Source organism: Arthrobacter sp. 10N44_2 (assembly GCF_056394385.1).
In genome coordinates this window covers 1-56,382 of record NZ_JBFTHT010000018.1, presented here as the reverse complement: position 1 = coordinate 56,382, position 56,382 = coordinate 1, and the positions used below count along the sequence as shown (strand labels likewise).

Here is a 56,382-nt window from a genome sequence, read left to right as displayed (position 1 = left end):
TCGCGGCAGCAAACACCGCCGGCTACGCACTGACCTCCTACATGCCGACGTACCTGACGGAGTCCAAGGGCTACGACGAGCTGCACGGCACGCTGCTGACCATCCCCGTGCTGGTCATCATGAGCCTCTGCATCCCGCTGACCGGCAGGCTTTCTGACCGGATCGGCCGCCGCCCCGTGCTGTGGATCGGCGCCATCAGCACCGTCGTCCTCGCCACCCCCGCCTTCCTGCTGATCGGCATCGGTGAAATCTGGTCCACGCTGGCCGGCCTTTCCCTGATTGCCTTCCCCGTGACGTTCTACGTGGCCAACCTGGCGTCGGCCCTGCCGGCCCAGTTCCCGACGGCCAGCCGCTACGGCGCCATGGGCATCGCGTACAACTTCTCGGTGGCCATCTTCGGCGGCACCACGCCGTTCATCGTTGCCGCCCTGATCAGCGCAACCGGCAACGACATGATGCCGGCCTACTACCTGATGGCCACCTCGGCGATCGGCGCAGTAGCGATCTACTTCCTCAAGGAATCCGCGCAGATGCCGCTGCCCGGCTCAATGCCGAGCGTGGACACCCAGGCTGAGGCCCGCGAGCTGGTCGCGACGCAGGACGAGAACCCGCTGATCGACCTCGAGCACATGGACATGCCCATGGTCGCACCGGCCGTCGATTCCACCGCAGGGCGCGGGGATGCCGAGAAAGTCCCGGCCACAGCCTAAGCCTGCCGGCCCTACCGGACCGGCAGCAGCAGCAGTCCAGGCTACGTAGCTGACAGCCCCGCCCTTTGAGGCCTGTTCCGGATGCTTACCCGTTGGGGGACGCATCCGGGCAGGCCTTAGGCGTGTCCGAACCACAATCAGCACCCGGGCCCCGCGAACCCCCGGGAAAACCACAGGAACCACAGGAATCGGAGAGGCAGTTGTGAAGTCCCTGCTGCACCACATCCGTTCGCTGCACAGCCTGGCCCCGGCCAACAAGGACCACGTGTCGGCTTGGCGGGTGGCGATCAGCGTGGCCGTTCCGTCCCTGGCGCTCCTGGCGGCCGGTCGCCCCGGGCTGGCGGGCTACGCTGTTTTCGGCGCGCTGACCGGCATGTACGGCCGCACCGAGCCTCACCAGCTCCGGCTCCGGCATCAAGGCCAGGCGGCTGTCCTTTTGGTTGCCGGCGTAGGAGTCGGCGTCTTCCTCTCGGCCCACCACATTCATTCGTGGGCCCTGGTGATCATTGAGGCCGCGTTCGCCGGCGTGGGCTCGCTGTTCACGGACAAGACGGCTCTGAAACCCGCCGGTCCCTTCTTCGGGATCCTGGCCCTGGGCGCGTGCGCCTCCGTTCCCGCCGCCGTCCCCTGGCACACGGGCGTTCTCATCGCCGCGGGATCGGCCGCGTTCTCCATCATGGTCGGCTTTGGCGGCTGGTTTGTCGGCCGCACCTGGCAGCGCGGGAGGCGGCGGGACGTCACAGTGCTGCGCGGGGCCGGGCGCCGGGCGGCGTGGCTGCATGCCGCCCGCTACGTCACCGCTGTCGGCGGCGCCGGGACCCTGGGGGTCCTCAGCGGCAGCGGCCACCCGCACTGGGCCATGGCCGCGGCGGCGGTGCCGCTTGCCGGTGCGGACCTGCCCAGCAGCGTGTACCGCGGCGTCCACCGGATCGTCGGGACACTGGGCGGTCTCGTGGTGGTCGCGGCGGTCCTGTTCCCGTGGCCGGGGTCACCGCTGCTGGCCTTCCCCGGGCAGGAGGCCGCCGTCCTGGTCTGCCTCGTGATCGTGTTGCAGTTCAGCACCGAGCTGTTCATGACCCGGCACTACGGTCTTGCCATGGTCTCCTTCACCCCGGTGATCCTGCTGGTCGGACAGCTTGCCGCGCCGGCCGATCCCGCCGTGCTGGTGACCGAACGGGCCGTCGAAACACTCGTGGGCGCCGCCGTCGGGATCGCCGTCGTCGTACTGATCCGCCGACGGCGCCTGGCCGTCCGCTGATGTACCCGGCGGCTACTTGGCGCGCCGCGCCGGCCCGGCGATGAGCTTTGAGGGCAGCACCCGCGAAACCGAGGTCAGGACTTTGTAGCGCTTGCTGGGGATCGAGACGGCCTTGCCCTTGGCGTTGTCCGCCAGTCCCTCGCTGACCACCTGCCGGGCCTCGAGCCACATCCAGCGCGGCGTCGCCGTCTTGTCCATCCCCATCCGGTCGTGGAACTCGGTGTGGGTGAAGCCGGGGCACACGGCGGTGACCTTCACCCCCCGCGCCGCATAGGCCATGTTGGCCGAGCGCGAGAAACTCAGCAGCCAGGCCTTCGCTGCGGAATAGGTGCCGCGGGGCAGGAAGGCCGCCACGCTGGCGACGTTGATGATCCTGCCGGACTGGCGCCCGAGCATGCCTTGCAGGGCGGCGTGGCTGAGCTCCATGGCGGTTTCGACATGGAGCTTCAGGTGTTTCTTCTCCTCGGCAATGTCGTTGTCCTCGAAGGGCCGCAACAGGCCGATTCCCGCGTTGTTGACCAGGATCTCCACCGGCCGCGCGGGGTCGGTCAGGCGCGCGACGACGGCGGCAATCCCTGCGTCGTCGGTCAGGTCCGCGGCGATCGTCTCCGTCGCGGTCCCGTAGCTGTTCTCCAGCTCCGCAGCGGTGGCCGCGAGGCGGCCGGCGTCGCGGGCCACGAGCACCACGCGGTGGCCCTGCTCGGCGAGCTGGCGGGCGAACTCGGCGCCAAGGCCTGCCGTCGCGCCCGTGACCAGGGCTATGCTGCCGGATGTAGAGGCTGTTTGAGGGTTCATAGCGACAGCCTAGTCTCGTCCCGGCTCAGGCCAGGGCCGTGTCTTGCGCCAGTTCGTCCCCTGCCGGGTCACCGTCATCGAGCAGGTGGCGGTTCTGAAGCTCTTCGGCCGCAAGCTCGTACCAGGTGTGCGCCCCGAAAGACGGGCTGCTGGTGTCGAGGTGGCGGTAGAGAGCGTCCGCGAGCCGGCACAGCGCCGTGTCGGACAGTGCCCGGACCGTGGCCACAGGATCCAGCGTTCCCTCGAAGTACTCCGAAAGCGCCAGCCCGTCGATGGAGCCAAGGTCGCTGGCGCCGCCGGTTTCCGCGGCCAGCGGGCTGTTGGCCTCCCCCAGCCCGGAGTCGGATCCGGAGCCGGACCCGACGTCGAGCAGTCCGGCAGCTTCGCTGTCTCCGTTCCCGGCGACGGCGACGGGGGCCGGGCGGTAGTCGGTGTCGAGTCCGGCGAGGACTTCGGCGTCGGCGCCGACGTGCACGAGGCAGATTGGCAGCACCGCCGGCTCGTCGAGGGCGAACCGAAGCGGTCCGGCCTCAGCGGAGCCCCCGGCATCGGGAGAGTGCAGGTGTCCGGCATCAGCGAGACGCCGGAGGTCCAGCAGCACCTCAGGGTCCAGGTGGGAGGCGCCGTGGAGATCGACGACCACGGCGCCCGGTTCAAGGCGGCAGGCGCGGCGCACAATGTGCAGGAGGGTTGCTGAGTCAGACTGGGTAACGCAGCCGGTAATTTCGAGGGTGACCTGTGCGGGATCGACGTCCACCCGGACAAGCACACGCAGTTTATGGTTCATGGGGTACTCCAAAGTCACCTGTCCAAGAGCCAACTGCATAACTCTGGTCAAACTTTACGAGGTTGGTCCGCTGCCCACAAGCGGGCAGGCCGATGACTCCGTTCCGGCCCCCGCGCCAGGCGCTCAGGCTCCCTCTGGGACCCGCTCCGGCCAGTCCACATACTGGTGGTACGACTCATGTTTGCGCAGGTAGCGGTACATGAACGGGCAATTCGGGATGATCCGCTTGCCGGAGGCAACCACGTCATCGAGGGCGAAGTGCGCCAGCACTTTGGCGAGCCCTTGGCCCTGGAACTGCTCTGCGGTATCCGTGTGGATAAAGTCGATATGGCCCGGCCTGTCGATGAAGCGCACCTGGACGGCCAGCTTGTCGCCGACACGGAGTTCGTAACGGTGCAGCTCGTCGTTCCGGGTGGTGGAGACGTCCGGGGTGAAGGTGTCTTCCGTGGTTGCCGAGTTCTCCGTCATGGTTCGACATTGGCACTTAATGGCGGGCGTGGCAATGGCGGTTCCGATCCGCCCTGCCCGTCAGGTGGCGTCGTGAGCCGAACCGGAATCCGGCCCAGGAGCACGACGGCGAGCGCGAAGCAGGCGGCACCCCCGCCGAGGAGCCCGGGCGTGAGCCCGGTGAGCGCGGCGTTGACTGCCGGGACAAAAACGGCGACTGCGGCCAGCAGCACGGCGGCCGCCGGCCGGCTCGGCGACGGGCCGGACGCCGTCGGCCGCTCCTCCAGCCTGCCAAACAATGCCACCACCGGCAGCAGCAGGGCGATGACGCCCAACAGCACCAGGGGCCGCCCCCACCACCAGGCCGCACTACCCCCGGGGGGCTGCGGGAAATCCGTCAGCAGCAGCACCCCGGACATCGCCGCCAGCAGGGGCAGATGCCACAGATAAACAGTCATTGACCGCCGGCCGGCCACGCCCATCATCCGGCGCACCCCGGCCACGGACGCGATCCGGGACAGCACCGGCCGGAAGAGCTGGAGGGCGGCGGCCTGCGAGATGCCCAGGAGCAGCAGCGTCACATTGGGCGGATTGAGGTTCACCAGCATGTTCCCGGAATACAGCCCCAGCAGGACTATCAACCCCAGCAGCATGTTGCTGGCAACCATGATGCCCAGGTGCGCCGGCCGGCCCGGCAGCAGCCGCGGGCCATCCGCCACGATGAATCCGAGCTGCTGCACGGCGCACCACAGGAACAGCATGTTCAGGTATGCCAGCAGCGGCAGCACTCCCCGCAGGCAATCGACCGTCACCACCAGGGCGGTGAGGCCGGCGAAGGTCAGCCATGGCGCGCGGGTGTGGAGAGCCGCCAGCCAGGGAAGGTTGAGTTGCGCGGCGAGGTACGCGGCCAGGAACCACAGCGGCATGCCGGCTCCGCTGGTGAGCAGCTCGATGACCTGAGGGTCAACCCCTGCGAGGCGGGCCGCCGACAGGCCAACGAACATGACCGCCAACAGGACGGCGGCCGGCCGGATCAGGCGCAGCAGCCGGGCCTGCATGAAATCGAAGGCGTTGCCGCCCCTGGCGCGGAGCCGGCGCCAGGACTGCAGCCCGGTGATGCCTCCGGCCACAAAGAACAGCGGCATGATCTGGAAGACCCACACCACTGGTTCAAACCAGTGCTGATCGCCCAAGGTGTTCTCGGAGGTCACGGTGCCGTCCGGGTGCAGTACGGGACTCACCATCATGGTGTGCGCGACCACCACCAATGCCAGGCAAAAGAACCGGACAAGGTCGATCACCGGGTCTCGGTCCGGCATCGGCGCCGGGTCGCCGGTTGGCCGCTGCTGCGCAAGCATGGCACCCCTCGGGAAGACAGGCTGTGTTGCCATCATTGTCGGGCCGCGGCGCCCTGGCTGCCAGAGCAGTATGGCCCGGATGCGCGCCGGCTGCGGGCCATACTGCTCTGGCAGTCACAGTGTCAGCGCGAGAGTTTGGCCAGGGCGGTGGCCGCGAAGGTCCTGGCCGAGGCATTCCACAGGCCCAGCAGTGCCTGGAGGTTCTCGCCGTCGGCCCGGTGCGCTGTGGTCTGTTCCTCAAGGACCGCCAGGACGCCGGTGCGCAGCTCCGTGTTGAAGTTGACCTTGCCCACGTTCATCGCGGCGGCCTTGACCAGTTCCTCGGCCGGAATGCCGGAGGCGCCGTGCAGGACCAGCGGGATCCGGGTCCGCACGGCGATGTCCTGCAGCACGTCCCAGCGCAGCCGGGGCTCCCCTTTGTACTTGCCATGGACATTGCCCACAGCCACGGCGAGCAGCTGCGCCCCGGTGCGGGCCACGAAGTCCTCCACCTGGGCGGAGTCGGTGAGCCCGGCGGGGGCGTCCGCCACTGTGCTGCCTCCGTTATCCGCGGCGTCGCCTGCGTTATCCGCGGCGTCGGTCCCGAAGGCCCGGTCCTCGTCGCCGGCGAGTCCGCCGAGTTCTGCTTCAATGACGACGTCGGCCCGGCCCTGCGCTGCCAAGGCCGCGCGGACGTTCCGGACCAGGGCGATGTTGTCCTCGTACGGCAGCGAGGACCCGTCGACCAGCACCGAGTCGGCCCCGGCACTGACGGCGTCGGCGATCACCTGCGGGTCGGTGGCATGATCCAGCTGCACCGCAATCGGCACGGAGGCTGCGTCGGCGAGTCCGCGCAGGGCGGCGACCAGCCGCAGCCCGTTGGGCGTTGCCGCGGTCTTCGGTGCGACCAGCAGGATGGCGCCCCGGCCGGATTCCTCGGCCGCCCCCACAACGGCGAGCGCGGTGGTGAAGTCGTAACAGGTGAACGCCGGAACGGCAGAGCCTTGCTGCAGGGCGCCGGTCACCAGGGTGTCCAGTTGGGTACGCATCAGGCGCTCAGTCCCCCCACCAGCATCCAGGCGACGAATGTCAGGGCGAAGCCTGCCAGTCCCAGCACGGTGGTGAGCACGGTCCAAGTCCTGAGGCCGTCGGCGACGGTCAGTCCGTAGTAGCGCACAACCACCCAGAAACCGGCGTCGGTCACGTGGGAGAGGCCGAGGGCGCCGAATCCGATGGCGATCACGATCACGGCGGTCTGCGCCGGCGTGTAGCCGCCGCCGGCGACGGCGGAGGAGAGCAGGCCGGCCGTGGTGACGATCGCGACGGTGGCCGAGCCCTGGGCTGCGCGGAGGGCGAGGGAGATGATGAAGCCAAGCAGCAGCAGCGGAACGCCGAGCGTGTCGAGGGATTCGGAGAGAGCCTTGCCGATTCCGCTCACCTGCAGGACGCTGCCGAACACGCCGCCTGCCGCAACAACCATCAGGATGGACGCGATCGGAGGCAGGGCGCCTTCGAAGATTTCGCCGGTTTCCGTCAGCGACCACTGCCGGCGGACGGCCAGGAGGAAGAAGCAGAGCGCAACGGCCACCAGCAGGGCGAAGACGGGGTTGCCCACGAACGCCGCGACGCCGTACCAGAAGTCGTTCTTGTCGATCACCAGGGTGCCGACGGTGCCGAGGAGGATCAGCACGATCGGGGTGGCAATGAGGAAGATGATCAGTCCCGGGCGGGGCGGGGCGATGGCTTTGCTGCCCGGGCCCTCGTGGCCAACGCGGACCATGGTGGCGGAGCCGAACTCGTCCACCTGGGTTTTGACGGCCGGCAGCAGTTCGTAGGTCTTGCGGTTCATGATGGACGCGACCCAGTAGGACAGGAAGCCCAGCGGCACGCAGATCGTCAGCGAGATCAGGGCGATCAGTCCGATGTCGGCGCCGAGCACGCCGGCACCGGCAACAATCCCCGGGTGCGGGGGCACGGCCACGTGGATGGCCAGCATGATGCCGGCCATGGGCAGGCCGAACTTCACCGGGTGGACGTTGGCAATTTTAGCGAAGGCGTAGACGACCGGCACCAGGACAATGATGCCGACCTCGAAGAACACCGGAATCGCGACCAGGAATCCGACTGCGGTGAGGGCGACGGCCACGCGGGTGGCCCCGAGCTTGGCGGTGAAGTGGTCGGCGAGGGACTGGACGCCGCCGGAGACCTCGATCATCCGCCCCAGGATCGCGCCGAGCGCAATCAGGAGGGCGACCTTGCCCATGGTGCCTCCCACCCCGGCGGCCACCACGGTGAACACGTCCTTGAGCGGGATCTGCGCGGCCACGGCCACCAGGATGCTGACGGTCAGCAGGGCCACGAAGGCCTGGATCTTGAAGCGGATGATCATCACCAGCAGCAGGGCGACGCCGGCCGCCGCGATTGTCAGCAGCAGCGGAGTTCCCAGCTCCACGGCCGGCTTGATGACGGGCGCGTCGGCTGCGCGCACCATCAGGGAATTGAGCAGGGGGGTCATGAAGAGGTGTCTCCTTTGACAGGAAGGTCGCCCAGCGAGTCAGTCGCCGGGAACAGTGGGGTGGGGACCCGGCGACGGCGGAGGGGGGACCGCCGTCGTCGGGGATGGGGGTGGCTGGTTAGGCGGTGCGCCTGGTGGGCGCGACGACCTTGATGACGGCGGAGTCATCGGCGGCGGCGAGGCCCTGGGCCTGGCCGAGGAGGTAGAGCTGCTCGGCGGCGGCGGCCACCGGGGCGGCGAGGCCGGCGGCGCGGGTGGCCTTGCCGACGATCCCCATGTCCTTGACGAAGATGTCCAGCCGGCTGAGGACTTCGGCGCCGTCCTCGGTGTAGGCCTCCAGGATGCGCGGTCCGCGGTTGGAAAGCATGAAGGAACCCGCCGCGCCGGCTTCAAGGGCGGCGAGGGTCTTGGCCTGGTCCAGGCCGAGGGCGTCGGCCAGGGCCATCGCCTCGGCGGCGGCGGCGATGTGGATGCCGCAGAGCAGCTGGTTGACGGTCTTGAGGGCCTGGCCGTCGCCGGGCTTGTCGCCGACCACGGTCAGGGTGGAGGCGAGCAGCTCAAGGGCCGGGCGGGCCTTTTCCTGGGCCTCGGGCGAGGCGCCCACCACGATCAGGAGGTCGCCCTCGCCGGCACGCTTGGGGCCGCCGGACAGCGGGGCATCAACCAGTTCGACGCCGTATTCGGCCAGGCGGTCGACGGCGGCCGGGATGGCCTCGGTGCCCACGGTGCTGCCCAGGATCACGACGGCGCCCGGCTTGAGCACGGAGGCCACGCCGTTCTCGCCGAACAGGACATCGTTTAGCTGTTCACCGTTGCGCACTGCCAGCAGCAGCGCGTCGGCGCCTTTCGAGGCTTCCCGTGCGGAGGCGAAGGTGCGGATGCCGGCCTCTTCAGCCAGCTTCAGGCGCGGTTCGGCGATGTCGAAGCCGTGGACGGTGAGCTCGCTTGCCAGGCGCGTGGCCATGGGCAGGCCCATGGCGCCAAGGCCAAGGACGGTGATGGTGTAGTTGCTGGTCATGGTGTTCTCCATCGAATGACGTTTGGTGCTGGGGGGATTAGAAGGTGTTGCTGAGCTTGCGCGTGACATCGGCGAGGGACTGGTCGTCGCCCACGTTGCCGGCGAAGACGATGTACGGGATGCCCTTGGCCGGTCCGTCCACCGGTTCCCACAGGCTGACGATGCCCGGCAGCATGGGCCCGCGGACTATCGCGTGCCGGATTTCCAGGCCGTGTGCGGCCACGTCCGAGGATGTGATGCCGCCCTTGGCGATTACGAAGCGGGGCGGGAAGGTCTTTAGCGTGCGGTTCACCACGGCAACGACGGCGGCAGAGACGGTGCGGGCGATCCGCAGGCTTTCGGCGGCGTCGGAGGTCTTGATCAGGAGCCGGCTCGTGTGCACGATCACGTCGCCGCCGCGGAGGGCAGCGACGACCGTGTCCACGGTTTCGTCCAGGTACTCCCCCGCGTTGTCGCCGAGGAGCTTCTCGACGTCGATCTCCACGATCCGGGCCGCGCTGTGCTGCTCGGTGAGGGCGTTGAGCTGGCGGGTGGTGACACCGACGTGCGAACCGACCACGATCAGGCCACCGGCTTCCGAGGGGATGTTGCCCGCATAGGCTTCCTCGCCGCTGAGTTCGGTGCGGATTTCCTGGCCGATCCGTGCCCGAACAAACGGCGGGCCCACGCGGTAGAGCAGCTTCTTGCCGCGGCTTTCCGCTTCTTCCAGGCCCAGGGCCAGCGCCCGCAGGTCGTTTTCGGTGACGATGTCCGCCACGATCGGAGTCGAATCCGTGGCGGCGTCGATGGCATCGGCAATGGCCTTGGCGGAGATCATCGGATCGGCGGACGCCCGGATGATGTCCAGATCCAGCACGATCACCGAATCCGCGGGGAACCGGCCGTTCGACTTCTCCTCGACATACTTGGCCATCTCCGAGTTGGCGAAGCCGAAGCTGGCGTCCCGGGCGAATTCGGTCTCGGCCACGGGGGTGAGCTGCCCGGCGTCCGTGCCTGTGCCGCGGGTGAAGTGCACGCCGCCGACCGTGACGCGGCCGGCGTCGGGGAACGCGGGAACGATCACGACGCCGTCCGTCTTCTCGCCGTTGACGGCGGTGACGGTGGCTGCGATGACGTCCGGTTCGAGCGGGTAGTGTCCGCGGAGGGTGGAGTCGCTGCGGCTGACAAAGCTGAGCCGAAGCGCGGGTTCAGCGGACGCTGCGGCCGCGAGTGCGTTGCGGACGATCTCCTCGTTGCGGGCAGCCGCCTCGGCAGGGTCAAGGCTGCGGGTGTTGGTGAGCACGTAGACCGCGCGCTGGCGCTGGCCGTCGACTTCGTAGGCGAACGCCCAGGCAAAGTCCGCCACTTCCCAGCGGGTGAGGACCGGCAGGTTCGCCACGGACTGGGTGCCGGTGGGGTCGTCGTCGAGTACGACCAGGACACGGGGGGATGCCTCGGAGGAGGCGGCCACGCTGTCTGCCACCAGCCGGGCGGGGATCTGTACTTCCGCGGGGAAAGCGGCCAGCACGTCTGCTTCGAGGGGCACTATGCACTCCATTGTGTGTGGATCTGTCAGTGGAAAACTGCGGTTCTCCGCGAGCCGCAGCAGGAACAAAATGTAAGATGTCAGACATCTTGCATTTGAATGCTAGTGTGGCATATGGCACAACGACGCGCAAGTAGACTTGGCCATCACGGAGCACACCATCAGGCAACAAGTCGCTGGACGGGGAGAATTGGCTAGGAAATCGCTGGTCGGCGTTGTGGCCGACGAACTGCTGGATCGGATTATTGGCGGCGAGTTCCCGCCCGGCGCGAGCGTCCCCGGCGAACTGGAGCTCAGCTCCCGGCACGAAGTCAGCCGCATGACCGTGCGCGAGGCCATGAAAACCCTTGAAGCCCAGCGGATCCTCAGCGTGGAACGCGGCCGGGGCACGTTCGTGAACCCGGTGAACCGCTGGGGCTCCCTGGACGCCGTGCTGCGGGCAGCCTCGGAGGGCACAAACGACGCCTCGGCCGCCATCCAGCTCATCGAGCTCCGGCGGATGCTGGAGACGGGCGCCTGCGAACTGGCTGCCGGGCGAATGTCGGACACGGACATCCAGGCCCTCCGCGCGCACGTCGACAGGATGCGGCTGGCCCACGAGAGGAATGATCTCGCGGCATTCGTGGAGGAAGACCTCGCTTTCCACGACCTCATCCTGCAGGCCTCGGAAAACGTCTTCGTCGCCGTGTTATTCGAACCCTTGCACCGCGTGCTGGAAAAACGGCGGACGGAAACTTCCAAGGTGCCGGAGATCCAGGAGCACGCCATCGGGCACCATCAGAACATCGCTGACGCCCTGGCCTCCCGCGACCCGCACCGCGCCCGCGACGCCATGGACGCCCACATGCAGCAGACCCTTGACGATCTGAAGACCTTCGTGCTGGCCGGGGGCCCGGCCTGACGCGGACCCGCACTTTGCCCGGATGATGAGCTCAGGCGAGCGAGAGGAAGAGCTTCTCGAGTTCGGCGCGGTCCAGGCTGGGGTCTTCCTGCTGCATGCACTGCTGCAGGCCCGTGGCAATGATGGAGAACCCAGCCTTGTCCAGGGCACTCGACACGGCCGCCAGCTGGGTCACGACGCTCTTGCAGTCACGGCCCTCCTCGATCATCCTGGTGACGGCCGCGAGCTGGCCCTGGGCGCGGCGAAGCCGGTTAATGACAGGCTTCATGTCGGTGGGATCGAGTTCCATTGGTTCCTCCGGTTCGATGCGTCAGGCTCCACATTATACCCCCCTGAGTATTTCGCCTCCCGGGTGGCGGACGGCCAGGGGTGGCCGCTGCGGCCGCATGCCGCCCCGCTAGGGGCATAAGTACCTAGCGAGGCATGGAATATCGGCGTATTGCTGGTGATGTGAACGCCGCCAGGTTCCTAGAGCCGGACGCCGGCGGTACCGGCGTCAACCTCCCCGCCGCGGGGCCGTGGCACCCAGGGGATCAGAGCTCCGCACGCGGGCGTGCCGGTGACCTGCGATCCCGGCCCTGGAGCCGGTATGTCGCCTTGGGCGACTCGTTCACGGCAGGCGTCGGCGACCCGGAACCGCTGAGCCCCGGGGGCATTCGGGGGTGGGCGGACCGCATCGCCGAGGAACTCGGCGAGGGCCGCCGCGAGTTCGGGTACGCAAACCTTGCCATCAGCGGCCTGGTCCTGCGCGAAATACTCGACCAGCAACTCGGACCGGCCCTGAACCTGAAGCCTGACCTCGTCTCGCTCTCCGCCGGCGGGAACGATCTCGTGTTTCATCGCGGCGATCCGGACCGGATGGCCGCGGCCCTGGACGACGCCGTGGCAGCCCTCTCTGCCACCGGGGCCACGGTGGTCCTGTTCACCGGGCCGGACTGGGGCGAAACCGCTGTGTTCGGACACATCCGGGGGAAGGTCGCGGTATTCAACGAGAACATCCGTGTCATCGCCGCCCGGCGTGATGTCGTCATCGCCGATTTGTGGGCCCTGCGGCAACTGAGCGATCCGCGGATGTGGGATCCGGACCGCCTGCACTTCTCGCCGCTGGGACACCACACCATTGCGGCTATGGTCCTGGACACGCTCAGCGTGCCACACCGTCTGCGGCCGCTGGAACCGAAGCCGATGCCGCCGGGCAACTGGCGGGAGACCCGGGCCGGTGACCTGGCATGGATGGCGCACTACATGCTGCCCTGGATGGTGAGCCGGATCAGGCCGCGCGCAGACACCCCGCCCCGGCAGGCCAAACGCCCGCTGCCCGGACCGCCTCCCGGGGTCCCGGACTCCGGGCACAAACCCCTAGTCCGGCCGGGTTCGGTCGGCTAGTCTGCAGGAACGGCCCACAGCCGGGCATCGATGGCGATCACGAGGAGCGAAGTTGCCTAATCACACTTACAGCATTTCTGAAATTGTCGGAACCTCGAACGAGGGCGTCGATGCGGCCGTCCGGAACGGCATCGCCGAGGCCGCCAAGACCCTCCGGAACCTTGACTGGTTCGAAGTCAAGGAGATCCGCGGCCACCTTGAAAACGGGCAGGTCGCCGACTGGCAGGTCACCATCAAGCTCGGGTTCCGCCTGGAGCGTTGACGCCAGACTCCGGAGCGGGCCGGCACGCACCGTCCCGCTCCGGAGAAACCCGCAACCCGTCAGGGCAGAGGAGGCCAGGGCGGAGAGGAAAACTTCATGCGCTATACGCATCTGGGCCGCTCGGGCCTGACAGTCTCGCGCCTTTGCCTGGGCACCATGAACTTTGGCCCGCAGACCGAGGAGACGCAGGCCTTCGCCATCCTGGACACCGCGCAGGCCGCCGGCATCAACTTCGTCGACACGGCCAATGTGTATGGCGGGTCCAGCCACCGCGGCTGGACGGAGGAAATACTTGGCCGCTGGTTCGCCCAGGGGGGCGAGCGCCGCGAGCGCACGGTGCTTGCCACCAAGTTGTTCGGCACCATGACCGACCGGCCCAACGAGTCCAAACTCTCGGCACTGCACATCCGCCGGGCGCTCGATGCCAGCCTGAAACGGCTGCAGACGGACTACATCGATCTGTACCAGTTCCATCACGTGGACCGGAACACGCCCTGGGATGAGATCTGGCAGGCTATCGAGGTCGCCGTCCAGCAAGGCAAGATCCTGTACTCCGGCAGCAGCAACTTCGCCGGCTGGCACATCGCCCGGGCCCAGGAAACCGCCGGCCGCCGCAACTACAACGGGCTGGTCAGCGAACAGTCGATTTACAACCTGCTGACCCGGGACGTGGAACTGGAGGTCATCCCGGCCGCCCAGCAGTATGGCCTGGGGATCCTGCCATGGTCGCCGTTGCACGGCGGCCTGCTCGGCGGAGTGCTGAAAAAGGAGAACGACGGCGTCCGCCGCATCGCGGGCCGTGCCCTCGAGGCGCTCAAGTCGCACCAGAAACAGATCCGGCGATACGAGGAATTCGCCGCCGAACTGGGTCAGGAACCCGCGGACGTGGCACTCGCGTGGCTGCTCCACCAGCCGGCAGTCACCGCCCCGATCATCGGCCCGCGTACCCTCGAGCAGCTCGAAGCCTCCGTCAGGGCGCACAAATTGAAGCTCGACACCGATGCACTCAAGCGCCTCGACGAGATCTTCCCGGGCCACAGGACGGCTCCGGAAGACTACGCATGGTAGGGCGCAGTCGGCTGTTTTGGCACCCCGCCCGGCGAACCCACGGGTGTCGGGTGGCTCTTTGATACTAAGCATGATTAGTATTAGGGCAGAAGGATGTAGCGCACCCGGCGATCCGGGTGCCTCCTCTATGAAAGAAGAAGGAACGAAAAATGGGTTTTCTCGCATTTCTGATTCTGGGCCTCATCGCCGGCGCCATCGCTAAGGCTATCCTCCCGGGACGTCAGGGCGGTGGCATCATCATCACTCTGATCCTGGGCGTCGTCGGCGCCCTGCTCGGCGGATTCATTGGCAGCGCACTGTTCGGCGTGGGCATCAACGAGTTCTTCTCGCTGTCGACTTGGCTGCTGGCCATCGGCGGTGCGATCATCGTCCTGCTCGTTTACGGCATGATCAGCAAGCGCTCAGCCCGCTAACACGGAAGCTGACCGGAAACCGGCCCTGGGTTGTTCCCGGGGCCGGTTTTTTGCACTATTTTGACAGCAAGGCGGCCTGCCGGCCGCACGGGCCGGCACTGCCACCCACTGTCCAGGAACTGTTCAACAACGTCTACTTTTCACCTACGTCAGGGAGCAGGAGCACAGCATGAAGGGCAAATTTCTTTTCGCCACCGGACTGGCAGCAGGGTACGTCCTGGGATCGCGGTCAGGCCGCGCAGCCTATGACAAGCTCAAGGCCAGGTCGGCAGAGCTCTGGCACAGCAAGCCGGTCCAGGACAAGGTGGCCGCGGCAGCAGAAACGGTCAAAGACAAAGCCCCCGAGGTCTCCGAGCATCTCGGCGAAGCCGCCCGCCGCGCCGGTACCGTCCTAAGCTCCGCTGTCCACCGCGACGCCGGCCACGGAAGCACGTCCGCGGCCACGCCCGGAACGGCCACGCCAGGAAAACAGGGAGCAGCCACGCCCGGAACGCCGGCACCCGCGGCCCGCGATGTCCATTCCGACCCTGCGCTCACCGACCAGACCGGCCAGGACTGGTCGGACGAGGGCGGCGCCACCCCGGCGGGCCCCGCTACCAACGTGGACGGGGACAAACTGCCCTAGGAGGGTCTTTGAGGGGCCACCGTCGCCGCCTCTGCCGGCTACCGCCCGCCGGAGGGCAGCAGCACGCCAGCCACCACGGTGGCCCCCAGTTCCTCCGAGTGCAGCACCCGGGCCGCCAGTCCGTGCCCGCGGAGGATTCCGGCCGTCTGCGCGGACTGCCGGCGGCTGGTTTCTATCAGCACGTGGCCGCCGGGCGCCAGCCACTGCCGCGCGCCTGCCGCGACCCGCCGCTGCACCTGAAGCCCGTCGGCGCCGCCGTCGAGGCAGGCCCGCGGCTCGTGGACGCGCGCTTCCTGCGGCATGGTTTCGATGTCTGCCGAGGGAACGTAGGGGGCGTTGACGGCCAGCAGCCGGACCCGGCCCCGGAGGCCCGCCGGGAGGGGAGCATAGAGATCACCCTCGTGGACCTCCCCGCCCAGGGGCAGGACGTTGGTGCGTGCACAGGACACGGCCGCGGGGTCGATATCGGCGCAGTGGAGTTCGGCGGGGCCGGCGAGGGCCGCGAGCGCCGCACCGACAGCGCCGGACCCGCAGCAGAGATCGACCACGACCGGTGCCGGGGCGTCGCCCCGCGCCATGCGGCTTGCGTCCAGGAGCGCAGCGGCCTGCCGGACGAGGAATTCCGTCCGGCGGCGGGGCACGAAGACTCCGGTGTCGACCGCGATGCGGAGTCCGCAGAATTCCGCCCAACCGAGAATGTGTTCAAGGGGAAGGCCGACGACCCTCCGGCCGGCCATCCGTTCGAGCGCCTCCGGGGTCGGGGCCGCGTCGATCAGCAGGCGGGCTTCGTCTTCGGCAAACACGCAGCCGGCTGCCCGGAGCCTGGCCGTGAGTATCTCGTGCGGGGAAAGATGGCGGATTACTGGCATGGGAGCGCCTTTCGGTCGGGTGTCAGACGCCCTCACCGTGAGCTGGCCGCGGCCGGCCCTGCTGGGCGGGCATCCTTTCTGGACTTGCGTGAACGGGACCCACCTCCTTTTGCTGCAGTTGCTCGATTGCCCCATGCTACCGAAGCCGCCCGCGGCCAGCTGTGATTGGTCCGGGTTTTACGGCCGCGGTTTGCGGCGGCGGATTGTGACGGCGGATTGTGACGCCTGCTTGGGATGCCTTGGCGGCGGCGGCTGGCAGGATGGCAGCATGGACTCCCTCCCTGCCCACGATCTCATCTGGACCGGCTCCTACACGGCAGATTCCGGCGGCCGCGGCACGGGGGTCGGCGCGGTTGCCGCGGCGGCGGACGGCACATTGCGCTGGTTGGGTGTTGCGGCGGCGGCCGACTCGCCGTCCTTCCTGGCGGTCCACCCGTCTCTCCCTGTGGTCTATGCCGTGGCCGAGCAGGCCAGGACCGTCCGGGCCTACCGCCGGGCGGGCGCGTTTGGACTGGAGCCCGCGGGCACGGCGTGGCCGGCCGGTGACGCGGCCTGCCATGTCGCCGTCGAGCCTTCCGGCCGTTTCCTCGTTGTCTGCTGCTGGGGCGACGGCCAGGTGCTGTTCTATGAGCTCGACGCCGACGGCGGCATTGTTGACCGGACGGCCGGCGTCGAATCGTGCGACCCGTACGGTGAGGCTCCCGGCGGGGGCCCCGGCGAACGGGAAAAACGGCCGAGCCGCGCTCATGCGGCACTTATGCTGGCCGACGGCAGGGTGATGACCACCGACCTCGGCCACGACCTGCTGCGGATCTGGAATGTCGGCTCCGGACCGGGGCCGGCTCTGGGCCCGGCCCTGGACCATGAGGTGGTCCTGCCGCGGGGCAGCGGCCCCCGGCATCTGGTCCAGCATCCGGGCGGCCATGTCTTTGTAGTGACCGAGTATTCAATCGAGGTGGCTGTGGCCGGGTTGTCGCCGGACTCCGGGGACTTCCGGCTCGGATTCGTCGGGCCCGCCGCCGCCGCCGGGGCGCAGCCGGATGATTCGGCGGCAGAGATCGCGTTGGCGGCCGACGGCAGGTACGCCTACGTGGGCGTCCGCGGTTCGAACCGGGTCTGCGTGCTGGCGGTGGAGGCCGGGGGCGCGGCGCTGCGTCCGGTGGCCGACGTCCCCAGCGGCGGCAACTGGCCCCGGCACCACCTGGTCCGCGACGGCTTGCTGCACGTCGCCCACGAACGCTCCGGCGACATCGTGACGTTTCCTCTGGACGCGGCATCAGGGTTGCCGGGTATCCCTGCGGACCGGCTGCAGGTGGCCTCCCCCACCGCGCTGGTGCCGGCCCGGCCCCGGCTGGTGCACCGGGGGTGAGAAGCCGGCGCCCGGCTGACGCGGTGCTGCGGTGAAGAACAGGCTGGTGAAAAGCAGGCCGCTGGGTCAGCAGGCCGCGGCAAGCCCCGCAGCACCCTGATCGACGCCCTGTTCGCCACCATCCAGCTGGATCCCGCCCAACTGAAACCCGCCCTCCGGCTGGAACACGCTCTCCGCCTGGAAACCGTCGGCGAAGTGGAGTCCGTCCCCCGGCTGGATACCGCCGTCGAGCTGGAAGCCACAGGGACAGCGCCACAGGGCCGGAAGATCGAGGGACGGGTCCGCGGGCCCGAACGAGTAGGAGGGCATCGCCGGCTCCGGCGAGGTCCACTGCATGGGTGCGCCGCAGTGCAGCGGGGCACCGGGCGGGAGCACTATCGCAGGGTCCCCGGTCAGGGTTGCGGATTCAGCCACGGTGCCTACTCTCGTTGAGGTCTAAAAAACAAGTAGTAAGCATACATATAACTAGTTAAACGAGCTAGTTATGCCGCTCGGCACCGATGGCCGCGCTCATCCGGCGGAGGAAAGTGATGACCACGCGGGCGTCCTCCGCGCTCATGGACTCTGCCACCTCCATCATGCGCCGGTGCATGTGTCCAAGCGTGGCGCGGACTTCGGAGTCCGTCGCCACCGTCGGCACGATCACAAGGGAGCGCCGGTCCGTCGGGTGCGGCTCCCGCCGGACATGCCCGCTTGCTACCAGCCGGTCGATCAGGGACGTTGTGGAAGCGGTGGTGATACCCAGGACGCGGCTGAGATCCTTCGGGCCAACCCGTTCGCCTGTCGCTTTGGCCCGCAGCAGGTAGCGCAAAGCCAGCAGGTCGGTCTCACCCATCCCCATCGAATCGCGGGTGGACCGCCTGGTCGCCACCTCCGAGATCCGATAGTCGCGGAGGGCCTGCAGGATCGCCGCCGGAGGATCCAGGCTGTCATCGGGGCCATACCAGTATCCGGAGGCGCCGTGGGAGTCCATTCGCCAAGCCTAGCGGAACTGGTAACTAGCCAGCCGTGCAATCCGGGTGGCTGCAGCCACAGGGTCCCAGGGCACCGGAGCCCTGGCAGTTAGGGCCCGGACCGCCCGGACTGGACCCCGGTGGCGGGCACAAAAAAACCCCGGCCTCCTGTTGCCAGGAAACCGGGGTTTTTCCACTCTTCGCTAAAAGAGTGGGCCCTGTGGGGATCGAACCCACGACCCACGGATTAAAAGTCCGATGCTCTACCAACTGAGCTAAAGGCCCCAGCCGACAGCCCCGAACCAGCGGATAAATCCGCTGATGCAGCGCGTTTCGGCCCAGTCCATTTCTGGACGTTAACACTGTACCCCAGACCCGGGCCGGCTTTTTTCACGTTGGCCGCACCGGCGGCGTCGGCCCCCGGCGTCTACGGCAGCAGCGCGCACCGATCCTCGATTCCCTTGCGGCACTGGAGTAGCGTGGGGGCATGAGCGAGCAAGCAGGATCAAGCGCCCCCGGCCCGCGGCACCACAAGCCGAAACCCTTCGCACCGATCGACTTTGAGCCTTTCGCCGGAGGGGCCGATCCTGCCCGCGTCTCGGAGGCGGCCCATCTGGCCGCGCAGGCTCTCGTGCGCCGCGGCCGGGACAGCGACGACCCCAAAGTCACCAAACGGCTCGTCAAACTCGCCGATGAGCAGGGCCTGGAAGCAATCGCCGAAATGTGGGCCGAAAGCCCCGCCCGGTCCCTCCCCGGCGCACTGTGGCGCCTGTACGCCCTGCGGGCTGCCACCATCCAGGATCCCGAGCGGATCTCCGTCTACTTCAAGGCGGGCAAGGACACGGCCCAGGTTTCGCATGTGGTCGCCGGCGCGGCCGAACCGCCCGGCGCCGATGAGATGAAATCCATGGCGGACGCCATCCTCTCCGGGGCGTTCGACGGCGAATTCGACGTCGCCCTGGAACGCTCCGCAGCGTTCTGCCGCGTGGTGGCCCTGGGCCAGGCAACGCTTGCGGACAACGCCGAGCACAGCAACGAAAACCACGCCAGCAAACTCACCCGCAACTCGCATCTGCTCGTCAAGACGGCCGAGGACCTCGAGCACGCCGCCAACGCGTGGCGGCTGGGCGAGCTGGACTGAGGGGCCTGGCGGCAGGGGCCCGGATGAAGGGCCCGCAGCACCCAGGACACGCACGACGCGGGCAGGCTGTCAATGTTGACTTGCATGAACCTACGTAGAAAACTAAAAGCGGTGCCGAACCGCGAAACCCCCGGGCTTCAACATTTAGCCGCCTAGAGCGGCCTACCGCCGAGAGGCGTATCCGGTTCGGCACCATTTTCATGCCTTCTGACCCTGATGTTCGCCCGGTTTTCACCTGCGCCGTCACACGCCGCGTCGGGCCGGGCCGGACCCGCCGCGGACGGTAAAGTGATGCGTATGCACTGGTCACCGTCAAGTCACACGGCCGGCCGACTCCACCCGCGAACCTCCTCCCGGAAGACCGGTGACACCACGTGAAGCTGCGCCTGTTCCCCCAGGAGTCCGCCGGACTGAACCTGCTCTCCCAAATGGCGCGCCAGATCGTGCTGGGGACCGGAACACTCTCGGAGATCCTCGGCGCCCCGGCCAGCGAGCATGCCCGGCTGGTGGAGGACATGCACAACCACGAGGCCAAATCCGCGGAGCTGCACTTTGCCCTCCTGACCCACATGCGCACCAGCTTCGTGAACCCGCTGCCGCGCGAGGACATGTACACGCTGTCCCGGTTCCTCAACGAGGCCATGGAGAAGCTCGACGCCGCCGCCGAGCTCGTCTCCCTCTACAAGCTCGAACGGCTGCCCAGGCGGGCCGCCGACCAGCTGGAAATCATCAGCCGCCAGGCCGAACTAACGGTCGATGCGATGCGGCGGCTGAACAATCTGGACGACCTTGAGGACTACTGGATCGAGATCCTGCGCCTGGCCAAGCGTGCCGAGCGCACACACCGGGTCTGGGTCGCGGACATGCTCCACGAGATGAAGGCCATGCAGTACGCGCGCAACCGCGACGTCGCGAACCAGCTCGTGGAAGTCACGAAGGACATGCGCCGGATCGCCACCCAGGTGGGCAGCATCATCGTCAAGGAATCCTGACGTGGTGCTCTTCTTCCTTGCCCTGGTGCTGCTCTGCGCCGGGGCCTTTGCATTCCTCAACGGGTTCAGGGACGCGTCCTCGTCGGTGGCGCTGGCCGTGCGGACGCGGGCGCTGACCCCAACAGTGGCGGTGATTCTGGCCAGCCTGTTCAACTTCATCGGCGCCGGGCTGAGCGCCGCCCTGGCGCTGGCCGTCAGCCAGGCGTGGCTGTCGCTGCCACCGGGCACAAACGGCCTGACGATTCTGCTGGCGGCGCTGCTGAGCGCCATCCTCTGGGGCGTCTACTTGTGGTGGCGCGGCATTCCCTCGTCCTCCACCCATGCCCTGGTCGGCGGGCTCGCCGGGGCGGGGGTCGCGAGCGTCGCCGTCGGCGGAAACCCCGTCATGGGCGTTGACGCCTCGCTCCTGTCCCAGGTGGTGCTCCCGCTGCTGATCTCACCGGTGATCGCCTATGCGGGGTCGTTCCTGCTGGTCTGGCCCGCGGGCTGGGCGGCCCGGTACACGCCGCCCAATGTCGTCAACACCCGCTCCCGGCGGGCCCAGGCCATTGCCGCGGGCGCCGTCGCCTTCGGGCACGGGCTGCAGGACGGCCAACGCACCAGCGCGGTGGTGATCCTGGCGCTGCTGGCGGCCGGGCTCTCCGACGGCGGTTCAGTGCCGGCGTGGGTGGCCCTGCTGACGGCCGTCTTGCTGTCGGCGGGAACCCTCGCGGGCGGGTGGCGGATTTCCTACACCATCGGCTACCGGCTGACCCGGGTCGATCCCCTGCGCGGATTCGTCGCGCAGATGTACAGCGCGGTGATGCTGCTGGTGGGCGCGATCGGGCTGCACTGGCCCGTCTCCACCACGCACACGGTGACGGCGGCAACCCTTGGCGCCGGCGCCAACCAGAGTTTCCCGGGCACCGACCGGCGGCTGGTGATCCGCATCCTGGTGTTCTGGGTAGCGACCCCGGTTGTCACCGCCGCCGCCGCGTTCGTCCTGCAGTTGGCGCTATCGACGGTGGCCGGCCTGTAGGACTCGGTTGGTTATCCGAAGCGGCCGGAGACGTAGTCCTCGGTGGCCTTCTCGGTCGGGTTGCTGAAGATCGTGGGGGTGTCGCCGAACTCGATCAGCTTGCCCGGCTTGCCGGTGCCGGCAATGTTGAAGAAGGCCGTCTTGTCCGACACGCGGGCCGCCTGCTGCATGTTGTGCGTCACGATCACCACCGTGTACTGGTCCTTGAGCTCGTTGATGAGGTCCTCAATGGCCAGCGTCGAGATCGGGTCCAGGGCGGAGCAGGGCTCGTCCATGAGGATCACCTGGGGTTCAACGGCAATCGCGCGCGCAATGCACAGGCGCTGCTGCTGGCCGCCGGAGAGCCCGGAGCCGGGCTTGGCCAGACGGTCCTTGACCTCGTTCCAGAGGTTGGCCCCCTGCAGGGACCGCTCCACCAGGACATCGGCCTCGCCCTTGGAGATCTTCGTGTTGTTCAGCTTCACGCCTGCCAGCACGTTGTCCCGGATGGACATGGTGGGGAACGGGTTGGGGCGCTGGAACACCATGCCGATCTGGGACCGGACGGTGACCGGGTCCACGCCGGGGCCGTACAGGTTGTCCCCGTCCAGCAGCACCTCGCCTTCAACCCGCGCACCGGGGATGACCTCGTGCATGCGGTTCAGGGTGCGCAGGAAGGTGGACTTGCCGCAACCCGAGGGGCCGATGAAGGCCGTGACGGACTTGGCGTCGATGTTGATGTTGACGCCTTCGACGGCCAGGAATTTGCTGTAGTAGACGTTCAGGTCCTTGACGTCGATGCGCTTAGACATGGTATTCCTTCACTTGCTGGAGGTAGGGGCGGCGGACGCGGCCGTGGCCTAGCGGCCTGTCTTGGGGGCGAACATGCGGGCAATCAGGCGGGCGCCGAGGTTGAGCAGCATGACCAGGATGATGAGCACCAGGGCCGCGCCCCAGGCCCGCTGGGAGGACGGATCCGGGTTGGACGGCGACGTGGGGTTCAGGATCTGCGTATAGATGAAGGTCGGCAGGGAGGCCATCCAGCCGCTGAACACATTGGCGTTGATGGCGGTCGCGAATCCGGCGGTGACCAGAATTGGCGCGGTTTCGCCGATCACGCGGGCGATCGCCAGGGTGATCCCGGACGCGATGCCGGAGATCGCCGTCGGGAGGACCACCTTGAGGATGGTCCGCCATTTGCGGACGCCGAGGGCGTAGGCGGCTTCACGGAGTTCGTTGGGCACGATCTTGAGCATTTCCTCGCTGGAGCGGACCACCACGGGGATCATCAGCACCGACAGTGCGACGGCGGCGACGGCGCCGGTCTTGGTGCCCGGGCCGACCACCGCGAAGAACGCGGCGGCGGCGAACAGGCCGGCGACAATCGAGGGGATGCCGGTCATGACGTCCACGAAGAAGGTGATGGCCCGGGCCAGTGCGCGGTCCTCGCCGTATTCCACGAGGTAGATCGCGGTCAGCAGGCCCACGGGGACCGAGATGAGGGTGGCGAGCACCGTGATCAGCAAGGTGCCCATGAGCGCGTGGTAGATGCCGCCCAGCAGGGGGGCACCTTCCTCGACCGTCTTGTTGTCAAAGGCGCCGGTGACACCGTTCATGGAGGTGGTGAGGAAACCGGGATCCAGGAGCCCGGGGAGCCCATTGATCAGCACGGTCCAGATCACCGAGAACAGGGGCAGCAGGGCAACCAGGAAGGCCCCCACAACCAGGCAGGTGGCCAGCTTGTCCTTGGCTTTGCGGGCGCCTTCCACAATAAGGCTCCAGCCCACCAGGCCGGCGGCGAAGAGGATGGCGGAGACGATTCCCCAGCCGAAGGCATTGAAGCCGATCAGCGCGAGGATCGCCGCGCCGAGGATCAAGGCAACGGCCAGGACGATGTACGGCGCGGCCTTGGGCAGTTGGCCCCTGGTCAGCGCCGAGCGCTTGCGTACCGGAGTCAGGGTGGAGGTCATTTAGTTGGCTCCCGAGAATTCTTTGTGCCGGCTGATGATTCCCCGGGCAATCATGTTCACTCCGAGGGTAATGACGAACAGCACCAGGCCCGCGGCGATCAGCGTGCTGACCTTGAGCCCGCTGGCCTCGGGGAAGTTCAGGGCGATTTCGGCGGCGATGGTCTGGTTGCCGGTCTGGATCAGGCTGGCGGTCAGGGCTCCGGAGGACAGCACCAGCGCGACGGCCATGGTCTCGCCGAGGGCCCGGCCCAGTCCCAGCATCACGGCGCTGATGATTCCCGGCCGGCCGAACGGCAGCACGGTCATCCGGATCATCTCCCAGCGGGTGGCCCCGAGCGCCAGCGCGGCCTCTTCGTGCAGCTTGGGGGTCTGCAGGAAGATTTCGCGGGTCAGGGAGGTGATGATCGGCAGGACCATGACGGCGAGCACGATACCGGCCGTCAGGATGGTCTTGCCGGTGGCGGAGGCGGGGCCCTGGAAGATCGGCAGCCAGCCCATGTTCTCGGCCAGCCAGTTGTACGACGGCGAGATTTCCTTGGCCAGGAACGCGACGCCCCAGGCGCCGTAGACCACGGACGGGATGGCGGCGAGGAGGTCAATCACGTAACCCAGGCCGGAGGCGAGCTGGCGCGGCGCGAAGTGCGAAATGAACAGCGCGACGCCGATCGCGATCGGCGTCGCGATCACGAGAGCGATCACCGAGGCGATGAGGGTGCCGATGACGAGCGGCCAGATGTAGGTGAAGAATCCTTCGCCGCCCTGGATCTTGTCCGCCGGAGCCACGAGGGCGGGGAGCGCCTGGATCACGAGAAACAGTGCCACGCCGAAGAGCACGACGAGGATCAAACACCCTGCTGCCAAGGTGGCTGCGGAAAAGACTTTGTCACCGGCGTGGCCTGCGCCCCGGGACTTGGTCAGGGAGGTGGTGGTCACTTCACGGTCCTTCGGTTTGGATGGGATCCGGGCGCCGGGTGCGGAGGCCTCCGCGGCCGGTGCCCGGCAAATCTAGATGTATGGAACAAACGCGTCAGTTCCCTGCTCCATGGCGGCCGCCGGTGACGGCCGCCATGATGCAGGGAACCTCGATCAGGCCTGTGTTTCCACTATGCCTTTTTTCACTTCGCCTCGCGGCGCAGCGTATCCCTAGGCCTTGGCCTTGACGGAGTCGACGGCAGCCATGGCCTTGTCCTGGAGGGTCTTGGACAGCGGCGCCGACTTGGCGGCGTCGGCGGCGGCCTGCTGGCCCGCGTCGGAGGCGGCGTACTTGACGAAGGCCTTGACCAGGTCAGCGGTGGCCTGCGTGTCGTAGCTGGTGCAGACGATGTGGTAGGACACCAGGACGATCGGGTAGGCACCCGCGACCGTGGTGGTGCGGTCCAGCTTGATGGCGAGGTCGTTGGCGTTGCGGCCCTCGACCGGCTTGCCCTGGTCAACTGCCTTGGAAGCTGCCTCGGCGGAGATCTTCGTGAAGGAGTCGCCGACCTTGATCTGCGCGGTGCCGAGCTTGCCGCTGACAGCGGAGTCGTCGGCGTAGGTCACGGCGCCGGGGGTGTCGGTGACAGTCTTGACGACGCCGGAGGTGCCCTTGGCGTTCTCGCCCTTCAGGCTGGCGGGCCAGACGCCGGCTGCCTTGTCGGTCCACACGGAGGGGGCTACGGCGGACAGGTAGTCGGTGAAGTTGGTGGTGGTGCCCGAGTCATCGGAGCGGTTCACCGGTGTGACCTTGAGGTCCGGCAGCTGGACGCCCGGGTTCATGGCCGCGATGGCGGGGTCGTTCCAGTTGGCGACCTCGCCGCGGAAGATCTTTGCGACGGTGGCGGCGTCGAGCTTCAGGTCCGTGATGCCAGGGACGTTGAAGGCGACGGCGATCGGGGAAATGTAGACCGGAATGTCAATGGCTCCGTCGGGACCACACTTTTCCTTGGAGCTGGCGAGTTCGTCATCCTTGAGGTAGGCATCGGAGCCGGCGAACTGGGCCGAGCCGTCGAGGATCGCCTTGCGTCCGGCGCCGGAACCGTCCGGGGAGTACTGCACAGTTGCGCCCTGGTTCGCGGTAGCGAAGTTGGTCTTCCAGACATCCATGGCTGCGCCCTGGGCGGAAGAACCGATGCCGGTCAGGGTGCCGGTGACCGCGGGACCCGAGGCGGACGGCGCCGCGGTCTGGGCCGTGTTGGTTGCGTTGTCCGAACCGCAGGCGGTCAGCGCAAGTGCGCCGACGGCGATTACAGCGATAGCCGCGTTGCGGCCGAAGCGGAGAGCCTTCACTGAGTTGTACCCCTTCCAGGGCTGTGAGTGCCGGGCCTGGAGAAGGCCCGCAGGGATGCGTACGGGTTTGTACCTTTACCGACCGTAAGTGGCCCAGGTGAAGAGAATTGCGGACCAAAGTGAACGGCCGGTGAACGACGCGGGACTATTGGCTTACATATGCCGGGCCGCCATTGTGTTCTGTGCGTCACAGTCGTATCGGCCACACAGTGCCCGCGGCCCCTGCCGTGTCCTGCCGTGCCGGCCGTCCCGGCGCAGCAAATAGACTGGAGGGCATGGCCTCCGCGACTGGACTCTCCGCAAGCGCACGATTCCTGCGCGGCCGGGTCCGCACCGGCTTTGTCCGGAGCCGGAACTCCCTGGGCCCGGCCATCCAGATGACCACTTGCGCCGTGGGCGCTTACGCTTTCGCAGAATACGTCCTGGGTCACAGCGGGCCGTTGTTTGCGGCCACGTCATCCCTTATTGCGCTCGGTTTTTCCCGCGACCCCAGACTGCGCCGCGTCATCGAGGTGGGCTTGGGCTGCACGCTCGGAATCGTGGTCGGAGACCTGCTGCTGCACTGGCTGGGCTCCGGAATCTGGCAGGCCGCCGTCGTGCTCCTTTTCTCCATCCTGCTGGCCAGGTTCCTGGACAGCGGGACGATTTTCACGACGCAACTGGGCCTGCAGTCGGTCCTCGTGGTGCTCCTGCCCGCACCGATCGGGGGTCCGTTCACCCGCAGCATCGACGCCGTGGTGGGCGGAGTGTTCGCGCTGCTGATGACCGTCCTCGTTCCCAAGGATCCGCGGCGTGAACCCCGCAGCGACGTCAAGAAGCTCCTGCACGAGCTCGCCGAGGTGCTGCGGGAATGCGCCTCGGCGCTGAGCTACAGCGATTCCACCCAGGCCTGGCATGCCCTCATCCGGGGCCGGAACTGCCAGCCGCTCGTCGACGCCATGCGCCAGTCGCTGCGTGCCTCCGGCGAAGTGGCAACCCTGGCCCCAGCCTACCGGCGGCACCGGGACGAGCTGGACCAGATGGAGCAGTCGCTGGACTACATCGATCTTGCGCTGCGCAACAGCCGGGTCTTTGCGCGCCGCCTGACCAGCGCCATCAACCATGCGGCGCTCTCGGACGAGGCCACCCAGAACATCGCCGAGGTCCTGCAGGAGACGGCCGCCGCCGTCGACGAACTCTCGCTCGGTCTGGCGGAAGTACACGACGGCGCCCGCCGCGCCCACCTGCGGACAGCACGCTCGGAGCTGCGGGAGATCGCCGTCCGGCTGCATCCGCGGATACTGGACGTCCAGCGGCTGGAGGGCGAAACGGTGGTCATGTTGTTCCGCCCGCTCATGGTGGACCTGCTCGAGGCCGCGGGGCTGGATTCCAAGGAAGCCCGGGACATCCTGCCCCCGCTGTAGCTGCTGCAGCTGGCGCACGGCGCGCTTGTTGTCGCTGGTCCGCCGCCGGCGCACTTGTTGTCACTGGCCCCCGATAGTGTGGACCAATGGCTACGAAGACTTCCCGGGGGCCGAAGGCGCCCGGCTATAAATGCGCCGAATGCGGCTGGACGACGGCCAAGTGGGTGGGCCGCTGCGGCGAGTGCCAGGCGTGGGGCAGCGTGGAGGAGACCGGCACCGCCGTCGCCCGGACGACGGCGGCCACGACGGTCCTGGAACCGGCCCGCCGGATCGCCGACGTCGACGCCACTACCGCCGCTTTCCTGCCCACCGGCGTGGATGAACTCGACCGTGTGCTCGGCGGCGGGCTGGTGCCAGGCGCCGTGATCCTGCTGGCGGGCGAGCCCGGGGTGGGCAAGTCGACGCTGCTGCTGGACGTTGCGGCCAAGTTCGCCCGCACGGCGCAGGACGTCCTCTACATCACCGGTGAGGAATCCGCGGCCCAGGTCAAGCTCCGCGCGGACCGGATCGACGCCGTCGCCGAATCCCTGTACCTGTCCGCCGAAACTGACCTGGGGCAGGCCCTGGGGCAGGTGGAGAAGCTGGAGCCGCGCCTGCTGGTGGTGGACTCAGTACAGACCCTCAGCAGCGCCGACGTCGAGGGCAGCGCCGGCGGCGTGTCCCAGGTGCGCGAGGTGGCGGCGTCCCTGATCGCCGCGGCCAAGCGCCGCAACATGACCACGCTGCTGGTCGGGCACGTGACCAAGGACGGCTCCATCGCCGGGCCCCGGCTGCTGGAACACCTCGTGGACGTCGTCTGCCAGTTCGAAGGCGAACGGCACTCGCGGCTGCGGCTGCTGCGCGCGGTCAAGAACCGCTACGGACCCACCGACGACGTCGGCTGCTTCGATCTGAACGAGGACGGCATCGAGGGCCTCGCCGATCCCAGTGGGCTGTTCGTCTCCCGGACCAAGGAGCCCGTTTCGGGAACCTGCATCACGGTCACGCTGGAGGGCCGCCGGCCACTGCTGGCCGAGGTGCAGGCGCTGCTCGCCGAGAGCGCCAGCTCCCAGCCCCGCCGCGCCACCAGCGGGCTCGACAGCTCGCGCGTCGCGATGCTGCTGGCCGTCCTGCAGCAGCGCGCCGGCTGCCTGCTGAACAAGGACGACTCATACGTGGCAACGGTCGGCGGGGTCAAGCTCAGCGAACCCGCCACGGACCTCGCCGTGGCCCTGGCTGTGGCTTCGGCCAAGGCCAGGAAGCCGCTCCCCCAGCGGCTCATAGCCTTCGGCGAGGTGGGCCTGGCGGGCGAAGTCCGCCCGGTGCCCGGCATCAACCAGCGCATCCAGGAGGCGCACCGGCTCGGCTTCACCCATGCCGTGGTACCGGCCAGCCCCAACGGGCACGGACCGGTTCCGGCGGGCTTCTCGGTCCGCGAGGTCGGCCACCTGGCCGAGGCCCTGGGACTGCTGATCAGCTGACGCCGCAAATGCCGGGTGGTCTGGTGGTCTGGGACCTCGGGATGATGGGCGTTATCGAGGTCCGCTGAGGCTGGAAATGCCCTCTTGCCAAAGATACCCCCCGGGGGTATGTTTGGCGTAGCCGCAGATGACTGAGCATCCGTCAGGAGCACACACCATGGAACACCGGCACAGCAGCCCCGGCGCGGACCAGGGCCTCGGGAACCACAGCCCGGGCGGGACGCCGCACGGCAACCATGCCGTGGGCTCCGCCGCGGATGAGCACACGGTACACAGCCACGGCCAGCATGCCGGGCACAGCGTCGCGATGTTCAGGGACAGGTTCTGGCTGTCACTGGCCCTGGCCGTGCCGGTGGTCTTCTTCAGCCCCATGTTCGCGGAACTCCTGGGCTACGCTCCTCCCGCCTTCCCCGGCTCAGCGTGGATCCCGCCGGTGTTCGGCACGGCGATCTACCTCTACGGCGGCCGTCCGTTCCTCAAGGGCGGACTCAATGAACTGAAGACGCGAAAACCGGGGATGATGCTGCTGATTGCCATGGCCATCAGCGTCGCCTTTATCGCCTCGTGGGTGACCAGCCTCGGCATCGGCGGTTTCGATCTCGACTTCTGGTGGGAGCTGGCGCTGCTGGTCCCCATCATGCTGCTGGGCCACTGGATCGAGATGCGCGCCCTCGGCTCGGCGCAGGGTGCGCTGGATGCCCTGGCGGCGCTGCTGCCCGACGAAGCGGAACGCGTCACGGCAGCCGGCACGGAGACCGTCAGCCTCGCCGAACTCCGCGCCGGGGACACCATCCTGGTCCGCCCCGGCGGCCGGATGCCGGCCGACGGCACCGTCAGCGGCGGGCAGGCCGAATTCGACGAATCCATGATCACGGGCGAATCAAAAACCGTCCTGCGGGCCCCTGGGGATCCCGTGGTGGCCGGAACCATCGCCACTGACAACTCCGTGCGGGTCCGGGTGTCGGCCATCGGCGAGGACACGGCCCTCGCCGGGATCCGGCGCCTCGTGGCCGAGGCGCAGGCGTCCTCCTCCCGGGCCCAGGCCCTGGCCGACCGGGCTGCGGCCTTCCTCTTCTACTTCGCAGCCGGCACCGGCGTCCTGACGTTCATCTTCTGGACCCTGATGGGCAGCATAGGAGACGCGGTCACCCGCACCGTGACGGTCCTGGTAATCGCCTGCCCCCACGCCCTCGGCCTTGCCATCCCGCTCGTCATCGCCATTTCCACCGAGCGCGCCGCCCGGGCGGGCGTCCTGATCAAGAACCGGATGGCGCTGGAGCGCATGCGGACAGTCGATGTCGTGCTGTTCGACAAGACCGGAACCCTGACCAGGGGCGAACCGGAACTCAAGGAAGTCGCCGCCGCAGACGCGGGAACAACCGGCCAAGACGCCGCGCAGGATACGGTGCTGGCACTCGCGGCCGCCGTGGAGGCCGACAGCGAACATCCCCTGGCCCGCTCAATCGTTGCCGCCGCCCGGGAACGGGGACTGAAGCTTCCGACGGCGGACGGGTTCACGTCGCTGACCGGCCGCGGAGTCCGCGCCACGGTCGACGGCCGCACGGTCCAGGTGGGCGGTCCGGCCCTGCTCCGGGAGCTGGGTCTGCAGGAGCCGCCGGAGTTGGCCGCCACGACCGGCGCCTGGCTGAAGCGCGGCGCAGCGGTGCTCCACGTCGTGGACGGCGGCAGGGTCCTGGGTGCTGTCAGCCTCGAGGACGCTGTACGGCCCGAGTCCCGCCAGGCCGTCCGGGCCCTGCAGGCACGCGGCATCAAGGTGGCCATGGTCACCGGCGACGCCCGGCAGGTGGCGCACGCCGTCGCCGCCGAGCTCGGCATCGACGAAGTGTTCGCCGAGGTGCTCCCCGCCGACAAGGACAAGAAAGTGGCGGAGCTCCAAGGCCGCGGGCTGAAGGTGGCCATGGTGGGCGACGGCGTCAACGACTCCCCCGCGCTGGCACGGGCGGAGGTGGGGATCGCGATTGGCGGCGGCACGGACGTGGCCGTGGAATCCGCCGGCGTGGTCCTGGCCGGCAACGATCCGCGGGCTGTGCTGTCAATGCTCGATCTTTCCAGGGCGAGCTACCGGAAGATGTGGCAAAACCTCGTGTGGGCCACCGGATACAACATCATCTCGGTGCCGCTGGCTGCCGGTGTCCTCGCCTTCGCCGGAATTGTCCTGTCCCCCGCCGCGGGCGCCGTGATGATGTCGGCGTCGACCATTGTGGTTGCCCTGAACGCCCAGTTGCTGCGCAGGCTCAAGCTCAACCCGGCCGCGGTCAGCTGAGCTGGCGGAGGCCCCCATGCCGGAAACCACCCGCCGTGAGTCATCATTCGGGAGATCGTATGCCCGGGTGGGTCCGCGGATGGACGCCCGCGGCGCAGCAGAGCACCGCCGCCGGCTCGTCGCGCCGGCGCACGGCTTCGTCATCGAAATCGGGGCGGGCTACGGGGCCACCTTCCCGTTCTACCCTTCCACGGTGTCCGGCGTGCTGGCCCTCGAACCGGACCCCACGCTCCGTGTGCTGGCCCTCGCCGCCGCCGGCAAGGCGCCTGTGCCCGTCACGGTGAGGGACGGCGTGGCGGAAGCGCTGCCGGCGGCGGATGCCTCGGCCGACGTCGTCGTCACCAGTTTGGTGCTGTGCAGCGTGGCGGACCCGTCCCTCGCCCTGGCGGAGGTGGTCCGGGTCCTGCGCCCCGGCGGCCTGCTGCTGTTCTACGAACATGTCCGCTCAGCGCACCGCCTGCTGGGGGCCGCCGAAGACCTGCTCACACCGCTGTGGGGCCGGATGGCAGGCGGATGCCACCCGAACCGTGACACCGCAGCCATGATCGCCGCGGCAGGCCTGAGCGTGCAGGGCGTCGAGCGCTTCGGCTTTTCGGTGCTTCCCGGCAATCCGCGGCTGGCCCACGTCCTCGGCATGGCGGGCAAATCCTGACCCCGCCCCGGCACAACGAAGAGGGGCGCCTGCCCCGATGGCAGACACCCCTCTCATGATTTCGCTCCGGCTGAGCCGGCCTGGATTTGCTAGGCCTTCTTGGGCGGCAGGGCCAGCTTGAAGATCTTCGCCCACGTGGAGCCGACCTGCTTCAGCAGCGGACCCGTGGTGTACGGCAGTCCGTAGCGCTTGCAGATCTCCTGTACCTTCGGCTGCACCTCCGCGTAGCGGTTCGAGGGCAGGTCCGGGAACAGGTGGTGCTCAATCTGGTGCGAGAGGTTGCCGGTCATGAGGTGCATGAACTTGGAGCCGGAGATGTTGGCCGAGCCGATCATCTGCCGCACATACCAGTCACCCCGGGTCTCGCCCTCTACCATTTCCTCGGTGAAGGTGTCGGTGCCTTCGGGGAAGTGGCCGCAGAAGATCACTGCGTGCGCCCACACGTTGCGGACGGCGTTGGCGGTCAGCGTGCCGTAGAGGGCCTGCTTGCCGGAACCGGTCAGCATGGCGACGGCGGGAGTGGCGGCGTAGTCCTTGGTGAACTGCGTCAGTGCCTTGCGGCCGAGGGCCTTCAGGTCCTTGGTCAGGGCTTCCTTGGACTTCCGGCCCTCTTTGTAGTCCACCAGTTCGAGGTCGTAGATCGCGATGCCCCACTCGAAGACCGGTGCCAGCAGCGCGTTGTACAGCGGGTTGCCCAGGTTGAAGGGCGTCCATTTCTGGTCCGGATCCATCCGCAGCAGGTTGTATCCGATGTCGTTGTCCTTGCCGACCACATTTGTCCAGCGGTGGTGGAGATCGTTGTGGGTGTGCTGCCAGGAGCGCGCGGGGGTGACGAAGTCCCATTCCCAGGTGGTGGAGTGGATGTCCGGGTCCCGCATCCAGTCCCACTGCCCGTGCAGGATGTTGTGCCCAAGTTCCATGTTTTCCAGGATCTTGGCGAAGCTCAGCAGCGCGGTGCCGGCGAACCAGGCGGGCTTCTTCTTGCTGACAAGGAGCAGGGCACGGCCGGAGAGCTCCAGGCCGCGCTGGATCTTGATCATGCGGCGGATGTAGGCGGCATCGGCGGACCCGCGCTTGGCGAGGATGTCATCCTTGATGGCGTCGAGTTCGCGCCCCAGCTCCGCCACCTGCTCGTCGGAGAGGTGAGCGGCCGCGGGCGGACGCAGCAGCGGGCTGCCGGTCTCGGCGAGGGCGCCGGGCCGCGTCTTCGCGACCGTGACGACCTTCGCTGTGTCGGCTGAACCGCTGGTGGCGGGGGTGTCGGCGTCGGAAAGGTCCGGTTTGTTGGAAACAATCGTCATGCGGTGATACTCCTCAGAGGTCGAGGTTAACGGGGCCGGCGGCTGCCGACACGCACGTCTGGATTAGTTGGCCGGGCTCGCCGTGCACTTCGTTGGTGCGCAGGTCACGGACGTGGCCGGCCCGCAGCGGGATGAGGCAGCTGTGGCAGATACCCATCCGGCAGCCGCTGGGCATGAGGATGCCGGCGTCCTCGCCGACATCGAGCAGCGGGGTGTCGCCATCGGCCTCGACTTCACGGTCGGAGGCCTCGAAGGTGACCAGGCCGCCGTCGTGCCCGGCGCCGCCGGCGAGGCTGGTGCTGAAGCGTTCGATGGTCAGGGTGCCCGAGCTGGCCGCGGCCTGCTGGGCGTCCTCCGCTTCGGCCTCCCACAGCGCCTCGGCGTCGTTGAGGAACCCTTCCGGACCGCATGCGTAGGCGGCGCGCTGGCGCCAGTCCGGGCAGAGCCGGTCCAGGTCGGCGGCCGAGGTGAAGTCCAGCCGTCCGCTCTCACCGGTGAACCAGTGCGTGACGCGCAGGTTGGGGAACTGGTCGGCGAGCTCGGCGAGTTCTTCACGGAAGATGGTGTCCGCGGCGGTGCGGGCTGTGTGGATCAGGACGACGTCCGAATCCGGGCGGTGCGGAACGAGCGTGCGGATCATCGACATCACCGGGGTGATCCCGCTGCCGGCCGTGAGCATGAGCAGCGGCCGCGGATGCTCGGGCAGGACGAAATCGCCCTGCGGGGGCGCCAGGAACAGGACGTCGCCGGGCTTGGTGCCGCGCACGAGGGCCCCGGAGACGGCGCCCATGTCGGTCACGGTGATTGCCGGGTCCTGTCCGGCGGGGGCGCTGAGCGAGTAGGACCGCCAGTGGCGGACACCGTCGAGCTCGACGCCAATACGGGCCCACTGGCCGGCAAGATGTGCTTGCCAGCCGCGGCCGGGACGGAAGAAAATGGTGGCGGAATCGGCCGTTTCTGGAACCACCCTGGTGACTACGCCGCGCAATTGGCGGGCGGAAAACACAGGATTGAACAGCGACAGAATGTCTTCTGGAGCTAGTGGGGTGGTCAGTAGAGATGCGGCGCGCGCCAGCTTACGGAGCCGGATCATTCACCAAGCTTATGTCAGATTGCGCCATACTTCTTCACCCAAGGCATACGATCGACTCAAGAAAACTATCCCGCCGCAACAACTCATCGGACTGTTCATGAACACATCCCCTGCCCGGGAGCCTGCCGGCCCCACCCCCGCCTACGATCCTCCCTGGCTGGCCCTGCCGCGGGAGGTCAGCGACATGCTGCGGCCGCGGATGCCCGGCATTGTGGAGGCCATCATCGAAGCCGTCCCGCAGCTCGTCCCGGCTTACGCCAGGCCGATCGAGGGGCGCTTTGGCAGGGGGCTGCGCAGGGGCGTGGCCGCGGCACTGGACCGCTTCCTGCAACTGCCCGGGACCCGGCTGCCAGCGCTGTCCGAGGAAAGCCGGGAGCTGGTGGCCGGGCTGGGCAGCGGCGAGTTCCGGCAGGGGCGGAGCATGGACGCGCTCCTGAGCGCCTACCGGATGGGCGCCCGCGTGACGTTCCGGGAGATGTCCAAAGTCTCAGTGGAACATCATCTGGGCCAGGGCGTCGTGGTGGATCTGGGCGAATCGATCCTCGCGTACATCGATGAGCTGTCAGCGGTCAGCGCCGAGGCCTACGCCTTTGAGCAGTCCGAACGGGCCGGAGCAGTGGACCGGCGGCGCACCGAACTGCTGGACCTGCTCCTGCTCGGCCAGGCCGACGAGGCGGCCCTGCGCCAGACGGCGGCGATGGCGGACTGGTCCCTGCCCCAGCGCATGGCGGTGGTGACGCTGCCGCTGGACCGCGCGGCCGGGCTGCGGCTGCGCCTGGGCCCGGGCACCCTTGTGATTGAGCGCGAGACCGATGTTGTCGCCCTGGTGCCGGCGCGGATGTCGCGCTCCGCCCGGGACGACCTGGACCGTGCCCTGAAGGGGCGCGGCGCTTCCGTGGGACCGGCCGGGGGCTGGGAGAGGGTTCCGGATTCGCTGCGGCTGGCCGTGCTGGCCGCCGCAGCACTGCCTCCGCGGGAGGGACCGGATGACCCCCCGATCTGGGCCGACGAGCACTTGGCGCAGGTGATTCTCGGTGCAGAACCCTCGGCGATCACCGAACTCGCCAACCGCCGGCTCGCGCCGCTGGAAGGGCTCCGGCCCGCACAGCGCGACCGGCTCGCCGAAACCCTGCTCTCCTGGTTGCGCCACTGGGGCCAGCGGGCGCCCGTGGCCGCCGAGCTCGGGATCCACCCGCAGACCGTGGGCTACCGGGCAGCGCAGCTGCGCGAGCTCTTTGGCGACGCCCTCGAGGACCCAACGGCGCGCTTCGAACTCGAACTGGCCCTGCACGCCGGCCGGCGGTAGGCCAAGCCCGTCGGGCGGACCGCAGGTTACCCGGCGAGCGCCCGCCGGCTGTGGAGCCGCAGCTCCAGGTCGTGCATCACGAGCGCCGCCAGGTCCTCCAGCGCGGCAGTGTCCTCATCGCTGAACTCGCGGGGCTCACGGTCCAGGATGCAGAAGGTGCCCAGGTTGTAGCCGTCCGGAGTGCGCAGCGGCACCCCGGCATAGAACTGCAGGCCGAACTCGCCTGCCACGAGGGGGTTGGCCAGCGTCCGGGGATCGTTGACGGCGTCCCGGACAATCCAGGCATCGCCCTGCAGGACGGCGGAGGCGCACAATCCGGGGTCCCGGCCGATTTCCGTGACATCCGTGCCGTGGTGGGACTTGAACCAGATGCGGTCATGGTCCACAACACTGACAATCGCCACGGGCACCGAGAACATGCGTGCGGCCAGCGCCGCGATCCGGTCAAAGACGCCGTCCGCGGGAGTGTCCAGGATCCGGTACCGCTCGACCGCACGCATGCGCCCTTCTTCGTCGGTCAACAGCGCGGCCGGGTCCCGGCGGCGGCGTCCTGTGCCGCTGATGACTTCCTGGCGCAGGGCCAGGGACACTTCCCGGGCCGGCGGGCGGGCGGCCGGATCCCTGTCCAGCATGGAGGTCAGCAGGGCCGCCCACATGGGCGCGATGTCTTCGGGGACGTCCGGGTCGTGGAGCAACCGGGCCAGGGCGGACTGCACCGGCGCGCCCGGATAGGCCATTTTCCCTGTCAGGCCTTCCAGCAGGACCAGCCCCAGCGAATAGACGTCGCTGGCGGGGCCTGCCGGTTCGCCGGCAGCCTGTTCAGGGCTGAGGTAGGCCGGGGTGCCGGAGCTGTCATCGGGGTCGCCGTGGTGGCCTTCGCGGATGGTGATGGCCACGCCGAAGTCGCTGAGTTTGGCGCGGGCGCGCCGGTCCTCGACGCTGTAGTCCACGAGCAGGATGTTGGCCGGCTTGACGTCCCGGTGGATGATGCCGTGGTGGTGGATGTGCGCAAGACCGTCGGCGAGATCGTGTCCGATCAGCGCCATGTGGGCCGCCGACAGCGGACCCTCGGCCGAGCGGCGGCGCAGGTCGGGGCCGCGGACGAGTTCCATCACCAGATAACTGAGCCGGCGGGTCGGGTCACTGAGGTCCGTGCCGGCGTCGAACAGTGTCACGAGGGCGTGGTGGGCCATCCCCGCCAGGATCCGCACTTCATCGGCCTGCCTGCGGGTCCGCTCTTCGTCCACTGTCCCGTCGCGGAAGAGTTTGACTGCCACTTCACGCCCCAGGACCTCGTCCGTGGCGCGGTACACGCTCGATTGGCTGCCCCTGCCAATGAGTTCTTCGATCCGGTAGCGCCCGCTGAGCAGGAAACCGGGGTCCATGGTTGTCAAAGGTCTACGTGGTCCCTCTAATGGGGCCGCCGCTGGAAGCGGGCGGATCAGTCCAAAGCCGGGACAAATCCCGGCACCCGCACCATAAGCAAGCTTACTTATCATAACGCGGAAACCGGATTCCGGAAGACTTCCCGGGACCCTTTCGGTCCGCCGCCTTGGGCTATTTTGCGGGGTTGTGGGTCCCGATCGGCACCAGGGTGAGGTCAGGGTGGTTCTTTTCGATCCGGCGCAGGGCCCAGACGTCGTTGAACAGGGCCAGGTATTCCCCGTCGGAGCGCAACAGGACTTCGGCGCCGGGGACGTTGGCCAGCGCCGGCATGGCGTCGGCGGTCGAGATCCGGGCCATGGAATACGGGAGCCGCTCCAGCCGCATCGGGGCGCTGAAGTCGTGCGCCATGCGGTCCTCGACCACTTCGAACTGCATGGGGCCGACGGCGGCAAGAACGGGCGCCTGGTCACCGCGAATGTCGGAGCGGAGCACCTGGATGACACCCTCGTGCTCGAGCTGTTCGATGCCGCGGCGGAACTGCTTGAACCGGCTCGGGTCCTTGGAGCGCGCCACCTGGAAGTGCTCCGGGGCGAACAGCGGGATCGCCGGGAACTCCACGGGCTGGTCCAGGAACAGGCTGTCCCCCACCCGGAGGGAGGAGGCGTTCACGAGGCCCACCACATCGCCCGGGAAGGCCTCGTCGATCACCTCGCGTTCGCGGCCGAAAACCTGCTGGGCGTACTTGGTGGCGAAGGATTTCCCCGTCCGGGTCTGGGTGACCACCATGCCGCGCTCGAACATGCCGGAGCAGACACGGATGAAGGCAACGTGGTCGCGGTGGGCCTTGTTCATGCCGGCCTGGACCTTGAAGACGAACCCGGCGAACGGGGCATCCACGGGGCGGGGGTCGCCGTCGACGTCGGGCCGCGGGGCAGCGGGCGGGGCGAAGTCGACGAGGGCGTCGAGGATTTCCTTGACGCCGAAGTTCAGCGCGGCCGAGCTGAACAGGATCGGCGTCGCCTTGCCGGCGTGGAAGGCCGCGACGTCGAACGCCAGGTTGGATTCGATGACCAGCCCGGCCTCGTCCACGGCGTTGGACCAATCGTCGCCCTGGCTGGCGGCGGCCTCGTCGGGGGTGAAGTATTCGGTGAGGGCGATGTTGGCGCCGGCGTTGTTGCGCTTGAACTGCGCGAAGCGGTCGTTGCGCAGGTCCCAGACGCCGCGGAAGTCGCCGGAGATGCCAACAGCCCAGGTCAGCGGCATCGGCTGCAGGCCGGTGCGCTCGGTGATCTCGTCCATCAGCGCCAGGGCGTCCAGGCCGGGCCGGTCCCACTTGTTGATGACAGTGATGATGGGCAGGTTGCGCTGCTTGCAGACCTCGAAGAGCTTCATGGTCTGGGTTTCCAGGCCCTTCGCTGCGTCGACCAGCATGACGGCACAGTCCACGGCCGCTAGCACGCGGTAGGTGTCCTCGGAGAAGTCGGCGTGGCCCGGGGTGTCCAGGAGGTTGATCACGGTGTCCCGGTAGGCGAACTGCAGAGCGGCAGAGCTGATGGAGATGCCGCGGTCCTTTTCCATCTGCATCCAGTCCGAGACCGTCTCCTTGCGGTTGGCCTTTCCGCTGGAGGCGCCGGCCGTGCCGATCACCTTTGCGTGCAGCGCCAGGGCCTCCGTCAGGGTGGATTTGCCGGCGTCGGGGTGCGAAATGACCGCGAAAGTCCGGCGCCGGGCCGCCTGCTTGTGAATCTCCTGGACTCGGGCGGGGCTGAGGACTTCTTGAGACACGATGCTACTTTCGCTGCGGCAGTGGACGGGTCACGGCGCGGAGAGCCCGCGGTACACCCAAGGATCCAAGTTTATCGCAGGCCGCGGACCACGGTCGAAGCTACGTCCGGACCGCGCATGAAGCTGCGCGAGGCCCGGGCACGAAGCTGCGGCCTTGCGGCGCCAAAATGCCGTCACGGACGGCGCCCGGGGCAGCCCTTCAGGAGGCCCGCGGCGGCACGCCGCAATGGACCACTTTAAGGCTTGCCTGTGCGGAAGTGGCCTTGCTTTACCCCTATCATGGGGAGAGCGGGGAACTGAGTACTTTGATCCTGCCGGGAGACCCTGGAATCCGGCGCACTTGCAGGCTCGTCCCTGCACCTTTGAAGGGAAATCTATGGCTCGGAGCCCTGAAGATGCGCTCAAGGCGACCCTGGCCAGGGTGGCACCGGGCACAGCCCTCCGCGACGGCCTGGAACGCATCCTCCGCGGCCGGACCGGCGCGCTGATCGTGCTGGGCATCGACAGGACCATCGAGTCCATCTGTTCGGGCGGCTTCGAGATCGGCATCGACTTCTCCCCCACCCGGCTGCGGGAACTGGCGAAGATGGACGGCGCCATCGTCTGCGACAAGGATGCCAGCAACATCCTGCGCGCGGCGGTCCAGCTCGTCCCGGATTCGAGCATCGAAACGCAGGAATCGGGCACCAGGCACCGGACCGCGGAACGCGTGGCCATCCAGACGGGCGTCCCGGTCATTTCGGTCAGCCAGTCAATGCAGATCATCGCGCTGTACGTGCACGGGCTGCGCCACGTCCTGGAGGGCTCCGAAAAGGTCCTGGCCCGCGCCAACCAGGCCCTGGCAACCCTGGAACGCTACCGCTCGCGCCTGGACCAGGTCACCAGCTCGCTCTCGGCCCTGGAAATCGAGGCCATGGTGACGGTCCGTGACGTCGCGGTCACCCTGCAGCGCCAGGAAATGGTGCGCAGGATCTCCGAGGAAATCTCCCAGTACGTCCTGGAACTGGGCGAGGACGGCCGCCTGCTCTCGCTGCAGCTGGACGAGCTCACCGTCGGCCGCGGCCCGGGCAGCGACGTCATCATCCGCGACTACTCCGGTCCGGCCGCAACAGCGGATGACATCGACAAAGCGGTTAAGGCCCTCGTCAGCCTGGGCCCGACCGAGCTGATCGACCTGGGCAAGATCGCCGGCATCGTCGGCTTCGCCGGCGGCGAGGCCAACCTCGACGCCGTCGTGCAGCCGCGCGGCTACCGCCTGCTCTCCGGGCTCAAGGCCGTGCCGAAGGCCGTCGCCGACCGGCTCGTCGACCACTTCGGCGGCCTGCAGTTCCTGATGGCGGCAACAATCGATGACCTCATGACCGTCGACGGGATCGGTGACCAGCGTGCCAGGACCGTCAGGGAGGGCCTGAGCCGCATGGCCGAGGCCAGCCTGCTGGACCGCTTCCTCTAATCCCCTCCACAAGCCCACCGGGGGGGGTAATCGGGGGGGTAACAGGAGTTATGCGGGTCAGCTGAGCTGGAACACGGCCTTGGGGCTGTTCTTGTTCGCCAGGCGCGCGGTGAAGACGTAGTAGGCGCCGCCGGCACCGGGCGTGGCCTCGACGGGCTCGCAGCCCTGCACCGTGCGGTTGCGCTGCCACGGGAAGTTCGCCGTCTCGCTCTTGCCCGGAGCAATGGTCTTCATCAGGTCCGCGCTCTCCGCCTGGCAGTCCTTGGAGGAGAAGATCCGGTCCGAGCCGCTGGTGATCATGTACTCCATCTGCGACGTCCCGATGTTGACCTCGCACGGGACCTTGTTGTTGTTGGTCACCGTGAGGCTCAGCAGCGGCTTCTCACCGGCGGCGTAAGCCTGTTTGTCGGTGGCGGCCGTAACGGTGATCAGATTCTGCTCGCAGCCCTCCCCCGATGTGGCCGTGGGTGAGGCCGAAGCCTCCCCGGACGCCGTCGGGCTACCCGACGCAGAGCCTGCCGGGCTGGCCGCCGGCGACGGTGCTGCCCCGGACGGCTGGGCGCCGGCAGACGGGCCCCCGCCCAGAGCATTCGACACCGCCACAAAGCCGCCGAAGGCTACGGCGATGACGAGCAGCAGGACCACCCCTGCAAACAGCCGGCGGCGGCGGTAGACCCGGCGCAGCGGGGGCCGTCCGGATTTGCGCCCGGATTGCCCCGGGACCGAACCTTTCGGCCGCGAACCGCCCGTACCTGAAGTGCCTTGCCTGACCATTCTTCTAGCCTAGAGAACCGCGCGGGCTATGGCGCCCGACCACGCCGCGGGACCTGACGCCGTCCCGATCCGTTACCCCGATCTATTACGCTGAATGGATCGAAACTCTAACCCCCACGCCCCCAGTATCCGCCGCGGCACCGCGGGACCCCCTGCCTGCCGGGGCGCCCGCCCGTGCCGACAATCTCCCAGCCCTCCATGCGGCCCTGGATGACTGGTTCGCGTCCAACGCCAGGGATCTGCCGTGGCGGGCCGCGGACTGCACGCCCTGGGGTGTGCTGGTCAGCGAAGTGATGCTCCAGCAGACGCCGGTGGTCCGGGTCCTGCCGGTCTGGGAGGAGTGGCTGCGCCGCTGGCCGGAACCGGCAGATCTGGCCGGCGAACCCGCCGGGGAGGCCGTCCGGTCCTGGGGCCGGCTGGGATATCCCCGGCGCGCCCTGCGCCTGCATGCTGCCGCCGTCGCCATCAGGGACAGCCACGGCGGGGCCGTCCCCGGCACCTACACCGAGCTCCTGGACCTGCCCGGCGTGGGCAGCTACACGGCCGCGGCCGTCGCCGCGTTCGCCTACGGATGCCGCGAAACGGTGGTGGACACGAACATCCGCCGGGTCCACGCGCGGCTGGTCACCGGCTCTGCCCTGCCGGCGCAGGCCCTGACCGCCGCCGAAATGCGGCTGGCGGCATCGCTGCTTCCGGAACGCCCCGGCGCCTCGGTGCGCTGGAACGCCGCCGTCATGGAACTCGGCGCCCTGGTCTGCACTGCGCGGACCCCCAAGTGCGGCCAGTGCCCTGTCCGGGAGTCCTGCGCCTGGCTGGCGGCCGGGGAGCCGGCGCCGACGTACACGCCCAAGGGACAGGCCTGGCGCGGCACGGACCGGCAGGTACGCGGCGCCGTGATGGCCGTCCTGCGGGCAGCCGAGGAGCCCGTGGCGCCGGTCCTGTTCCACCAGGCTCCCGCGGACCTGGGCTTCGAACCGCAGGGCATCGGCATTCCGCTCGCGGCCCTGCACCGGCTCAACGCGGCACCCGAGCAGCTGGAACGGGCGATGGCAGGGCTGCTGGGCGACGGCCTCGCCGAACTGCACCAGGGCGGCTTCCGGCTCCCGGGCTGAGGATCTACGCTGGAGCATGCGCAAGCTGGCGGCCGCGGCCGTGCTGGTCCTCACCGCGGTCGTGGCTGTCGCGTGCCGGCCGGAGGCCGCCTGCCCGGCGATCGCCCAGGCGCCCGTTGTGTCGCTCACGGTGGACCGGGAGTACGCCCCGTCAGTGCGGACCATCCATCTGGCCGCGTGCCAGGACGGCCGCTGCAAGGAGGCGGACCTCGAACTGGTTCCCGGGAGCACGGCCGTGGACCAAGGCTGCGAGCCGGGCCCCTACGGCGGCGACGGCGTCTGCTCGGCCACTTCTTCGCCCGACGGCACCCTGACCGGAATGCTGATGATGGAGACGCTGAGCGCCAGCCGGATCGAGGTGACGGCCACGGGCACGGACACCGCCGGGAACCCGCTGCCGGCCAGGACCGCGGCGTTCACGCCCCGGGCGGCACACCCGTTTGGCGAGCAGTGCGGAACCTTCATCACCGCCAGCGTGGTGCTCGACGCGGCCGGCCTCCGCCAGGCACCCTAGCGCTTACGGTTCTCCGAACCCCGAGCCGACCAGGCGTTCAAGGTAGTCGACCGCCTTGGCGGCGTCCGGGCCGCTGGCCTCCACGTGCAGGACGGTTCCCTTGCCGGCGGCAAGCATCATGAGCTCGGTCATGGAGGCGCCATCGGCGCCGTTCACGGTCACCTCGGCGTCCATGGCGGACAGGCCTCCGGCGATCTTCGCTGCCGGCCGGGCATGCATGCCGGTCTGGTTGACGAGCACAAAGTCCCCGGTGGCGTCCGGCGGCTGCTGGTGCACATGCCCCGCCTCCGCGGGATGGGCGGGGGGCCGGTAGACGGCCTCGGCCGCGTCCTTCACCGCTGCCGCTTCGGCCCCTGCCTGGGCAGCCACCGCGGCCGCGACGAGTCCTTCGACGATGGGCGCGTCAGCAATCAGCACCGAGCCTGGATCGGCTGCAAACTCCGCAGCGGACTCGGCCGTCATCACCGCGGAGCCGAGGTCGGCGAGCACCACCACACCGTCACCGGCAGCCTGCTCCAGGGCCGCCATGACCTTGTCCAGGCTCGTGCCGATGCGGCCGTCGTCGGTGCCGCCGGCGGGGAGGATCAGGACGTCGGGAGCCATCTGCGCGGCGAGTTCGACGGCGCCGTCCGCGATCTTGGAGCTGTGCGAGACGACCACCAGCCGGACTGTCATTCGGCCGCTCCGGCCGCGGCGCGCAGAATCAGCGCGCTGGAGACCGCTCCGGGGTCGCGGTGGCCGATGCTGCGCTCCCCCAGGTAGCTGGCCCGGCCCTTGCGGGCGAGCATCGGATCCGTGGACACGGCGCCGGCTTCGGCGGCTTCCGCCGCGGCAAGCAGCACCTTTCTGACGTCCCCGTCGCCGTCGCCAGCCGCTGCGGCGGCCGCCTCGATCGCGGGAGTCCAGGCGTCCACCATGGTCTTGTCGCCGGATTCGGCCTTGCCGCGGGCGACGATCCCGTCGCGGGCGGCCTGCAGCGCGGCGGCGAGGGTGGCGGCGTCGACGTCGGAGCTCTCACCCAGGGCCGTGGCGGCCCGCAGGAACGCCGTGCCGTAAAGCGGGCCGGCCGCCCCGCCGACCTTGGACATCAGGGTCATGGCCGTCAGTTTCAGCGCCGCGGCCGGGGTTTCCGGCGGCGCCTCGGCAAGTTTGTCCATCACGGCCCTGAAGCCGCGGTCCATGTTCTCGCCGTGGTCCGAGTCCCCGATGGGCCGGTCCAGCTCGATCAGTTCCACCCGGTGTTCCGCCATGGCCTGCGCCGAAAGCGTCAGCCACCGCACCGCCCAGCCGACGTCCAAGCCCACGGTCAGACGCCCCAGCGAAGGGCCGGAGTGTGCACTGGAGCGTCCCAGAGCGTTGTCATCTCGTCATCGAGGCGCAGGACAGTGATGGAGCAGCCCTGCATTTCGAGGGAGGTGATGAAGTTGCCCACCAGGGAGCGGGCCACGGTGACGCCCTGCTCGGCCAGTTTCTGCGCGGCCCTGCGGTAGACGATGTACAGCTCGCTTTGCGGGGTGCCGCCCATGCCGTTGACGAACAGGAGCACCTGGTCCCCGGAAGTAAGGCCGAGGTCGCTGACCACCGGATCCAGGAGCCGGTCGGTGATGCCGTCGGCGTTTTCCATCGGGATGCGGTGCCGTCCCGGTTCGCCGTGGATGCCGATGCCGATCTCGATCTCGTTTTCCTCGAGCTCAAAGCTGGGCACCCCGGCATGCGGAACGGTGCAGGCAGACAACGCCACGCCCATGCTGCGCACGTTCTGGTTGACGCGGTCACCGATCGCGGCGACGGCGTCCAGGTTGTCACCGCGCTCCGCGGCCGCACCGGCAATTTTCTCGACCAGGACGGTGCCGCCGACGCCCCGGCGCCCGGCCGTGTACAGCGAATCCTCCACGGCGACGTCGTCGTTGACGAGCACGGTGCGGATCTCGACGCCTTCGGCCTGCGCGAGTTCGGCGGCGGTTTCGAAGTTCAGGACGTCACCGGTGTAGTTCTTCACGATGTGCACGACGCCGGCGCCGGAGCTTACGGCCAGCGTGGCCGGCAGGATCTGGTCCGGAGTGGGAGAGGTGAACACGGCGCCCGGGACGGCGGCGTCGAGCATGCCCAGGCCCACGTACCCGCCGTGCAGCGGCTCGTGTCCGCTGCCGCCGCCGGAGACGAGCCCGACTTTCCCTGCGACGGGAGCGTCCTTGCGCACGATGTATTTCGGGTCCGGGAAGACGGTCACGAGGTCGGCGTGAGCAAGCCCGAACCCTTCCACTGACTCGTCGACCACGGCTTTGGGATCATTGATGAGTTTCTTCATGGCGGTGCTCCCTGGATGGTGTCCTGGCTGCTTGCTTAGACCCTACTACCGGGGCACGGCCGGCGGTAGGCTCCCCGTTCCCCCGGCCCGGGCTCCCTGGCGGGCTGCGAATCCCGGGGCGGCGGGGTTGTGGCCGTGCGTTCCGAACCCACGCGCTTCAGGCTTGTTGGTCGGCCCACGCCGGAGAATGCGGCCAGGCATCGACGCCCAGCCATGAGAACGGCGGCGCGGCGAGCCGGCCCTTGCGGGCGCGGGACGCGGCCGGCGGTCCTGACGCGGCAGATACCGCCCCGGCGGTCTGCCCCGTCACGCCGGCGCCGGCGCCGGGCGAGGAGTGGTTGGCGGGCTCGGGCGGCAGCGCTTCCAGCGGCTGGTCCGGCGGCCCTGCCGGAGCGCTGGCGATTGACCTGTGGATTGCGGAGAGATCGGGAAAAATCACGGCTTTGTGCAATTTTTTGCCTCCGGAAGTATGGCGGCCCACCCCCTGGGCCGGCATCAGTTTATCCATCAAATTTATTGAAGGGAAGCCCTGCGTGGACGTCGAGTTCCTGGCGGCCGCCGATGCCGGCGCCGTCTTCGCCGGCCGGGACGCCGCCTTCGCCGACCGGGGCCGCCCTCGCCGGCCGGGGCGCAGCCCTCGCTGGCCCGGGCGCAGCCGCAACCCGGCGAGGGCTACAGCTCCTTGATCATCCTGGTGTTGCCCAGCGTGTTCGGTTTAACCCGCGCCAGGTCCAGGAACTCGGCCACGCCTTCGTCGTGCGAGCGCAGGAGCTCGGAATACACCACGGGGTCGACGGCGGTCTGGTCAGCCATGACTTCAAAGCCGTGCTTCTTGAAGAACTCCACTTCGAACGTCAGGCAGAAGACCCGGGAGACTCCCAGCGCGCGGGCATCCTCCAGCAGGCGCTCCACCAGCGCGTGGCCCACGCCCTTGCCGCGCCAGGCGTCCGAGGCCGCGAGGGTGCGGACCTCGGCGAGGTCCTCCCACATGACGTGCAGCGCCCCGCAGCCGATCACCTCGCCGTCTTCGGATTCGGCGATCCGGAACTCCTGCAGGCTTTCGTAATAGGCCACGGTTTCCTTGGCCATGAGGATCCGCTGGTCAGCCAGCGGCGCCACGAGGGTCTTGATGGCGCCAACGTCGTCGGTGCGGGCGGGGCGGATGCGGATCGTCTCAGTGGCGGTCTCAGTCACGGTCTCAGTCACAGCCCAATCTTACGGGTGCCCCGGGCGCGGCCGGCTCCCTGCCGGCACGGGCCCCGGGCCGTCAGAGACCTAGTTCGTCGGGGACGGGAACGTCCTTGTCCAGCAGGTTCCTGGCCAGGAAGTGCTCCACGACGCCGTACCAGACCTTGGCGTGCTGCGGCTGCAGGATCCAGTGGTTCTCGTCCGGGAAATACAGGAAACGGTGGTCCGTTTCGCCGTTTCCGTCCGCCGCCAGCTGCGACTTGGCGAGCAGCTCGTACCAGAGCCGGAGTCCCTCGCCGATCGGTACGCGGTAGTCCTTGTCGCCATGGATGACCAGCATGGGAGTGCGGATGTTCTCCACGTGCAGGTGCGGGGAGTTCTCCAGCGCCATCTCTGCCGTCATCTCCTTGAGCCAGTACTGCGCGGCGTCGGTGGTGGGGCCGAACTGGTCCAGGGCCCAGAGGCTGGCGTGCGTGACGATTGCCTTGAAGCGGTCCGTCTGCCCGGCCACCCAGTTGGCCATGTACCCGCCGAACGAGCCGCCCATGGCGGCCGTGCGCGTCTGGTCGATGTCGGAGCGCTGCACGACGGCGTCGGTGATGGCCATCAGGTCGGTGAACGGAGCCTTGCCCCATTCCCCCCAGCCGCGCTGGATGTGGTCCTGACCGTAGCCGGTGGAGAGGGCAGGGTCCGGGAGCAGCACCGCGTAGCCGCGCGCCACCAGCAGCCACGGGTTCCAGCGCCACGTCCAGGCGTTCCAGGATCCCAGCGGGCCGCCATGGATCCAGAGCAGCAGCGGGGCCGGGGCCGCGGCGGACGCGCCCTCGGGCAGGGCCAGGTACGCGGGCACACGGGCGCCGCCGGCCGCCGTCGTCTCCACGCGCTCCAGCGTGCCCTTGAAGTGCGGGCGTTCCGCGGGCGCGGGCAGGCGGACGACGTCACCGGAGGCGAGGTCGATCCGCACAGGTTCGGCGGGGAATTCGTAGGAGCTGCGCAGGGCGTAGGCGCTGCGTCCGTCCGGTGCGACGACGACGTCGGTGTACGCCGCGGCGTCGGCCGTCAGGCGTAGCACCTGGGCCGCCCCGTCCGGGTCTCCGGCCACACCGATCCGGAATACCGGCGATGCGCCGTCCTCGTCGGCGGTGACCAGCAGGGCCGATCCGTCCGGCAGCCATGCGGCGGGGCGGGCCCAGCGGTCCCAGTCATGGGCGAGCGGCGTCAGGGCGCTGCCCCCTGCCGCCGGGCCAGTGACGTGGAGGAGGTGCAGCTTGACCTGCGGCGCCGCCAGCGGCGTGGTGTCGCTTTCGCTGACCACCACCAGGCTCCGGCCGTCCGGGCTGACCGGGCCCGGGAAGTAGCTCAGGCCTTCCGTGTCCAGCAGGACCGTGCGGGTGCCGGTGGCGACGTCGATGGCGACCAGCACGGAACGTGAATCGGCGTTGGCGAGGGGCTTGGCGAAGCTGCTGTAGATCGTCGTGCCGTCCGGACTGAGCACCGATTCGGCGTCCCTGAGCCGCGTTCCGGCGTCGGGCGTCAGGTTGCGCAGCTTCAGCGGCGGCGCGGCGTCGACGGTGGCCGGCTTTCCGGCCTCCAACGGGTCTCCGGGTTCGACGGCGAACAGCCGCGGCTGCGCCGGGCCCAGGTCCGCGTCCCAGTAGCGGACTGGGTAGCTGCTGTGCAGGATGGCCGCGACCTTGTTGTCTTTGCGCGCTTTCCGGCGTTCCTCGTCATTGTCCTCGTCCGTGGAGCCGGCCAGGACCGAGGCCGCGACCACCACGGTGTCGGCGTCCTTGGCGGCGTGGACCCCGCCGATTCCGCCGGCCCGGGACAAGGCCACCCGGGCTTCGCCGCCGTCGGACGGCAGGATCCAGAGGGCGTTCACCGGGTCGGCCTCGGGGCTCTCCGGGTCGGGACGGGCCGAGGTGAAGTACAGGTCGCCGTTGGCGGCAAACACCGCACCGGCCTCCCCTTTGGCGCTGCGCGTGATCCGGCGGGCCTGTTTGGCCCCGCCCGGATCCACCTCCCACAGCGCGGTGCAGTATTCGGTTCCGTTCGCGCCGAGTGTCGCCACGGTGGTCACCAGCCGGGTGCCGTCCGGGCTCAGCGTCAAACCGCTCACTCTGGGGATCGCAAGGTAGTGGTCCAGATCGTGGAAGGGGGTCTCGGGTTGTTCGCTCAGGGTCTCTGAGTCCTTAGCAGCCATGCACCGATTCAACACCGAATGTGGCATCGATCACAAAACGTTCACTAAGAGTGAAACATTGCTTTCAGATAGGGCTCCCGAATCATGCGGGACGGGCCCTGGCGCTTCAGCACGGACACCGTCCGCCGTTCGCCGAAGATGGCCGCTAAGCCAGCTCCCATAGCGGCCATCTCTGGCAAATGGTTCACGACGGCGGGCAACGCAAAGGCCCCGCCGTCCCTTTCGGGGCAGCGGGGCCGTTGTTGATGGTGCTTAGACGCTCGGAGCGATCTCCGGGATGCGCGGCTTGGCGTTGCCGGCGAAGGTGAACTTCGCGTCGTCGCCTTCGCCTTCGACGTCCACCACCACGATGTCGCCGGCGTGCAGTTCGCCGAAGAGGATCTTCTCGGAGAGCTGGTCCTCGATCTCGCGCTGGATGGTGCGGCGCAGCGGCCGGGCACCCATGGCGGGGTCGTAGCCGCGGGTCGCCAGGAGCACCTTGGCCGCGGACGTGAGCTCGATGCCCATGTCCTTGTCCTTGAGGCGCTTCTCCAGGCGGGCGACGAACATGTCCACGATCTCGATGATCTCGTCCTGGGTCAGCTGCGGGAAGACCACAACATCGTCAACACGGTTCAGGAACTCGGGGCGGAAGTGCTGCTTGAGCTCTTCCGTGACCCGGGCCCGCATCCGGTTGTAGCCGGTCTGCGTGTCCGTGCCGGACTGGAAGCCGGTGGCAACGCTCTTGGAGATGTCCCGGGTGCCGAGGTTCGTGGTCATGATGATCACGGTGTTCTTGAAGTCCACCACGCGGCCCTGGGAGTCGGTCAGGCGGCCGTCTTCCAGGATCTGCAGGAGCGAGTTGAAGAGATCGGCGTGCGCCTTCTCCACTTCATCGAACAGGACCACGGAGAACGGACGACGGCGGACCTTCTCGGTCAGCTGGCCGCCTTCCTCGTAGCCCACGTAGCCCGGAGGGGCACCGAAGAGCCGCGACACCGTGTGCTTCTCCGAGTACTCGGACATGTCCAGGGTGATCAGGGCGTCTTCCTCGCCGAACAGGAACTCGGCGAGGGCCTTGGCCAGTTCGGTCTTGCCGACGCCGGTGGGGCCGGCGAAGATGAACGAGCCGCCCGGACGCTTGGGGTCCTTGAGGCCTGCACGGGTGCGCCGGATCGCCTGGGACAGGGCCTTGATGGCCTCGTTCTGGCCGACCACGCGCTTGTGGAGCTCGTCTTCCATCTTCAGCAGGCGCGAGGACTCTTCCTCGGTCAGCTTGAAGACCGGGATGCCGGTGGAGTTCGCCAGCACTTCAGCGATGAGGTCTTCATCAACTTCGGAGATGTCGTCCATGCCGCCGGTCTTCCACTGGCGTTCCTTTTCGGCGCGCTCGGCAATGAGCTTCTGCTCCTTGTCGCGCAGCGACGCGGCGCCTTCGAAGTCCTGCGCGTCGATCGCGGATTCCTTCTCCAGCTTCATGGCGGCGATCTTCTCGTCCATGATCTTGAGCTCCGGCGGAGCAGTCATGCGGCGGATACGCAACCGCGCACCGGCCTCGTCGATCAGGTCGATTGCCTTGTCCGGCAGGAATCGGTCCGAGATGTAGCGCTCGGAAAGGGCCGCCGCCGAGGCGAGGGCGCCGTCGGTGATGGTGACGCGGTGGTGTGCCTCATACCGGTCGCGGAGGCCCTTGAGGATCTCGATCGCGTGCGCGACGGAGGGTTCCTTGACCTGGATCGGCTGGAAGCGGCGCTCCAGCGCGGCATCCTTCTCGATGTGCTTGCGGTATTCGTCCAGCGTGGTGGCCCCGATGGTCTGGAGTTCGCCGCGGGCCAGCATGGGCTTCAGGATCGAGGCCGCATCGATGGCGCCTTCGGCGGCACCGGCACCCACCAGGGTGTGGATCTCATCGATGAACAGGATGATGTCACCGCGCGTGCGGATCTCCTTGAGGACCTTCTTCAGGCGCTCTTCGAAGTCGCCGCGGTAGCGGGAGCCGGCCACGAGGGACCCGAGGTCCAGCGTGTAAAGCTGCTTGTCCTTGATGGTCTCCGGGACGTCCCCGCGGACGATCGCCTGGGCCAGGCCCTCGACGACGGCGGTCTTGCCGACGCCGGGCTCACCAATCAGCACAGGGTTGTTCTTGGTGCGGCGGGAAAGGACCTGCATGACGCGTTCCATTTCCTGCTCGCGGCCGATCACGGGGTCCAGCTTGTTCTCGCGCGCCGCCTGGGTCAGGTTGCGGCCGAACTGGTCCAGGACAACGGACCCGGCCGGGGTCCCCTCAGCCTGCCCGGGGCCGACACCGGCGCCCGTGGCTTCCTTGCCCTGGTAACCCGAGAGCAGCTGGATGACCTGCGAGCGGACCCGGTTCAGGTCTGCGCCGAGCTTGACGAGCACCTGGGCGGCAACGCCTTCGCCCTCCCGGATAAGGCCGAGGAGGATGTGCTCGGTACCAATGTAGTTATGGCCCAGCTGCAGCGCCTCGCGCAGCGAGAGCTCCAGGACCTTCTTGGCGCGGGGGGTAAAGGGGATGTGGCCGGAGGGCGCCTGCTGGCCCTGGCCGATGATCTCCTGGACCTGCTCGCGGACACCGTCGAGCGAAATGCTCAAGGATTCAAGGGCTTTGGCGGCAACACCTTCACCCTCATGGATCAGACCCAAGAGGATGTGTTCGGTACCAATGTAATTGTGGTTCAGCATGCGTGCCTCTTCTTGGGCAAGCACAACTACGCGACGGGCACGGTCCGTAAATCGCTCAAACATTTCGCCACACTCCTAGCTACGACGTACTTTGATGCTACGTGGCCGGGTTCCAGATTTGGGGCTTGTTCGCCACAGGGGAAACCGGAGGGTTGCGCAACCGCGCCCGGACCGGGTCCCGGACAAGGGGCAAGAACCGCCCGGAACCCCACCGGACGGGCGCAACCGGCCCTTCCGGAAGGGCGCATCCGGCTCTTCCGGAAGGGCGCAACCGGCCGCTAAGCGGGCCGGCCGGGTGAACGGGCGCACCGACGGACGGGCGCCGTCGGCATCGCAAAGGTGCCCGAATTGACGAAGATGGCCGCTAAGCCTGGACCCATAGCGGCCATCTTCGGCAAATTGTTCACCTCGTGCGGGACATCTCCCTGGAAATGCTGCAGCGGAGGAACATGGGCGGCGGAGCCTGTTCATCGCCGGGCGGGCGAGCCGATCTGCCGGACGGGCGCACCGACGCCGGCATGGCAATGCCCCCGTCAGATAACGGGGGCATTGGCATTTGACAGTCGCTCGATTACGACGGCATGAAACGTGATTGCGGCTTGATACTGCGCCCACATGCCGGGCCCGGCACTGCGGCCTGACGCCGGGCCCTGCTAGGAATTAGCCTTTTGGTAGGCTTCCTGAATTTCAGCCTGGATGCGTCCGCGGCTGTTTACCGCATAGCCGTTGTCCCGTGCCCACTGGCGGATCTGGGCAGAGTCCTGATTCCGTCCGCTGGAAATTTTCGTGCGCGTGGCGCGTCCGCTTGACGTTTTGCGCGCGTGCGTCACAAATCGGTCCACCGCGGAGCGCAGTTCTGATGCATTGCTTGACGACAGGTCAATTTCGTAGCTGACGCCGTCAAGGCCAAACCGGACAGTTTCGTCCGCGGATCCCCCATCCAGATCATCAACGAGGATGATTTTTACTTTCTGTGCCATAAAGGACTCTCTTTCCAAAGATCGAGCGTTTAGAAAAGCAGGATGTATCTGGAATAAGTATCCTCCGCGTTACAGCAGGGAGTCAAAGCGCAAAACTCTGTCCAAAGGAAAACCTAAGGCGGCAATAGGGAACTATTACTTCTTTCGGGTAATTAGCTTCCCAGGGTCCCGGATTCCGGTCCTTTGGCCCTAGTTTCGGCCTCGGCATGGGCGCGGGCTTCTGCCTGCCGCTCTGATTTGTCGGCATTGAATATGGATTTCATGGCAAACCAGAAAAGCAGGCCCACCACGATGGGGGGCAGCAATACGGCGATATAGTCCATGCTCAGTGTCCTTCGGGCTTCAACAGGGGGAAGAGGATCGTTTCGCGGATGCCGGCTCCGGTGAAGAGCATCACGAGCCGGTCGATGCCGAGGCCGATCCCGCCCATGGGCGGCGCGCCATACTCGAGCGCACGGAGGAAGTCTTCGTCCAGCTGCATTGCCTCCACGTCACCCGCGGCGGAACGGCGGGACTGTTCGGTGAGGCGTTCGCGCTGGATGACCGGGTCGATCAGTTCGGAGAACGCCGTGCCCCGCTCCATGCCGCCGATGATGAGGTCCCAGGCCTCGATCAGGCGGCCGTCTTCGCGGTGCTGGCGGGCCAGCGGCTGCGCGGACGGCGGATAGTCGTAGACGAACGTGGGGTTGAGCAACGTCGGCTCCACCAGTTCACCGAAGAGTTCGACGACGAGCTTCTCGGCTTCCCAGGCGGCGTCGACCTTGACCTCGTGCTTGGCAGCCAGCTCCAGCAGCTCGGCAACCGGGGTGTCGGGGGTTACTTCCTGGCCCACGAAGTCGGACAGTCCCGGGTAGACCGCCAGCCAGGTCCATTCGCCGTCGAGGTTGATCTCCCCGGCTTCGGTCTGCAGCACGCGGCCCACACCGGCGGCGTCGGCGGCGTCCAGGATGATCTCCTTGATCCGGTCCGCCATGACGAACTGGTCCGCCCACGCCTCGTAGGACTCCAGGGTGGTGAACTCGGGGCTGTGCGTGGAGTCCACGCCCTCGTTGCGGAAGACCCGGCCCATGTCGTAGACGCGGTCGATCCCGCCGACCACCGTGCGCTTGAGGTAGAGCTCGGTAGCGATGCGCAGCGTCATCTTCTGGTCGAAGGCGTTCATGTGAGTCTCGAAGGGACGGGCAGTGGCACCGCCGTGAACCAGCTGCAGCATGGGGGTTTCCACCTCAACGTAGCCCTGGCGGTGCAGGGTTTCGCGGATGGAGCGGGTGATCGCGGCGCGGGTGTACACCATCTCGCGGGCTTCGTCTCGGACAATGAGGTCCACGTAGCGCTGGCGGACACGCGTTTCTTCGTTCAGCCCGGCGTGCAGCACCGGCAGCGGGCGCAGCGCCTTCGAGGCCATGGTCCAGGAATCCGCCATGACGGAGAGTTCGCCGCGGCGTGAGGAAATGACCTCGCCCTTGATGAAGACGTGATCGCCGAGGTCCACGAGAGACTTCCACTCCGCGAGCGCCTCCTCACCGATGTTGGCCAGGCTCAGCATGACCTGCAGCCGCACGGCCTTCCCGTCCAGGCCGCCCTCCTGGAGGGTGGCGAAGCAGAGTTTGCCCGTGTTGCGGATGAAGACGATGCGGCCGGTCACGCCAACGGCGTCGCCAGTTGTTTCATCGGCCTGCAGGTAGGCGTATTTCTCCCGGATTTCCGTGAGCGAGTGCGTGCGTTCGACACCCACCGGATATGCCTCGACGCCGCGTTCGATCAGCTTGGCGCGCTTCTCCATGCGGATGCGGGTCTGTTCGCTGGCATCATGCGGCTCGGCGGCGTTGTTCGGGGTGGGGGTGTTTTGGGAAGTCACAATCCCCAAGTTTACCGTCGATTTGCGTCCGGGAAGGTCCCGGCCCGGTTCTGCCCGGGCGGCAGCCAGGCGGACGGGGTGCGGGAATAGACTCGAAGTTGTGGAGACATGGACAGTGAGGACCGACGACGGCAAGGGACACCTTGAGCTGCACACCATCCGCCCGGCGGGGCACGCACCGGGCAGAACAGCCGCGTCCGACGCCGCCGTGGCGTCCCGCGGCGAAGGATCCGGCGTCGTCGTCGTGCACGGGACCCTGATCACCGATGCGCTCTACCGGTCCTTTGCCCGAAAACTTTGCCGGCTGCTGGACCAGCCGGTGCACTGCTACAACCGCCGCGGACGCGCAGGTTCCTCGCACCAACCGGCCGACTATTCCGCCGCCACCGAGGTGGCCGACCTGGCAACCGTGCTCCGCGAGACCGGCGCCAGCGACGTCGTGGCCCACAGCTATGGCGGGTTCGTGGCCCTCGAGGCCGCCCGGCGCCTGCCGATCCGCAGGATGGTGACTTACGACGCCGCCGTGAGCCTCTCCGGGAACCTCACCCAGCGCTGGCGGCCCGAACTGGAAAGGTCCGTGGCTGCCGGCGAACTCGACCACGCCTGGGCGCATTTGGTGCAAGGCCTGGAGACGGCCGGCCCGGTGTCCATGCTGCCCTTGGGCGCGCTGCGCATGCTCAGCATCCTCTCGGCCCGGACCAGGCTCGGCGCGGAAATGCGGCAACTGCTACCCACGGCCGTCGCCGAGATGCGCGCCGTGCTGGATGCCGACGCCGAACTCGAGGATTTTGCCGCCATCACCACCCCCACCCTCATGCTCAGCGGCGGCTGGAGCCCCGGCTACTTCGCCGACACGAGCCACCAGCTTGCCGACGCCGTCCCCGCGGTCAGCTTCGCCGTGGTCCCCGGGCAGCTCCACGAAGGCCCCATCCGGCCGGGAAGCCGGCTGGCCCTCCGCACGGCCCGGTTCCTCCACGGCGGGCCCGGGGCAGCGACCCCGCCGCCCGTCAGCCTGGCCGGCAGCCTTGCAGCCGCGGGCGTGCCGGCCCGGTGGCGGCGCAGTGGGCCCGGCCGCTGAGGGCCGCGACGCGACCGACCGCTAGAATCGGGGGCGACCCTTTCGAAAGGACCCCCTTGGCCAAGCTCTACTTCCGCTACGGCGCCATGAACTCCGGCAAATCTACGGGGCTTCTGCAGGCGGCCTTCAACTATGAGGAACGTGGCCAGCGGGTCCTGCTGGCCAAGCCGGACGTGGACACCAAGGGCGACTCCGACGTCGTGTCCCGCCTGGGCATGACCCGTTCGGCGGACTTCCTGATCCCCGCCGGCGCGTCGGCCCGCGACCTGTTCACCGCCCAGGCCCACGGCGACGATCCCGACGCCCTGCTGCAGCACGTGGACACCCCGCCGGTGGCCTGCCTGCTGGTGGACGAGGCCCAGTTCCTGGAACCGGAGCAGGTGGACGACCTCTTCCGCATCGCGGTCCTGGACAACGTCCCCGTCCTCGCCTACGGCATCCGCACCGACTTCCGGACCCGCGCGTTCCCCGGTTCCCTGCGCCTGCTGGAGATCGCGCACACCCTCGAAGAGCTCAAGACCATCTGCCGCTGCGGACGGAAGGCCATCTTCAACACGCGCCGGATCGGGGACCACGTGGTGTTCGACGGGAACCAGGTTGCGATCGATGGCCAGGACGTCTGGTACGAGTCGCTCTGCGGCGCCTGCTACCTCGAGGTCTCCGGCGGCCGGCTGGGCAACTAGCGCCGGCGCGATCATGCAGCGCCGCTGCGACGGGACCACAACTGGACTGCGGTCATAGTGGACTGCGCCCTGCTGGACTGGCGCCATAGTGCACCGCGGCTTACTGCACTGGGGCGTGGCCTCGGCTAGGCTCGGAGCATGACCCGCGAGAACATCAGAACCCCCAACGGCGGAACGATTGAGCTTTTGAGCACGGGCGCCGAGCTCGCCTCGGCGGGTTCGGGCATCGTCGTCGTGCCGGCCTCGATGGTGACGGCCGCCGACTACACCCGTTTCGCGCAGAAACTCAGCGCGTCACTGGGGCGGCCGGTGCACACCTTCAACCGTCGCGGCCGCGGCTCGTCCTCCCCGCAGCCTGAGGATTACACCCTCGACGTGGACATCCACGACCTCGACGCCGTCATGAAGCACACCGCCAGCACGGACGTCTTCGGCCACAGCTTCGGCGGGGCAGTGGCCCTGCACGCGGCCCGCACCCTGCCGGTGGAACGGCTGGCCGTGTACGACCCCGCCGTGTCCGTCAATCACAGCGTCACGGCGGACTGGACGCCCGAATACGAGCGGGCGACCGCAGCCGGCGACGACGACCGCGCCCTCGCCGTCCTGCTCAAGGGCCTGGAGACCGGCAGCGCCCTGTCCCGGATGCCGCTGTCCATGCTGACGCTGGCGAACAAGCTTTCGGCGGGCACCCCGATCGGCAAGCAGCTGCGCGACCTCATGCAGACCGGCGTCCGCGAGATCAAGGCGATCATCGCCGCGGACATGCCGGCCGAACCCTTTCTGGAACTGCCGCTGGAAACGCTGATCATCGTGGGCGAGAAGAGCCCGGCCTATTTCGGGGTGGCCTGCGCCCAGATCCACGATGTCCTCTCCGGCTCCAGCTATACGATCCTGCCGGGCATGGGCCATGACGGTGTCAACAAGGCGCCGGACAAGCTGATCGCCGAGCTCAGCGCGTTTTACGCAGGCTGACCCGCAACACGCAACGCCCTACAAGCAACGCGGGGTCACTTAGCGCCCATTCCGGAGGCTCAAAGTCAATTGGTCGTTGCAACAACGGGGTTTAGGCCGCGGCGGCGATGAGGTGGCGCATGCGTTGTTTGGGGGTTTCGAGGTTCAGCGTGGGRCGGGGCCGGTTGTTGAGCTTGTCGGCGATTGCCTCGAGGTCCTCGGCGGTGAAGGTTGAGAGGTCTGTGCCCTTCTCAAACCAGTGCCGCAGCAGTCGGTTGGTGTTCTCGTTGGTTCCGCGCTGCCATGGCGAGTGCGGGTCGCAGAA

The 56,382-nt window shown here is 68.1% G+C and carries 55 protein-coding genes and 1 tRNA gene (1 of these 56 only partly in view); 23 read left to right on the top strand and 33 right to left on the bottom strand.

Annotation, left to right across the window (positions count from 1 at the left end; genetic code table 11):
- Together AC1DBX_RS17190 and AC1DBX_RS17185 are read left to right on the top strand one after the other, a co-directional pair.
- Positions 1-710, top strand: the 3' portion of a protein-coding gene (locus tag AC1DBX_RS17190) for an MFS transporter (protein ID WP_476849874.1). The gene continues 892 nt to the left of window position 1, outside the view; only the last 710 of its 1,602 coding nucleotides appear in the window; its start codon lies beyond the left edge, outside the window; the stop codon is at positions 708-710.
- Positions 711-912: 202 nt separating this feature from the next.
- Complete coding sequence (locus tag AC1DBX_RS17185; RefSeq protein WP_476932311.1) at positions 913-1,968, top strand: FUSC family protein; 1,056 nt, start codon at positions 913-915, stop codon at positions 1,966-1,968.
- Positions 1,969-1,980: 12 nt separating this feature from the next.
- Here the strand turns inward: AC1DBX_RS17185 and AC1DBX_RS17180 are convergent, their stop codons facing one another.
- From AC1DBX_RS17180 to AC1DBX_RS17145, 8 genes are all read right to left on the bottom strand, one after another.
- Positions 1,981-2,763: an SDR family NAD(P)-dependent oxidoreductase gene (locus AC1DBX_RS17180; RefSeq protein WP_476932310.1), complete on the bottom strand. Its 783-nt coding sequence runs from the start codon at positions 2,761-2,763 to the stop codon at positions 1,981-1,983.
- Positions 2,764-2,788: 25 nt separating this feature from the next.
- Positions 2,789-3,550: a hypothetical protein gene (locus AC1DBX_RS17175; RefSeq protein WP_476932309.1), complete on the bottom strand. Its 762-nt coding sequence runs from the start codon at positions 3,548-3,550 to the stop codon at positions 2,789-2,791.
- A 123-nt stretch (positions 3,551-3,673) separates the two neighbouring features.
- Entirely contained in the window at positions 3,674-4,018 is a 345-nt protein-coding gene (locus AC1DBX_RS17170; RefSeq protein WP_028276599.1) for a GNAT family N-acetyltransferase, read from the bottom strand.
- Complete coding sequence (locus tag AC1DBX_RS17165) at positions 4,015-5,355, bottom strand: acyltransferase family protein (protein WP_476849876.1); 1,341 nt, start codon at positions 5,353-5,355, stop codon at positions 4,015-4,017. The genes AC1DBX_RS17170 and AC1DBX_RS17165 overlap by 4 nt, the downstream gene beginning before the upstream one ends.
- Before the next feature lie 122 nt (positions 5,356-5,477).
- Positions 5,478-6,383, bottom strand: coding sequence for a class II fructose-bisphosphate aldolase (locus AC1DBX_RS17160; RefSeq protein ID WP_476932308.1), 906 nt, complete (start codon positions 6,381-6,383; stop codon positions 5,478-5,480).
- The gene (locus tag AC1DBX_RS17155; protein ID WP_223914661.1) at positions 6,383-7,849 is read right to left on the bottom strand and encodes a GntP family transporter; all 1,467 of its coding nucleotides are present in this window, start codon (positions 7,847-7,849) and stop codon (positions 6,383-6,385) included. The genes AC1DBX_RS17160 and AC1DBX_RS17155 overlap by 1 nt, the downstream gene beginning before the upstream one ends.
- Before the next feature lie 118 nt (positions 7,850-7,967).
- Entirely contained in the window at positions 7,968-8,867 is a 900-nt protein-coding gene (locus AC1DBX_RS17150) for an NAD(P)-dependent oxidoreductase (protein WP_476849879.1), read from the bottom strand.
- Positions 8,868-8,904: 37 nt separating this feature from the next.
- Entirely contained in the window at positions 8,905-10,392 is a 1,488-nt protein-coding gene (locus AC1DBX_RS17145) for a four-carbon acid sugar kinase family protein (protein WP_476856134.1), read from the bottom strand.
- 190 nt (positions 10,393-10,582) lie between these two features.
- On the opposite strand from AC1DBX_RS17145, the gene AC1DBX_RS17140 reads away from it, so the two are divergent.
- Positions 10,583-11,293, top strand: coding sequence for a FadR/GntR family transcriptional regulator (locus AC1DBX_RS17140; RefSeq protein WP_223914664.1), 711 nt, complete (start codon positions 10,583-10,585; stop codon positions 11,291-11,293).
- A 31-nt stretch (positions 11,294-11,324) separates the two neighbouring features.
- On the opposite strand, the gene AC1DBX_RS17135 is transcribed toward AC1DBX_RS17140, so the two are convergent.
- Positions 11,325-11,582 carry a metal-sensitive transcriptional regulator gene (locus AC1DBX_RS17135; RefSeq protein ID WP_018774886.1) on the bottom strand — a complete coding sequence of 86 codons (258 nt, stop codon included), beginning with the start codon at positions 11,580-11,582 and terminating at the stop codon, positions 11,325-11,327.
- A 134-nt stretch (positions 11,583-11,716) separates the two neighbouring features.
- Between AC1DBX_RS17135 and AC1DBX_RS17130 the strand changes: the two genes are divergently transcribed.
- From AC1DBX_RS17130 to AC1DBX_RS17110, 5 genes are all read left to right on the top strand, one after another.
- Entirely contained in the window at positions 11,717-12,679 is a 963-nt protein-coding gene (locus AC1DBX_RS17130) for an SGNH/GDSL hydrolase family protein (protein ID WP_476849881.1), read from the top strand.
- Between the two features lie 52 nt (positions 12,680-12,731).
- On the top strand, positions 12,732-12,941 hold the full coding sequence (locus AC1DBX_RS17125) for a dodecin (protein WP_223914666.1): 210 nt from the start codon (positions 12,732-12,734) through the stop codon (positions 12,939-12,941).
- A 96-nt stretch (positions 12,942-13,037) separates the two neighbouring features.
- On the top strand, positions 13,038-14,009 hold the full coding sequence (locus tag AC1DBX_RS17120) for an aldo/keto reductase (protein WP_476873300.1): 972 nt from the start codon (positions 13,038-13,040) through the stop codon (positions 14,007-14,009).
- 149 nt (positions 14,010-14,158) lie between these two features.
- Positions 14,159-14,422: a GlsB/YeaQ/YmgE family stress response membrane protein gene (locus tag AC1DBX_RS17115; RefSeq protein WP_018774889.1), complete on the top strand. Its 264-nt coding sequence runs from the start codon at positions 14,159-14,161 to the stop codon at positions 14,420-14,422.
- Positions 14,423-14,591: 169 nt separating this feature from the next.
- On the top strand, positions 14,592-15,047 hold the full coding sequence (locus AC1DBX_RS17110; RefSeq protein ID WP_476932307.1) for a hypothetical protein: 456 nt from the start codon (positions 14,592-14,594) through the stop codon (positions 15,045-15,047).
- Positions 15,048-15,085: 38 nt separating this feature from the next.
- Here the strand turns inward: AC1DBX_RS17110 and AC1DBX_RS17105 are convergent, their stop codons facing one another.
- Positions 15,086-15,916, bottom strand: coding sequence for a putative protein N(5)-glutamine methyltransferase (locus AC1DBX_RS17105; protein WP_476932306.1), 831 nt, complete (start codon positions 15,914-15,916; stop codon positions 15,086-15,088).
- Positions 15,917-16,184: 268 nt separating this feature from the next.
- Between AC1DBX_RS17105 and AC1DBX_RS17100 the strand changes: the two genes are divergently transcribed.
- Positions 16,185-17,285 carry a lactonase family protein gene (locus AC1DBX_RS17100; RefSeq protein WP_476932305.1) on the top strand — a complete coding sequence of 367 codons (1,101 nt, stop codon included), beginning with the start codon at positions 16,185-16,187 and terminating at the stop codon, positions 17,283-17,285.
- 66 nt (positions 17,286-17,351) lie between these two features.
- Here the strand turns inward: AC1DBX_RS17100 and AC1DBX_RS17095 are convergent, their stop codons facing one another.
- From AC1DBX_RS17095 to AC1DBX_RS17085, 3 genes are all read right to left on the bottom strand, one after another.
- A complete protein-coding gene (locus AC1DBX_RS17095) occupies positions 17,352-17,699 on the bottom strand; it encodes a hypothetical protein (RefSeq protein ID WP_476932304.1) in 348 nt (115 codons plus the stop codon).
- A 64-nt stretch (positions 17,700-17,763) separates the two neighbouring features.
- Positions 17,764-18,258 carry a MarR family winged helix-turn-helix transcriptional regulator gene (locus tag AC1DBX_RS17090; protein ID WP_028276609.1) on the bottom strand — a complete coding sequence of 165 codons (495 nt, stop codon included), beginning with the start codon at positions 18,256-18,258 and terminating at the stop codon, positions 17,764-17,766.
- A 192-nt stretch (positions 18,259-18,450) separates the two neighbouring features.
- Positions 18,451-18,523 (bottom strand) — tRNA-Lys (locus tag AC1DBX_RS17085).
- A gap of 202 nt (positions 18,524-18,725) precedes the next feature.
- Between AC1DBX_RS17085 and AC1DBX_RS17080 the strand changes: the two genes are divergently transcribed.
- From AC1DBX_RS17080 to AC1DBX_RS17070, 3 genes are all read left to right on the top strand, one after another.
- Positions 18,726-19,379: a hypothetical protein gene (locus AC1DBX_RS17080; protein ID WP_018774895.1), complete on the top strand. Its 654-nt coding sequence runs from the start codon at positions 18,726-18,728 to the stop codon at positions 19,377-19,379.
- A gap of 374 nt (positions 19,380-19,753) precedes the next feature.
- Positions 19,754-20,371, top strand: coding sequence for a DUF47 domain-containing protein (locus AC1DBX_RS17075; protein WP_028276610.1), 618 nt, complete (start codon positions 19,754-19,756; stop codon positions 20,369-20,371).
- 1 nt (position 20,372) lies between these two features.
- Entirely contained in the window at positions 20,373-21,389 is a 1,017-nt protein-coding gene (locus AC1DBX_RS17070; protein ID WP_476859496.1) for an inorganic phosphate transporter, read from the top strand.
- 11 nt (positions 21,390-21,400) lie between these two features.
- Here the strand turns inward: AC1DBX_RS17070 and pstB are convergent, their stop codons facing one another.
- From pstB to pstS, 4 genes are all read right to left on the bottom strand, one after another.
- Complete coding sequence (gene pstB, locus AC1DBX_RS17065) at positions 21,401-22,180, bottom strand: phosphate ABC transporter ATP-binding protein PstB (protein WP_018774898.1); 780 nt, start codon at positions 22,178-22,180, stop codon at positions 21,401-21,403.
- Between the two features lie 48 nt (positions 22,181-22,228).
- Entirely contained in the window at positions 22,229-23,338 is a 1,110-nt protein-coding gene (gene pstA / locus AC1DBX_RS17060) for a phosphate ABC transporter permease PstA (RefSeq protein WP_476932303.1), read from the bottom strand.
- On the bottom strand, positions 23,339-24,271 hold the full coding sequence (pstC, locus tag AC1DBX_RS17055) for a phosphate ABC transporter permease subunit PstC (RefSeq protein ID WP_230007456.1): 933 nt from the start codon (positions 24,269-24,271) through the stop codon (positions 23,339-23,341).
- A 210-nt stretch (positions 24,272-24,481) separates the two neighbouring features.
- The gene (gene pstS / locus AC1DBX_RS17050) at positions 24,482-25,603 is read right to left on the bottom strand and encodes a phosphate ABC transporter substrate-binding protein PstS (RefSeq protein ID WP_476849890.1); all 1,122 of its coding nucleotides are present in this window, start codon (positions 25,601-25,603) and stop codon (positions 24,482-24,484) included.
- A gap of 275 nt (positions 25,604-25,878) precedes the next feature.
- Here pstS and AC1DBX_RS17045 point away from each other — a divergent pair, with 275 nt between their 5' ends.
- The 4 genes from AC1DBX_RS17045 (at position 25,879) to AC1DBX_RS17030 (ending at position 31,402) form a co-directional block, all read left to right on the top strand.
- A complete protein-coding gene (locus tag AC1DBX_RS17045) occupies positions 25,879-27,006 on the top strand; it encodes an FUSC family protein (protein ID WP_230007454.1) in 1,128 nt (375 codons plus the stop codon).
- Between the two features lie 86 nt (positions 27,007-27,092).
- The gene (radA, locus tag AC1DBX_RS17040; protein ID WP_223914678.1) at positions 27,093-28,466 is read left to right on the top strand and encodes a DNA repair protein RadA; all 1,374 of its coding nucleotides are present in this window, start codon (positions 27,093-27,095) and stop codon (positions 28,464-28,466) included.
- 157 nt (positions 28,467-28,623) lie between these two features.
- A complete protein-coding gene (locus AC1DBX_RS17035) occupies positions 28,624-30,750 on the top strand; it encodes a copper-translocating P-type ATPase (protein ID WP_476932301.1) in 2,127 nt (708 codons plus the stop codon).
- 79 nt (positions 30,751-30,829) lie between these two features.
- The gene (locus AC1DBX_RS17030) at positions 30,830-31,402 is read left to right on the top strand and encodes a class I SAM-dependent methyltransferase (protein ID WP_476932300.1); all 573 of its coding nucleotides are present in this window, start codon (positions 30,830-30,832) and stop codon (positions 31,400-31,402) included.
- A gap of 89 nt (positions 31,403-31,491) precedes the next feature.
- Here the strand turns inward: AC1DBX_RS17030 and AC1DBX_RS17025 are convergent, their stop codons facing one another.
- Positions 31,492-32,703, bottom strand: coding sequence for a fatty acid desaturase family protein (locus AC1DBX_RS17025; protein ID WP_243178328.1), 1,212 nt, complete (start codon positions 32,701-32,703; stop codon positions 31,492-31,494).
- A 13-nt stretch (positions 32,704-32,716) separates the two neighbouring features.
- Complete coding sequence (locus AC1DBX_RS17020; protein ID WP_028276907.1) at positions 32,717-33,796, bottom strand: ferredoxin reductase; 1,080 nt, start codon at positions 33,794-33,796, stop codon at positions 32,717-32,719.
- Between the two features lie 97 nt (positions 33,797-33,893).
- On the opposite strand from AC1DBX_RS17020, the gene AC1DBX_RS17015 reads away from it, so the two are divergent.
- Positions 33,894-35,102 carry a PucR family transcriptional regulator gene (locus AC1DBX_RS17015; protein ID WP_476849894.1) on the top strand — a complete coding sequence of 403 codons (1,209 nt, stop codon included), beginning with the start codon at positions 33,894-33,896 and terminating at the stop codon, positions 35,100-35,102.
- Positions 35,103-35,128: 26 nt separating this feature from the next.
- Here the strand turns inward: AC1DBX_RS17015 and AC1DBX_RS17010 are convergent, their stop codons facing one another.
- On the bottom strand, positions 35,129-36,487 hold the full coding sequence (locus tag AC1DBX_RS17010) for a protein kinase domain-containing protein (RefSeq protein ID WP_476859583.1): 1,359 nt from the start codon (positions 36,485-36,487) through the stop codon (positions 35,129-35,131).
- A gap of 172 nt (positions 36,488-36,659) precedes the next feature.
- A complete protein-coding gene (locus AC1DBX_RS17005; RefSeq protein WP_028276909.1) occupies positions 36,660-38,273 on the bottom strand; it encodes a peptide chain release factor 3 in 1,614 nt (537 codons plus the stop codon).
- A gap of 376 nt (positions 38,274-38,649) precedes the next feature.
- Between AC1DBX_RS17005 and disA the strand changes: the two genes are divergently transcribed.
- Entirely contained in the window at positions 38,650-39,726 is a 1,077-nt protein-coding gene (gene disA / locus AC1DBX_RS17000; protein WP_476849896.1) for a DNA integrity scanning diadenylate cyclase DisA, read from the top strand.
- 57 nt (positions 39,727-39,783) lie between these two features.
- Here the strand turns inward: disA and AC1DBX_RS16995 are convergent, their stop codons facing one another.
- Complete coding sequence (locus AC1DBX_RS16995; RefSeq protein WP_476932299.1) at positions 39,784-40,500, bottom strand: hypothetical protein; 717 nt, start codon at positions 40,498-40,500, stop codon at positions 39,784-39,786.
- A gap of 275 nt (positions 40,501-40,775) precedes the next feature.
- Between AC1DBX_RS16995 and AC1DBX_RS16990 the strand changes: the two genes are divergently transcribed.
- Entirely contained in the window at positions 40,776-41,612 is an 837-nt protein-coding gene (locus AC1DBX_RS16990; RefSeq protein WP_476932298.1) for an HhH-GPD family protein, read from the top strand.
- A 16-nt stretch (positions 41,613-41,628) separates the two neighbouring features.
- Positions 41,629-42,126 (top strand): hypothetical protein, encoded by a 498-nt coding sequence (locus AC1DBX_RS16985; protein WP_476849899.1) that lies wholly within the window; start codon positions 41,629-41,631, stop codon positions 42,124-42,126.
- A 3-nt stretch (positions 42,127-42,129) separates the two neighbouring features.
- Here AC1DBX_RS16985 and dhaM read toward each other — a convergent pair whose 3' ends face one another.
- From dhaM to lysS, 10 genes are all read right to left on the bottom strand, one after another.
- On the bottom strand, positions 42,130-42,801 hold the full coding sequence (gene dhaM, locus AC1DBX_RS16980; RefSeq protein ID WP_476849900.1) for a dihydroxyacetone kinase phosphoryl donor subunit DhaM: 672 nt from the start codon (positions 42,799-42,801) through the stop codon (positions 42,130-42,132).
- Positions 42,798-43,430, bottom strand: coding sequence for a dihydroxyacetone kinase subunit DhaL (gene dhaL, locus AC1DBX_RS16975; RefSeq protein ID WP_223914688.1), 633 nt, complete (start codon positions 43,428-43,430; stop codon positions 42,798-42,800). The genes dhaM and dhaL overlap by 4 nt, the downstream gene beginning before the upstream one ends.
- Positions 43,431-43,432: 2 nt before the next feature.
- Entirely contained in the window at positions 43,433-44,434 is a 1,002-nt protein-coding gene (dhaK, locus tag AC1DBX_RS16970) for a dihydroxyacetone kinase subunit DhaK (RefSeq protein WP_476932297.1), read from the bottom strand.
- A 157-nt stretch (positions 44,435-44,591) separates the two neighbouring features.
- Entirely contained in the window at positions 44,592-44,873 is a 282-nt protein-coding gene (locus AC1DBX_RS16965) for a hypothetical protein (RefSeq protein WP_476849902.1), read from the bottom strand.
- Positions 44,874-45,106: 233 nt separating this feature from the next.
- Positions 45,107-45,640, bottom strand: a complete 534-nt coding sequence (locus AC1DBX_RS16960; protein ID WP_476856122.1) for an amino-acid N-acetyltransferase — start codon at positions 45,638-45,640, stop codon at positions 45,107-45,109.
- A gap of 61 nt (positions 45,641-45,701) precedes the next feature.
- Complete coding sequence (locus tag AC1DBX_RS16955) at positions 45,702-47,825, bottom strand: S9 family peptidase (RefSeq protein WP_476932296.1); 2,124 nt, start codon at positions 47,823-47,825, stop codon at positions 45,702-45,704.
- A 252-nt stretch (positions 47,826-48,077) separates the two neighbouring features.
- Entirely contained in the window at positions 48,078-50,570 is a 2,493-nt protein-coding gene (locus tag AC1DBX_RS16950) for an ATP-dependent Clp protease ATP-binding subunit (RefSeq protein ID WP_476856120.1), read from the bottom strand.
- Positions 50,571-51,160: 590 nt separating this feature from the next.
- On the bottom strand, positions 51,161-51,487 hold the full coding sequence (locus AC1DBX_RS16945; protein ID WP_028276918.1) for a histone-like nucleoid-structuring protein Lsr2: 327 nt from the start codon (positions 51,485-51,487) through the stop codon (positions 51,161-51,163).
- Positions 51,488-51,639: 152 nt separating this feature from the next.
- A complete protein-coding gene (locus AC1DBX_RS16940) occupies positions 51,640-51,810 on the bottom strand; it encodes a hypothetical protein (protein WP_223914693.1) in 171 nt (56 codons plus the stop codon).
- A 2-nt stretch (positions 51,811-51,812) separates the two neighbouring features.
- Positions 51,813-53,345: a lysine--tRNA ligase gene (lysS, locus tag AC1DBX_RS16935; protein ID WP_223914694.1), complete on the bottom strand. Its 1,533-nt coding sequence runs from the start codon at positions 53,343-53,345 to the stop codon at positions 51,813-51,815.
- 100 nt (positions 53,346-53,445) lie between these two features.
- Between lysS and AC1DBX_RS16930 the strand changes: the two genes are divergently transcribed.
- The 3 genes from AC1DBX_RS16930 to AC1DBX_RS16920 all read left to right on the top strand — a co-directional run bounded on the left by AC1DBX_RS16930 (position 53,446) and on the right by AC1DBX_RS16920 (position 56,078).
- The gene (locus AC1DBX_RS16930; protein ID WP_459383604.1) at positions 53,446-54,423 is read left to right on the top strand and encodes an alpha/beta fold hydrolase; all 978 of its coding nucleotides are present in this window, start codon (positions 53,446-53,448) and stop codon (positions 54,421-54,423) included.
- Positions 54,424-54,479: 56 nt separating this feature from the next.
- Positions 54,480-55,106: a thymidine kinase gene (locus AC1DBX_RS16925; protein WP_476932295.1), complete on the top strand. Its 627-nt coding sequence runs from the start codon at positions 54,480-54,482 to the stop codon at positions 55,104-55,106.
- A 138-nt stretch (positions 55,107-55,244) separates the two neighbouring features.
- Complete coding sequence (locus AC1DBX_RS16920) at positions 55,245-56,078, top strand: alpha/beta fold hydrolase (RefSeq protein ID WP_028276921.1); 834 nt, start codon at positions 55,245-55,247, stop codon at positions 56,076-56,078.
- 91 nt (positions 56,079-56,169) lie between these two features.
- On the opposite strand, the gene AC1DBX_RS16915 is transcribed toward AC1DBX_RS16920, so the two are convergent.
- Positions 56,170-56,382: transposase (locus tag AC1DBX_RS16915; RefSeq protein WP_476932294.1), on the bottom strand; the 213-nt coding region annotated here is incomplete at its 5' end.

Bases quoted from the DNA above. Each gene is read 5' to 3' on its own strand.
- AC1DBX_RS17030 (WP_476932300.1), top strand. From the start codon at position 30,830: ATGGACGCCCGCGGCGCAGCAGAGCACCGCCGCCGGCTCGTCGCGCCG.
- AC1DBX_RS16985 (WP_476849899.1), top strand. From the start codon at position 41,629: ATGCGCAAGCTGGCGGCCGCGGCCGTGCTGGTCCTCACCGCGGTCGTG.
- dhaM (WP_476849900.1), bottom strand. From the start codon at position 42,801: ATGACAGTCCGGCTGGTGGTCGTCTCGCACAGCTCCAAGATCGCGGAC.
- dhaK (WP_476932297.1), bottom strand. From the start codon at position 44,434: ATGAAGAAACTCATCAATGATCCCAAAGCCGTGGTCGACGAGTCAGTG.
- radA (WP_223914678.1), top strand. From the start codon at position 27,093: ATGGCTACGAAGACTTCCCGGGGGCCGAAGGCGCCCGGCTATAAATGC.
- AC1DBX_RS17180 (WP_476932310.1), bottom strand. From the start codon at position 2,763: ATGAACCCTCAAACAGCCTCTACATCCGGCAGCATAGCCCTGGTCACG.
- AC1DBX_RS17020 (WP_028276907.1), bottom strand. From the start codon at position 33,796: ATGATCCGGCTCCGTAAGCTGGCGCGCGCCGCATCTCTACTGACCACC.
- AC1DBX_RS17165 (WP_476849876.1), bottom strand. From the start codon at position 5,355: ATGCTTGCGCAGCAGCGGCCAACCGGCGACCCGGCGCCGATGCCGGAC.
- AC1DBX_RS17160 (WP_476932308.1), bottom strand. From the start codon at position 6,383: ATGCGTACCCAACTGGACACCCTGGTGACCGGCGCCCTGCAGCAAGGC.
- AC1DBX_RS16920 (WP_028276921.1), top strand. From the start codon at position 55,245: ATGACCCGCGAGAACATCAGAACCCCCAACGGCGGAACGATTGAGCTT.
- AC1DBX_RS17155 (WP_223914661.1), bottom strand. From the start codon at position 7,849: ATGACCCCCCTGCTCAATTCCCTGATGGTGCGCGCAGCCGACGCGCCC.
- AC1DBX_RS17010 (WP_476859583.1), bottom strand. From the start codon at position 36,487: ATGGACCCCGGTTTCCTGCTCAGCGGGCGCTACCGGATCGAAGAACTC.
- AC1DBX_RS16940 (WP_223914693.1), bottom strand. From the start codon at position 51,810: ATGGACTATATCGCCGTATTGCTGCCCCCCATCGTGGTGGGCCTGCTT.
- AC1DBX_RS16950 (WP_476856120.1), bottom strand. From the start codon at position 50,570: ATGTTTGAGCGATTTACGGACCGTGCCCGTCGCGTAGTTGTGCTTGCC.
- AC1DBX_RS17090 (WP_028276609.1), bottom strand. From the start codon at position 18,258: ATGGACTCCCACGGCGCCTCCGGATACTGGTATGGCCCCGATGACAGC.
- AC1DBX_RS17080 (WP_018774895.1), top strand. From the start codon at position 18,726: ATGAGCGAGCAAGCAGGATCAAGCGCCCCCGGCCCGCGGCACCACAAG.
- AC1DBX_RS16995 (WP_476932299.1), bottom strand. From the start codon at position 40,500: ATGGTCAGGCAAGGCACTTCAGGTACGGGCGGTTCGCGGCCGAAAGGT.
- AC1DBX_RS17110 (WP_476932307.1), top strand. From the start codon at position 14,592: ATGAAGGGCAAATTTCTTTTCGCCACCGGACTGGCAGCAGGGTACGTC.
- AC1DBX_RS17015 (WP_476849894.1), top strand. From the start codon at position 33,894: ATGAACACATCCCCTGCCCGGGAGCCTGCCGGCCCCACCCCCGCCTAC.
- AC1DBX_RS17105 (WP_476932306.1), bottom strand. From the start codon at position 15,916: ATGCCAGTAATCCGCCATCTTTCCCCGCACGAGATACTCACGGCCAGG.
- pstA (WP_476932303.1), bottom strand. From the start codon at position 23,338: ATGACCTCCACCCTGACTCCGGTACGCAAGCGCTCGGCGCTGACCAGG.
- AC1DBX_RS16955 (WP_476932296.1), bottom strand. From the start codon at position 47,825: ATGGCTGCTAAGGACTCAGAGACCCTGAGCGAACAACCCGAGACCCCC.
- AC1DBX_RS17150 (WP_476849879.1), bottom strand. From the start codon at position 8,867: ATGACCAGCAACTACACCATCACCGTCCTTGGCCTTGGCGCCATGGGC.
- AC1DBX_RS17035 (WP_476932301.1), top strand. From the start codon at position 28,624: ATGGAACACCGGCACAGCAGCCCCGGCGCGGACCAGGGCCTCGGGAAC.
- AC1DBX_RS17130 (WP_476849881.1), top strand. From the start codon at position 11,717: ATGGAATATCGGCGTATTGCTGGTGATGTGAACGCCGCCAGGTTCCTA.
- AC1DBX_RS17175 (WP_476932309.1), bottom strand. From the start codon at position 3,550: ATGAACCATAAACTGCGTGTGCTTGTCCGGGTGGACGTCGATCCCGCA.
- AC1DBX_RS17115 (WP_018774889.1), top strand. From the start codon at position 14,159: ATGGGTTTTCTCGCATTTCTGATTCTGGGCCTCATCGCCGGCGCCATC.
- AC1DBX_RS17170 (WP_028276599.1), bottom strand. From the start codon at position 4,018: ATGACGGAGAACTCGGCAACCACGGAAGACACCTTCACCCCGGACGTC.
- AC1DBX_RS17135 (WP_018774886.1), bottom strand. From the start codon at position 11,582: ATGGAACTCGATCCCACCGACATGAAGCCTGTCATTAACCGGCTTCGC.
- AC1DBX_RS17120 (WP_476873300.1), top strand. From the start codon at position 13,038: ATGCGCTATACGCATCTGGGCCGCTCGGGCCTGACAGTCTCGCGCCTT.
- AC1DBX_RS17100 (WP_476932305.1), top strand. From the start codon at position 16,185: ATGGACTCCCTCCCTGCCCACGATCTCATCTGGACCGGCTCCTACACG.
- AC1DBX_RS16945 (WP_028276918.1), bottom strand. From the start codon at position 51,487: ATGGCACAGAAAGTAAAAATCATCCTCGTTGATGATCTGGATGGGGGA.
- disA (WP_476849896.1), top strand. From the start codon at position 38,650: ATGGCTCGGAGCCCTGAAGATGCGCTCAAGGCGACCCTGGCCAGGGTG.
- AC1DBX_RS17045 (WP_230007454.1), top strand. From the start codon at position 25,879: ATGGCCTCCGCGACTGGACTCTCCGCAAGCGCACGATTCCTGCGCGGC.
- pstB (WP_018774898.1), bottom strand. From the start codon at position 22,180: ATGTCTAAGCGCATCGACGTCAAGGACCTGAACGTCTACTACAGCAAA.
- AC1DBX_RS17025 (WP_243178328.1), bottom strand. From the start codon at position 32,703: ATGACGATTGTTTCCAACAAACCGGACCTTTCCGACGCCGACACCCCC.